The sequence below is a fragment of the Streptomyces sp. NPDC023481 genome (genome assembly GCF_055560195.1).
Genome location: NZ_JBVHJE010000012.1, coordinates 1 through 57081, shown reverse-complemented (window position 1 = coordinate 57081; position 57081 = coordinate 1). Strand labels below are relative to the sequence as shown.

Genomic DNA, 57081 nt, shown 5'->3' with positions numbered 1-57081 from the left:
TGGGCCGGCCGTGGGGCGTGACCCTGTTCTGGATCCTGCTCTGCCTGGTCGTACCGACCGCCCTGTTCCGCATCGGCATGGCCCTGGTGGACCGGATCCGCCCGCACCGCCCCGGCGGAACCCGCCACCCGCACCCGAACCCGCGACCGCGACCGCGCCTGCCGTTCCCGCGCTCCCGCACCGCCGGGCCCCCGGCGCCCCGGGCCGCAGCGGCTCCGGCCCTGCCGTGGTTCACCCCGGACTGCGCACCGCACGACGACAGCCCGACGACCCCGACGAGCCTTACGACACCGACCGCACCCACCAGCCCCACCACTCCCACCACACCACCCACGAAGGGACCCACGTGAGCATGCGAAGGAGAGGCACAGCGGCCGGGAGCACGGGCGCCCTGCTGGTGCTCTGCGCGGCGGGCGTCCTGCTGGGCCCGATGGTGGCGCCCGCGCAGGCGGCCGAGGTGGCCTATGCCACCCACTGCGTGCCGCCCGCGGGCATCGACCCCGTCGACGGCACCACGAAGGTCGAGATCACCGCGCCGGCCACGGCCAAGGTGGGCGACACGGTGGACATCGGGTGGAAGTTCGTCCAGGCCGCGTCCAGGAACCCGGACATCATCGACCTGCCGGCGAACTCGGTCCAGCCGTCCGGCGTGCTGAAGGCGGCCGGCGCGCAGACCGCCGACCTCGCGATGCGGGGGCCGCGGGAGAACCCCGCCATCCCCAAGGGCGGGGCCATGGTGCTGTCCGACATGAAGGGCAGCCTGAAGCTGACGGCGGCCGGCGAGGTGACGCTGACCCCGGACGCGTACACCGTCAACGCGATGTCGACCGACACGCGGTGCACGCCCAAGGAGACCGTGCAGAAGGCGGCGACGATCAAGGTGGCAGCGGGCGGCGGCACGCCGACCGCGACCCCGACGAAGTCGGCGACCCCCACCCGCTCGGCGACCCCCACGAAGTCGGCGACCCCCACCCGCTCGGCCACGCCCACGGCGACCGGCGGCACCGGGCAGACCGACTTCCCCGGCAGGGAGGTGCAGGTCCCGTACGCCTGCAAGACCCCGATCGGCGACAAGAGCGCGACCTCGCCGGTGCGGATCGACGCGCGGAAGGACGGCGGGAGCTACGCCCTGACCGTGAAGTTCGGGAAGTCGGTGATGGACAGCCCCGTGGACATCCCGAAGGACTCCGTGAAGCCGTCCATGGAGGTGCTGCTGGGCGGCGCCGACAAGGGCACCGTGCACGTGGAGGGGCCGACGAACGCGGGCCCCGTCAAGGCCGGCAGCCCGATCGAGATCCCCGACCTCACCGGCACCTACAAGCCGGGCGCGAGCGGCACCTCGACGCTGTCCCCGGGCGTCCTCACGGTCAAGGCCCTCGGTACGACCACGACCTGCACCCCGGCGAGGACGGAGGTCTCCCTCACCCTGGACACCACCGGGCAGCCCGGCGGGGCCGCCGGCGGGACGTCGACCTCGGGCGGGTCCTCCGGCACCGGGTCCTCCGGCACCGCCACGACCGGCGGTGACGGCGGCTCCGGCGGCCTGGCCGAGACGGGCGCGAGCGACCACGGCGCCCTGAAGGCCCTGGGCCTGGTGGCGGGCACGGTGATCCTGCTGGGCGGCGCGGTCTTCACGGTGCTTCCCCGGCGCAGGGCGCGATAGCCGGCCCGAGGCCCGCACGAACGGAGGGCCACCGCATCCCGGGGATGCGGTGGCCCTGCCGGCTGCGACTGCGGGCGGACTTAGTGCACGTCGCCCATCATCTTCTTCACCTTGCCGCGGTACATCCACACCGCGGCACCCGCGACCACGGCGAGGACGGCCTCCAGGGCGACGAAGCTCATCCGGTCGAGGTTGACGCCGCCGACGGCCGGGTTGGACAGCAGGGCGGTGACCGAGTCGCCCGCGGTGACGGCGAGGAACCAGACGCCCATCATCTGCGAGGCGTACTTCTGCGGCGCCATCTTCGTCGTCACGGACAGACCCACCGGGGACAGCGTCAGCTCACCGACGGTCTGCGCGAAGTAGATCGCGACCAGCCACATCGCCGCGGCCTTGTGACCGCCCTCCGCGATGGACAGCGGGGCGAGGAAGACGAAGAAGGACGCGCCCACCAGCACCAGGCCGGAGGAGAACTTCACGATGGTGCTCGGCTCCTTGCCGCGGCGGTTCAGCCACAGCCACAGCCACGCGAACACCGGCGCCAGCGCCATGATCATGACCGGGTTGACCGACTGGTACCAGGAGACCGGGAACTCCCAGCCGAAGATGGTGTTGTCGGCCCGCTCCTCGGCGAACAGCGACAGGGTCGAGCCACCCTGGTCGTAGATCATCCAGAACACGGCGGCGGCGACGAAGAACCAGATGTACGCCGACACCTTCGACCGCTCGGCGGAGTCCAGGTCCTTGTCCCGCAGGATGCGGGAGATGACCATGATCGGCACGAGCAGGCCGATGAGGGTGAGCGGGATCAGCGCCCAGTTCAGGGTGAAGTTGCCGGTGCCGCCGACGATGCCGTAGAAGACCACGGCGATGGCCAGCCAGATCAGGCCCTTGCGCAGGGTGGCCGCCTTCTCGACGGGCGTCAGCGGGGTCGGCACCTCGCTGCTCTTCGGGTTCAGGTGGCGGCCGCCGAGCAGGTACTGGGCCAGACCCAGCGCCATGCCGAGCGCGGCCAGCGCGAAGCCCAGGTGCCAGTTGACGCTCTCACCGACGGTGCCGATGGTCAGCGGGGCGACGAAGGCACCGAGGTTGATGCCGATGTAGAAGAGCGTGAAGCCACCGTCCCGGCGCGGGTCCTGAGGACCGTTGTAGAGATGGCCGACCATCGTGGAGATGTTGGCCTTCAGCAGACCGGAGCCGATGGCGACGAGGACCAGGCCGACGTAGAAGCTCGCGGCGGCGGGCAGCGCGAGGCACAGGTGGCCGAGCATGATGACGACGCCCGCGACGGCGACCGTCTTGCGGGGGCCGAGCACGCGGTCGGCGAACCAGCCGCCGGGCAGGGTGAGCAGGTAGACGAGCGACAGGTACACGGAGTAGATCGCCGTCGCCGTGCCCGCGTTCAGGTGCAGGCCACCCGGGGCCACCAGGTACAGCGGGAGCAGGGCCCTCATGCCGTAGTAGGAGAAACGCTCCCACATCTCGGTCATGAAAAGGGTGGCCAGTCCGCGGGGGTGGCCGAAGAAGGTCTTCTCGGAACCGGGGGTGCCCGGTCGGACCGAGTCCTTCGTCAGGCTGGACGCCATGGTCGTTCCTTGCTGGTCGGGACGCGGCTGCTGGAGCGTTGCGCGCCCGGTGGGGGTGCGGCCGGCACCGGCAGGTCGGTCGTCCACCCCCACGCCCAGGGGGACCCCCTCCGGATCACGGAGCGGCGGACGGCAACCATCGGGATCCACGCCCCGCGACGCTTCAGTAGCGTCCGGAGCCCGGCCAGAGGTCGTTCCTTTCAAGGCTGATCTTGATCAGCCCGTACACAAAAGAGACCTTCAGCGTCCACTGCCCGCCGAAGGCCCCCGGTGTACTACAGGCGTTCAGATCACCATACGGCAGTACACCGCCGGATATGGAAGGACTTGAGACGCGGATCACAGGTGTCGCGGGAACCGTACGCGGGCATTCGAAGGTCCCTTCCAGGATCGCATCCCCAGGTCAATGGTCCGTACCGGGACGGCCGGAAGGTAAGAACACCGGAAACCGATCACACCCCGGCACCGCGCCCGGGCGGTCTACCATCACCTCATGACCCGTGTACTGCTCGCCGAGGACGACGCGTCCATCTCGGAGCCGCTGGCCCGCGCCCTGCGCCGGGAAGGTTACGAGGTCGAGGTGCGCGAGGACGGACCCACCGCGCTCGACGCCGGAATGCAGGGCGGCGTCGATCTGGTCGTGCTGGACCTGGGCCTGCCCGGCATGGACGGCCTGGAGGTCGCCCGCCGGCTGCGCGCCGACGGCCACGCCGTGCCCATCCTCATCCTGACCGCGCGGGCCGACGAGGTAGACACCGTCGTCGGCCTGGACGCGGGCGCCGACGACTACGTCACCAAGCCCTTCCGGCTCGCCGAACTGCTCGCCCGGGTGCGGGCCCTGCTCCGGCGCGGCGCCGCCGAGCCGCAGCAGCCGCCGGCCACGCACGGGGTGCGGATCGACGTCGAGTCGCACCGGGCGTGGATGGGCGACGAGGAACTCCAGCTCACCGCCAAGGAGTTCGACCTGCTGCGGGTGCTGGTGCGGGACGCCGGCCGGGTGGTGACCCGGGACCAGCTGATGCGCGAGGTCTGGGACACCACGTGGTGGTCCTCGACCAAGACCCTCGACATGCACATCTCCTGGCTGCGCAAGAAGCTCGGGGACGACGCGGCGAACCCCCGGTACATCGCCACGGTGCGGGGCGTCGGCTTCCGGTTCGAGAAGAGCTGACCGCGGACCGGCCCCAGCGAGCAGCCAGGTAACCAGGTAGCGGACCATGCGCCGACGTCTCATCCAGTCCACCCTCGCCGTCGTCCTCGTGGTGATCGCCGTCTTCGGCGTCTCCCTCGTGATCGTCGAGACGCGGACGATCAGCAACAGCGCCCAGGAACGGGTGGAGTCGGAGGCGGTGCGGCTGGCCAGCATCGTGGACAGCCGGATCCTCGCCGCGGAGAACGTCAGCGCGGAGGTCCTGCGCAACCCGGTCAGCAAGGAGCAGTACGCGGTCATCCGGCTGCCCGGCAAGCAGCCCATAGAGATCGGCGCCAAGCCCGAGGGCGACACCATCGGCTACACCCAGCACGGCGAGGAGGGCGAGACGGTCACCGTGCAGGAGCCCCGCTCCGCCGTCACCCGCGAGGTCGGCCGGACCCTGCTGATCATCGGGCTGGTCGCGCTCCTCGCCGTGGTGGCGGCGGTGCTCCTCGCCGTACGACAGGCCAACCGGCTCGCCTCCCCGCTGACCGACCTCGCCGAGACCGCCGAACGCCTCGGCTCCGGCGACCCGCGCCCGCGGCACAAGCGGTACGGCGTCCCCGAGCTGGACCGGGTCGCCGACGTCCTGGACTCCTCCGCCGAGCGGATCGGGCGCATGCTGACCGCCGAGCGGCGCCTGGCGGCCGACGCCTCCCACCAGCTGCGCACTCCGCTGACCGCGCTGTCCATGCGGCTGGAGGAGATCACGCTCACCGATGACCCGGACACGGTGAAGGAGGAGGCGACGATCGCGTTGACGCAGGTGGAGCGGCTGACGGACGTCGTGCAGCGGCTGCTGACGAACTCCCGCGACCCGCGCACCGGCTCCGCCGTCACCTTCGACCTGGACGAGGTCATCCAGCAGCAGCTCGCCGAGTGGCGGCCCGCCTACCGCAGCGCAGGCCGGGCCATCGTCAGCTCCGGCAAGCGGCACCTGACGGCGGTGGGCACGCCGGGCGCGGTCGCCCAGGTGCTGGCGGCGCTGATCGAGAACTCGCTCATGCACGGCGGCGGCACCGTCGCCCTGCGCACCCGGGTCACCGGCAACCAGGCCGTGATCGAGGTCACCGACGAGGGCCCGGGCGTACCGGCGGACCTCGGCGCGCGGATCTTCGAGCGCACGATCAGCGGCCGCAACTCCACCGGAATCGGCCTGGCCGTGGCCCGCGACCTCGCGGAAGCCGACGGCGGCCGCCTGGAACTCCTCCAGGCGCAACCCCCGGTCTTCGGCCTGTTCCTCTCCCGCACGCCCCCGTCCCGGGTACTCGACGAGGACCGGCCTACGGTCCGGTAGACGCCGGGAGCGGGGCGGCGGGAGCCGGAGTGCCGGCCCGGGTTACGGGACGCGTTGCCGTGGGGGCTGCTTCTTCGACTCCCGCTCCAGGAGGGTCTCCGCGGTCGCCACGGTTTCCCGGGCCGGGAGGGCGCGGAAGACCCAGCTGCGGTACGACCAGAAGCGGAACAGCGTGGCCACGCCGATGCCGACGAACTTGAAGATGTTGCTCTGCAGCGGGCTGTCCCAGCCGAAGGTGTAGGTCGCCAGGTACAGAATGCCGTTCTCGATCACCAGGCCGACCGCGCTGAACAGCAGGAACAGCGTGAGTTCCTTGGTGCGCCCGCCCTTGTCGCGGTCCCGGTACGTCCAGTAACGGAAGCCGACGTAGTTGAAGACGATGGCCACGACGGTCGCGATGATGCTGGCCCGCACCACCGGCAGGTCCGAGACATGCCGGACCAGGTTGAACACGCCGAGATTGACCAGGACGCCGGCACCGCCGACCGCCCCGAACTTGACGACCTCGCGTACGAGCCGTTGCAGCCCCGAGGAACGAGGTTCCATGGCTGTGCAGCTCCCGTCGTCCGGTTGAATCGTCCCCGCCATGCTAGCCGGGCGGAGCCCCCGGTGCCTGTGCACCGGCCCATTCCCCGGAAACAGGACGGAAAGAACAGGGGAAACCCCGGGTAAGAGCCCGCAGCGGGGACGGGATCCGGACTCCCCGGCGTGGCCGATACCCTAGGGGTGTGACGTTCCCGGTAGTCGGCATGGTCGGCGGGGGGCAGCTCGCGCGTATGACGCACGAAGCGGGCATCCCGTTGGGCATCAGGTTCAAGCTTCTCAGTGACACTCCGCAGGATTCCGCCGCGCAGGTCGTGAGCGATGTCGTCATCGGCGACTACCGCGACCTGGAGACGCTGCGCGCCTTCGCGCGCGGCTGCGACGTGATCACCTTCGACCACGAGCACGTGCCCACCGAGCACCTGCGCGCCCTGGAGGCGGACGGCATCCCCGTGCGCCCCGGCCCGGACGCGCTGGTGCACGCCCAGGACAAGGGCGTGATGCGGGCCAGGCTCGACGCGATCGGCATCCCGTGCCCCCGGCACCGGATCGTCGCCGACCCGGAGGACGTCGCCCGGTTCGCCGCCGAGGGCGACGGCTTCCCCGTCGTCCTCAAGACGGTCCGCGGCGGCTACGACGGCAAGGGCGTCTGGGTCGTGGACTCCGTCGAGGAGGCGGCCGAGCCGTTCCACGCCGGCGTCCCCGTGCTCGCCGAGGAGAAGGTCGACTACGTCCGCGAGCTGGCCGCCAACGTCGTCCGCTCCCCGCACGGCCAGGCCGTCGCCTACCCGGTCGTGGAGTCCCAGCAGGTGAACGGCGTCTGCGACACGGTCATAGCCCCGGCGCCCGCCCTGGAGGAGCACCTGGCGCTGAAGGCCGAGGAGATGGCCCTGTCCATCGCCAAGGAGCTGGACGTCGTCGGCCACCTCGCCGTCGAGCTGTTCCAGACCCGCGACGGCCGCATCCTCGTCAACGAGCTGGCGATGCGCCCGCACAACTCCGGCCACTGGACCATGGACGGCGCGATCACCTCCCAGTTCGCCAACCACGTCCGCGCGGTCCTCGACCTGCCGCTGGGCGACCCGCGCCCGCGCGCGCCGTGGACCGTGATGGTGAACGTGCTGGGCGGCGACTACCCGGACATGTACTCCGCGTACTTGCACTGCATGGCCCGCGACCCCAAGCTCAAGATCCACATGTATGGCAAGGACGTGAAGCCGGGCCGCAAGGTCGGACACGTCAACACCTACGGCGACGACCTGGACGAGGTGCTGGAGCGCGCCCGTCACGCAGCCGGCTACCTGAGAGGCACCATCACCGAATGAGCCCCGTTGTTGGCATCGTCATGGGGTCGGACTCCGACTGGCCCGTCATGGAAGCCGCCGCCAAGGCCCTGGACGAGTTCGAGATCGCCTACGAGGTCGACGTCGTCTCCGCGCACCGCATGCCCCGCGAGATGGTCACGTACGGCGAACAGGCCGCCGACCGCGGCCTGAAGGTGATCATCGCCGGTGCGGGCGGTGCCGCCCACCTGCCCGGCATGCTCGCCTCCGTCACCCCGCTGCCGGTCATCGGCGTGCCCGTGCCGCTGAAGTACCTGGACGGCATGGACTCGCTGCTCTCCATCGTGCAGATGCCCGCCGGGGTCCCGGTCGCCACGGTCTCCGTCGCCGGTGCCCGCAACGCCGGCCTCCTCGCCGCCCGGATCCTCGCCGCGCACGACGAGGACCTGCTGCACCGCATGCGCGACTTCCAGCAGGAGCTCAACGACCAGGCCACCGAGAAGGGCAAGCGGCTGCGCACCAAGGTCGAGGGCGCGGGCAGCGGCTTCGGCTTCGGGAAGTGACCGCCGTGGCCGCCCTGGACGAAGCCCGCGCGCTGCTGCGCGAGTTTCCCGTGGTCGACGGGCACAACGACCTCCCCTGGGCGCTGCGCAAGAAGGCCGGCTACGACCTGGACGCCCTGGACATCGCCGGCGACCGGCGCGCGCGGCTGCACACCGACCTGCCGCGGCTCCGCGCCGGCGGCGTCGGCGCCCAGTACTGGTCGGTGTACGTGCCCTGCGAGGAGCCCGACCCGGTCACGGCCACGCTGGAGCAGATCGACTGCGTCCGCCTGCTGCTGGAGCGCTACCCGGCGGACCTGGCGCCCGCGCTGACCGCCGCCGACATGGAGACGGCCCGCCGGGACGGCCGTATCGCCTCGCTCATGGGCGCCGAGGGCGGCCACTCCATCGCCAACTCGCTGGGCACCCTGCGCGGCCTGTACACGCTCGGCGTGCGCTACATGACGCTCACCCACAACGACAACGTGGACTGGGCGGACTCCGCGACCGACGAACCCGCCGTCGGCGGCCTGACCGCCTTCGGCCGCGAGGTCGTCCGCGAGATGAACCGCCTCGGCATGCTCGTCGACCTCTCCCACGTGGCGGCGACGACCATGCGGGACGCGCTGGACGCGAGCACCGCGCCGGTGATCTTCTCGCACTCCTCCGCCCGGGCCGTGTGCGACCACCCCCGCAACATCCCCGACGACGTCCTGGAGCGCCTGCCCGCCAACGGCGGCATGGCCATGGTGACGTTCGTGCCCAAGTTCGTGCTCCAGGCCGCCGTCGACTGGACGGCCGCCGCCGACGAGAACCTGCGCGCCCACGGCCTGCACCACCTGGACACCAGCCCCGAGGCGATGACGATCCACCGCGCCTTCGAGGAGAGCCACCCGCGCCCGGTCGCCACCGTCTCCACGATCGCCGACCACCTGGACCACATGCGCGAGGCCGCCGGCATCGACCACCTCGGCATCGGCGGCGACTACGACGGCACCGCGTTCACCCCGGACGGCCTGGACGACGTGTCCGGCTACCCCAACCTGCTCGCCGAGCTGCTCGACCGCGGCTGGTCCACGGCCGACCTGGCCAAGCTGACCTGGCAGAACGCGGTCCGCGTGCTGGGCGCCGCCGAGGACGTGGCCCGGGACCTGCGGACCACCCGGACGCCGTCCCTCGCCACCATCGAGTCCCTCGACGGCCCGCCCGGCGACAGCTGACCGGGGTACCCCCGAACGCCCCACTCACCAGGAAGGCCCCCTCCGCTCCGTGCGACCGTGTCGGTACGCCAGCCACAGCACGCCGTAGCTCACTACCGACGTAGCCGACGACGACGTACGGAGCCCGCCATGGCCGACCTCCAGGACGACCTCCCCGCCACGACCGAGGTCGGCGAGGACGACTGCCTGCCGGACGCCCCCCATGCGGCCCCGGCCCCGCTCGACCCGGTGTACCACCGTCCGGGACAGCCGGCCGGCGAACTGCTGGAACAGGCGCACGCCCTGCTCGCCGACCACCCGGTCGCCGACGGCTACAGCGGCCTGCCCTGGGCGCTGCGCCATCTGCCCTGGTACGACCTGGAACTGGGCGAGGCCGCCATCGACACGGACGTGCCCCGGCTGCGCGAGGGGCACGTCGCCGCGCTGTTCTGGTCGCTGCATCTGCCCGAGCAACCGGACGGCGCACGCGCCGTGACGGCGACCCTGGAACAGCTGGACCTGGTCCGCACGGTCGTCGACAGCCACCCGGAGGGCCTGCGGCTGGTGCGCACCGCCGGGCAGGTCATCGACGCCCGCAACCGCGGCCGGGTCGCCGTGGTCCTGGGCCCCGCGCCCGGCGCCGCCCTGGACGACTCCCTCGCCCTGCTGCGCGTCCTGCACGCCCTCGGCCTGCGCGTGCTCACCCTCACGGACACCGCCTGGGCGGGCCCCTGCGGGCTGACCCGGTTCGGCGAGGAGGTCGTCCGCGAGATGAACCGGCTCGGGGTGCTCGCCGACGTCTCCGGCGCCGCCCCGGACACCGTCGAGCGGACCATCGCCCTGTCCAGGACCCCGGTGCTGTGCAGCCGCTCGGCCGCCCGCGCCCTGCGCCCCCACCCGGCCAACCTGCCCGACGAACTGCTCGCCGCCCTCGGCCGGGCGAAGGGCCTGTGCATGGTGCCGCTGACCGCCGAGCAGACCGGCCCGACCGTCCCCGACGTCGCCGACCACCTCGACCACGTGCGCGACGTGGCCGGCCCCGACTGCGTCGGCCTGTCCGGCACCTACGACTCCGGGGCCGTCCACCCCCGCGACCTGGCCGACGCCTCCCGCTACCCCCACCTGATCGCCGAACTGCTCCGCCGCGGCTGGACCGAGACCGAGCTGGCCCTCCTGACCTGGGGCAACGTACAGCGTGTCCTGCGCGGCGCGGACTTCGTCGCCCGCGCCGCGCAACAACGCCGGGAGGCGCCCACCGGCAGGATCACCGAACTGGACGCCTCCTAGCCCACGCCCCGGGAGGCGCCCCGGGGCGTGACGGCCTCACGACCCCGACCCCTCGATCCGGCACAGGCAGAACGGGTGCCCGGCCGGGTCGGCGTACACCTGGAAGTCCTTCTTCTCGCGGTCCTCCAGGTCCAGCGGGCGGGCGCCCAGCGCCAGCACCCGTTCGTGCGCCGCGTCCAGCTCCGCCCAGGTCGCACCCGCGTCGAAGTCCAGGTGGAGCTGCTGGCCGTTGCGGTCCGCGCGCGGCCACTCCGGCGGGGTGTGCCCCTCGGCCCGCTGGAAGGCGAGCCGGGGGCCGTCCGGGATCTGGAGCACCACCCAGTCGTCGTCCTCCGCCCGCGGGGTACCGCCGCCCACCGCCGCGTAGAAGGCGGCCAGCGCGTGCGGGTCGGGGCAGTCGAGCACGACGTTACGGAAACGGGCCACGGACGTCATGGTGTCCTCCTCGGGGACTTCCGGGACGGTTGCGCGCACCGGCGGTCAGCAGGCGCACAGGCAGAACGGGTGCCCGGCCGGGTCGGCGTAGACACGGAAGCTGCGCTCGCGGTCCGCCGCGTCCAGCGGCTTCGCGCCCAGCTCCAGCACCCCCTTCTCGGCCGCGTCCAGGTCCTCCACCGTGAGGTCCAGGTGGAACTGCTGCGAGTGGTCCGGCTCGGGCCACCGCGGTGGCACGAACCCGGGCGCCCGCTGGAAGGCCAGCGCCGGCCCGCCCGGCACCTTGAGGTCCACCCATGTGCCGTCCCCGGAGTTCTCCTCGACCGTGCCGCCCAGCACCCCGGCGTAGAAACCGGCCAGCGCGCGGGGGTCCGGACAGTCCAGGACCACGACGTCGAGCTTGGCGAGCGCCATCGCTACCTCCTCCATGCGTTACCCGAAGAACCTCGTTACCTGAAGAACCTCGTTACCTGAAGAACCGGGTAACCGGTAACCGTTACTGCATGCTCCCGCATAGGGGGTAACGTCGCAAGCATGAGCGACAGATCGGCCGCGCCCGGCGCCCTGGCCCTGGTCGAGTCCCTGGTGAACACGCTGGACATCGAGACGGGCGCCGACTCGCTGGACACGGTGGAGGGCCGCGGACGCCTAGGGATCACCCGGACCGGGCTGGCCGACGCGCGCGAACTGCGCGAGTCGCTGCGGGCGGCGCTGCTCGCCCACGCCGGCCATCCGCCGCACCGCGCGGTGACCCCGCTCGGCACCCTGCTCGCGCGCGCCCCGCTCCACGTCACCGTCGACGACCGGGACGGCTCCGCCCGCCTCGTCCCCGCCGAGGACGGCCCGCTGCTCTCCCGGGTCGCCGCCGCCGTCGCCGAGGCACTGGTCGCCGGCACCTGGACCAGGCTCAAGGCGTGCGAGGCCGTCACCTGCCACTGGGCGTACTACGACCGCAGCCCCGCCGGCCGCGGCCGCTGGTGCTCGATGCGGGTGTGCGGGGCCCGCGCGAAGATGCGCCGGTACCGGGCGAAGGGTGCGTGAGCCACAGCCGCGTGGTGCAGAATGCGGGCAGACGCCGGTTCGGCCGACTGAGCCTCGGCCGAACCGGCGTCGCCCGCAGCCGGCCTGAGCCGAAGGAGAAGGCCTCCTAGGCGGTGGGGCGCCCCATCGCCCGGTACGTCCAGCCCGCCTGCCGCCACCGCTCCGGGTCCAGGGTGTTGCGCCCGTCCAGGATCACCCGGGCCGTCGCCACCTCGCCCAGCGCCGCCGGGTCCAGCTCACGGAACTCGCCCCACTCGGTCAGGTGCAGCACGACGTCGGCGCCCCGGACGGCCGCCGTCGCCGAGTCGGCGTACCCCAGGGTCGGGAAGACCTTGCGGGCGTTCTCCATGCCCTTCGGGTCGTACACCGTCACCTGGCCGCCCTGGAGGTGGATCTGCCCGGCCACGTTCAGCGCGGGCGAGTCGCGCACGTCGTCCGAGTCCGGCTTGAAGGTGGCGCCGAGCACCGCGACCCGCTTGCCGAGGAACGATCCGCCGCCCAGCGCCTCCCGGGTCATCTCCACCATCTGCCCGCGCCGGCGCATGTTGATGGAGTCGATCTCCCGCAGGAAGGTCAGCGCCTGGTCCGCGCCCAGCTCACCCGCCCGGGCCATGAACGCCCGGATGTCCTTGGGCAGGCAGCCGCCGCCGAAGCCGATCCCGGCGCGCAGGAACTTCCGCCCGATTCGGTCGTCGTACCCGATGGCCTCCGCCAGCTTCGCCACGTCACCGCCGGCCGCCTCGCACACCTCGGCCATCGCGTTGATGAAGGAGATCTTGGTGGCGAGGAAGGAGTTCGCGGCCGTCTTCACCAGCTCGGCGGTCGGGAAGTCGGTGACCACGAACGGCGTGCCCGCCCCGACCGGACCGGCGTACACCTCGCGCAGCAGCTTCTCCGCCCGCTCGCTGCGCACGCCGACGACGATCCGGTCCGGGTGCAGGGTGTCCTGGACGGCGTAGCCCTCGCGCAGGAACTCCGGGTTCCACGCCAGCTCCGCGTCCGCGCCGGCCGGGGCGTGCTCGGCGAGGTAGGCGGCCAGCCGGTCGGCCGAGCCCACCGGCACGGTCGACTTGCCCACCACCAGGGCCGGGCCGTGCAGGTGCGGGGCGAGGGAGGCGATCGCGGAGTCGACGTAGCTCATGTCGCAGGCGTACTCGCCGTGCTTCTGCGGGGTGTTCACGCACACGAAGTGCACCTCGCCGAAGGCACCGGCCTCGGCCCAGTCCGTGGTGAACCGCAGCCGCCCGGTGGACCCCTCGATCCCGGCCACGTGCCGGCGCAGCAGCTCGTCGAGCCCCGGCTCGTACATCGGGGTCTCGCCGCGCTCCAGCAGGGCGATCTTCTCCGGTACGACGTCCAGGCCCAGCACCTCGAAGCCCAGCTCGGCCATGGCCGCGGCGTGCGTGGCGCCGAGGTAACCGGTGCCGATCACGGTGATCTTCAGGCTCATGGGTGTGCTCCAGCTCCGGTCCGTCGTTCCTGCTCGCTCATGCGGTGCCTGAGCATAGTCGGGCCGCTCGGCGGGCAGTTTTCCCGCTGTCGCCAAGCTCACGTAGGCGTGTTCACGCAAGCCCTCTAAAATTCAGTTACTTAACGGTAATTAGCGTCAGTATCACTGCGTCTTTGGAGCGTGAGACACCGTGGCCGGATCGGCTGACTTCGACCTGTACCGCCCGTCCGAGGAGCACGACATGCTCCGGGACGCCGTCCGTTCGCTGGTCGAGGCGAAGATCGCGCCGTACGCCGCGGCCGTGGACGAGGAGGCCCGCTTCCCGCAGGAGGCCCTCGACGCCCTCGTCGCGGGCGACCTGCACGCCGTCCACGTACCCGAGGAGTACGGCGGCTCCGGCGCCGACGCGCTCGCCACCGTCATCGTGATCGAGGAGGTCGCCCGCGCCTGCGTCTCCTCCTCCCTCATCCCCGCGGTGAACAAGCTCGGCTCCCTCCCGGTGATCCTCTCCGGCGGCGAGGAGCTGAAGAAGAAGTACCTGACCCCGCTCGCCAAGGGCGACGCGATGTTCTCGTACTGCCTCTCCGAGCCGGAGGCGGGCTCGGACGCGGCCGGCATGAAGACCAAGGCCGTCCGCGACGGCGACCACTGGGTGCTCAACGGCGTGAAGCGCTGGATCACCAACGCGGGCGTCTCCGAGTACTACACGGTGATGGCCGTGACCGACCCCTCGAAGCGCTCCAAGGGCATCTCCGCCTTCGTGGTCGAGAAGTCGGACGAGGGCGTCTCCTTCGGCGCCCCGGAGAAGAAGCTCGGCATCAAGGGCTCCCCGACCCGCGAGGTCTACTTCGACAACGTCCGCATCCCCGCCGACCGCATGATCGGCGAGGAGGGCACCGGCTTCATGACCGCCATGAAGACCCTGGACCACACCCGCATCACGATCGCCGCCCAGGCCCTCGGCTGCGCCCAGGGCGCGCTCGACTACGCCAAGGGTTACGTCCAGGAGCGCAAGCAGTTCGGCAAGGCGATCGCCGACTTCCAGGGCATCCAGTTCATGCTCGCCGACATGTCCATGAAGATCTCGGCGGCCCGCGCCCTCACCTACCAGGCCGCCGCCGCCTCCGAGCGCGGCGACGCCGACCTCACCTACCTGGGCGCCGCCGCCAAGTGCTTCGCCTCGGACATCGCCATGGAGGTCACCACCGACGCCGTCCAACTCCTCGGCGGCTACGGCTACACCCGCGACTACCCGGTGGAGCGCATGATGCGCGACGCCAAGATCACCCAGATCTACGAGGGCACGAACCAGGTCCAGCGCATCGTGATGGCAAGGAACCTTCCCTAGCAAGGTTTTTGCAGGTCAGGAGCTGTTTCGAAGGTCCGGAGGGACGCCCCTGGCTTTCTGTCCGTTGCGGCATGATCAGGGCCGTACTTGGGCGTCATGCTGGGGGAATCCTGGGCAGATGCCGGGCTGAAAACGGCGACTGACCTGCACAAACAACACAGCCCCCGGCGTGACGCCGGGGGCTGTTGTCGTACGCAGATCAGGCGACCTCTGATGCCTCCGTCGGGTCGTCGGTGCCGGGCGTGAACATCGTCGCGATGGTCGCCCGGCCACACTGCTCGGCCCCTTCGAAGATGTAGTGGTAGTGCTCCCCTTCCGTGCACTGCTCTGATCAACCGAACGAGCCGCGGCCTTTGTGTCCGGGGCTTCTTTGTTGCTTCGACTGTGCGACCGGGCAGACCAGTTCAGCGTTCGCGCGATTCGGGGAACACGTCACCACTGCCAGGGACGGATACGAGGGACGTTCCAGGTAGAAGCCGTACGACACATCAGCACCCGAGCGCAGCTGTTCGGCAGCAGCGTTGACCAGCCGGGCCAGCCGCGTAGTGTCGCGGTCTCTCTCCGGCGCGAACCGAGGCGCGTACTCGGCCAGCCGCTCGCCAAGCCATGACGCGGCCCCCTTCGTCTCCTCCCACGTGCCCCGAACCAAGGACCGGGGCTTGATCAGCCAGTACGCCGTTTCCAATGGCGGCAGATCCGAGGCGGGGAACTCTGCGGCTACCTCGCGGTACCGCTGAATCAGTTCGTGCTTGCTGCCGACAGGGGGCGGCTCAGGATGCGGGGGCCGTCGCAGAGCTTCCTGGTCGAAGCGCTCTTTCGGACCGGTCCATAGATAGCCGTGGTGGTGCACCAGTCGTTCCATTCCGATGAGTGCCAGCCGGGCCGGCCCTAGGGACGGGGGATGGACCCGGCCCGACTGGCGGAAGGGGAGGATCAGACGTTCAGGCCGAAGCGCGCCGGGTCGATGCCGGCCGCGTCCAGCTCCTCCGTGGTGAACCGCAGCGGCTGCGCCTCCGGCCGCTTGCTGTCACCGAGCGCCCAGAGACCGTCGCCGATCCGGGCCAGGGTCACGCACCCCTCCGTGCAGGGGCCGCCACACGCCTGGACGAACGAGGCCCCGCTGATGTCGAGCGCGTACAGGTCGGTTCCGTTCTGCATCGCTGCACCTTCCTGCTCACTGATCACGGCCATGGCCGGCCGTCGCCGCCCGAACGGGCGGGAGTCAAAAGGGGAGAGCCGCACTTCAGCGGTTGGATCGCTTGCCGGACCCGGCGCACCGCGCGCCACTCGCACGGCGGCCACGCGGAAGTCATGAGAGGTGCCAGATCATCGCTCGCGGTTACTGCCTGCTCGGGCCCCCACGATCGCCCGGAGTCACGGGAAACGCGCATCGTCATCAGCGGCTGGTCAGCGAAGCGACGCTGCGCCGCTCCCTTGCGCGTCACGCGTGTACCTCGGCTTGGTGGCGGCGGAGCCTTACGTTGCCGTCTGAAACCCCGCTGTAGTCCCCTGCGGATCGAGCGTTCTCGCGAGCGACCGACAGCGACAGGCACGTACGGCATCCAGGCTTAGGGGACGGTTCACTTCTCCCGTCCATCAGGCTGATTACCGATGCGGTCGACTCCGGATCGGAAGTTCTCTCTTCGCTCCCCATGACGCCATCTTCGGCTGGCCGGGGGCGCGCCTCTAGGCTGTTTCCTGTTCCCGCAAAAAGTCGTTGCGGATGTCTTCGAGTAGGCCCCGCATTCTGTCCCCCGACAGGGCTACGGCCGCGAACCCATTGAACTTGTCCACGTACAGCCCAACATCTCTCGGGTCCGTAACGACCAATTCGGTGTGCACGGTCTCTATCGTCACCATATGGTCATCGCGGACAACGAACGCGTGATTGGCGATGTCGTGTTGTTGAATCGCCAGCGGCACCACTCGAACATCCACGTGAGGCAGGCGCGATATGGAGGCGATGCGGTCGAGCTGCGCCGCCATCATCGGCGGTGGGACGATTCTCCACCTCAGTACCGGTTCGGTGATGACGAACTGCAGTGATTTCGTGCTGTCGTACAGAACCGCTTGCCGTTCGAGCCTTCCGTTGATCGTGCGCGTGAGGGCGTCTTCACCCAAGTGGTGCCGTTTCAGAACGGCTTGGATGTACTCCGGGGTTTGGAGCAGGCCGGGCACTGTACTTGGCCCACCATTCGGTGAATGGTTCCGCGTGGGCGAGTGCCGTGTCACGGTACCTGGCGAACTCCGCCGCCCGTTCCGGCTCCAGCACTTCCGAGCCCAGGTACTTTCCCGCCCCGTCGTAGTTCATCACGGCCACGGACTCGGAATCGAAGCACCAGAAGTCCGGTACGCCGGCCAGGGGATTGGGTTCCTCCGTGACGTCGAGGATGAAGAACTCTTCACCTCCGGTCATGTTCTTCCGGTAGCCCCACCCGAGTTCGAAGCAAAGATAGTCCGTGAGCGGGCGCGACAGAATGTGCACCTGATAGACCCGCTTACCGTTCTCGGTGTGCGAGCGGAGTTCTTCCACCCACCCTGCGTTGTACTCCTCGGGCTGCGGCTCCCCGGCCAGGTAGGCGTGATACGCGTCGACGTTCCCGGACTTGCTGTAGTCGTCCAGGGTTTCCAGACGGAAAGCCTCACGCTGGAACGAGTCGAAGAGGTCGCCGAGGGACTTAGATGAGCTTGTCACGGATGGCCTTCTGGAGCAGTTCCATCGGAACCTCGACCAGGGTTTCGTGAGCGGGAATCCGGAGCCCGTGGTCCGTTGGCGTCTCGCCCTGCACCAGGAAGGTGCCGCGATCCGTCGCGTAGATCGTCGGACAGTCCTTGATGTCGCACGTGCTGACGAGCTTGGTGACCTTCATGGTCCGGGTTCCCCTCCCATGCCGCTGTCAGTGCCTCGCGTCTGGGTCGATGCTCCCGAGGGCCGGGCGTGTGGGTCAAGCGATCACGGTTGACGGAACGGGAAACCGCGTGACGCCCTCCAAGCCTGCTCGTCTGTTGCCGTCTCAGGCTCGGCTTCAAGGCGGCCGGGGTGACCAGGTCCAGCGGAGGATGGCACGGAACCTGCCGTAGTCCGACATGCGGGACATTCCTCCTCGGCGTAGGACGGAAGCACACGGGACCCGATCCGGGTTCCAGCGCCTTCCTGGAGGAGTCATGACCCAGTCCCCGTCGCGGTCCGGAATGATGCCCGCCCTCACGCAGCAGATGCAGGACTGCATCGAGGCCTGCATGAACTGCCACAACATGTGCGAGGAGACCATGAGCTCCTGCATGCAGCAGGGTGGGCCGGCGCAGATGCAGGTCATGCGTGCGCTCATGGACTGCTCCGAGACGACCCGCATGTGCGCCGACATGATGATGCGGCGCTCGCCCATGGCCGGCGAGATGTGCATGCTCTGCGCGAAGGTCTGCGAGATGTGCGCCGAGGCGTGTATGTCCATGCCGGACGACCAGCAGATGATGCGCTGCGCCGAGGCGTGTCGCCGCTGTGCGGAGACCTGCCGGGCGATGGCGGCCGCAGGCATGTGAGCCACAGGGCCGGGGGCACCCAGCGGGGTGCCCCCGGCCCTGCGCGCGCCGCCGTCAGTTGCCGGAGACGGTGACCTTCTCGTCGTTGTTCAGCTGGTCGACCAGCGTCTTCACCTTGGCCTTGTCCCAGACCAGGTTGCCGCCGACGGAGCCGGAGATCGGCATGTTCATGGAGGTGCCGTCACCGCCGTTGACGCTCTTCATCGCCCAGAACATCGAGGCCAGGTCCCACAGCCCCATGTCCTTGTCGACGATCAGCGAGTCCAGGCCCGCGCCCATCGTCGGATAGAACCTGAACGGGTTCAGCACCGTCGAGGGGGTGGCCACCTGGTGGGCCAGCGCGGCCAGGAACTTCTGCTGGTTCTTGGTGCGCTGCAGGTCGGACGCGGCGAAGGCGTGCCGGGTCCGGACGAACGCGAGTGCCTGCTGACCGTTCAGGGTCTGCTTGCCGGCCTTGAAGTCGGCGCCGGACCACTTGTCCTTGAAGCCCTTGTCGATGTCGATGTCGACGCCGCCGACGGCGTCCACGATGTTGGCGAAGCCCTGGAAGCCGATCTCCACGTAGTGGTCGATGTGCAGACCGGTGTTCGCCTCGATCGTGCGGACCAGCAGCGTCGGCCCGTCCTCGGCGTAGGTGGCGTTCAGCTTCGCGTGCCGTCCCTGCGCCGGGTAGACCTTCCCGGACGTCGACCCCTTGTACGACGGGACCACCACGTCCGAGTCGCGCGGCAACGAGATCAGCGTGTCGCCGTTGTCGCCGACGTGCAGGATCATCATCGAGTCGGTGCGCTTGCCCTCGGCGCCGCCGGTGTGCAGCTTCTTCTCGTCCGCCTTGGACATGCCCTCGCGGCTGTCCGAGCCGACGATCAGGTAGTTCGTGCCCGCGCCGGAGTCGGGCCGGTCGATGACCGTCGACAGGTCCACATCGCGGCGCAGCTTGGAGTCGGCCCAGAAGTAGGTGGCCACGGAGGTGACGACCAGCACCGTCGCCAGCGTGATCGTCGTCCACTTGATCCGGCGCCGCCAGTTCGGCGCGGGCCGCGGGGCACGCGTGGACGCGCCGTCGGGGCCGCCCGGACCCCGGCCGCCGGGGCTGCCGTAGACCTGGCCCGTGTTGTAGCCGCTGTCGTAGCCGCCGTGGCCGGCGCCGTCCTCGTGTCCGCGGCCGTCGACGTACGACGGCTGCCGCGGCACACCGGCCCCGTACGGCGGCGCCGCCGGGCCGGGGTCGCCGTACGCCGAGCGCGGTCCGGGCGGTACCGCCGGGCCGCGCCGCACCTGACGCATCGCGCGGGCCCCCTCCGGCTCTGCGCCGGCGCTGCCGCGTCCGTAGCGCGGGCCGCGGTTGTCGTCGGACCATCCCTCGGGCCAGTCATTCATGCGCCCCAGTGTGCAGGGCGCCGCTATGCGCTCGACAAGGGATGTCGGGAAATCAGGGCCCCGCTGTTGCGAACCCGACACAAAGTCCGCGAATGCGCCGTCGGCATAAGGTGGAGGTCATGACAGACCAGGCCACGGACACGGCTCCGGACGTACGGCCGGACATCCCGGGCAAGCCCACGTCCGCCTCACGCACCACGCTCAGCCACATCATGACCCACAACGACACCAACCTGCTGGGTACGGTGCACGGCGGGGTGATCATGAAACTGGTCGACGACGCCGCGGGCGCCGTGGCCGGCCGGCACTCCGGCGGCCCCGCCGTCACCGCGTCCATGGACGAGATGGTGTTCCTCGAGCCGGTCCGCGTCGGTGACCTGGTCCACGTCAAGGCGCAGGTGAACTGGACCGGCCGGACCTCGATGGAGGTCGGCGTCCGGGTGCTCGCCGAGCGCTGGAACGAATCGGCCCCGGCCACCCAGGTCGGCTCGGCCTACCTGGTCTTCGCGGCCGTCGACGCCGACGGCAGGCCGCGCCCGGTGCCGCCGGTGATACCGGAGACCGACCGGGACCGCCGCCGCTACCAGGAGGCCCAGATCCGCCGCACTCACCGTCTGGCCCGCCGCCGCGCGATCCGCGAGCTGCGCGAGAAGAGGGCGGCGGAGGGCTTCGAGGACTAGGCCCTCTCTTTCGGATCTTGCCGGCGTCGCGGGGCCTGGAGAGGGTGTGGAGGGGACCCGCGGCGGGACCGGAGCGGTGGGCCCTGTTGGGCCTGACCGCTCAGCACACCACCTCGTTGCCCCGCACCACGTTCTGCTCCGGCCGGGCCGGGTCCTCGTAGCGCACCCGGCGTACCTTGCGGACGTCGGTGAGGTCCGCGCCGGCCGTCACCTTCAGCAGCGGCCCCTGGCCCGGCACCGCGCGCAGCTCGCTGCCCGGCAGCGCCGCGGCCAGGGAGCGGGCGGAGCGGTCCCAGCGGGGGTCGTAGAAGATCACCGTGCGCGCCACATGGGCGGGTGCGGTCACCGGCAGGCGGGTGGTGGCGAAGCCGGTCGCCGCGAGTGCCGCGTCGACGCGCTTGCCCAGCCCGACCGTGCTGCTGCCGTTCGCCACCTGCACCCGGATCGTGTCCGGCGCCACCTCCACCGGCAGTGGCATCCCGGCCGGGTCGCGGTGCGGCCGGTCCCCGGCGAGCGGCTTGTCGTCGCGCAGCGCCCGGAACAGTTCCTCCGACTTCGCCGGGTCCCACTTCAGGGTCGAGCCGATGCCCTTGACCTGGTAGTTCAGCTGGCCGATGGGGACGGTGGCGAACTCGGAGGAGGAGGGGGAGAACTCGCGCATCGCGCGGCCGAGGTCGAGCAGCTCGTCGGTGCCGAAGCCCGCGTCGGCACGGACCGAGCCGAGCACCGCCCGGGTCACGTCCCGGAACCGCATCGGGTTCAGCAGCACCCCGGAGGAGGTCGTCTTCTCCAGCAGCGCGGCCAGGAACCGCTGCTGCCGTTTCATCCGGCCCAGGTCGCTGGCGCCGTCGATGTGCCGGGCGCGTACGTACTGCAGTGCCTGCCCGCCCAGCAGGGTGTGGGTGCCGGGCCCGAGGTCGAGCCCGGTGTACGAGTCCTTGAGCGGGGTCGGCGTGCACACCTTGACCCCGCCGAGCACGTCGACGGTCTTCATGAAGCTGGTGAAGTCGACCTCCAGGTAGTGGTCGATCTTCACGTGGGTCATGTTCTCGACCGTGCGGATGGTCAGCTGGGGGCCGCCCTCGGCGTAGGCCGCGTTGAGCCGGACCGGGTGCGGGCCGTGCCGCTGCCCCGAGTTCATGTCGATGTGCGCTGGCATCTCGGCGTAGGAGTCGCGCGGCAGGCTCACCACGGTGGCCCGCTCCCGGTCCTCGGAGATGTGCACGATCATCATCGTGTCGGTGCAGTGGCAGGGCTGCCCGCCCAGCCGGTAGGCGCGCCGGTCCTGCGCGCTGATCTTGTCGCGGCCGTCGGTGCCGACCAGCAGGACGTTCATGCCGTGGCCGGCCCGTGGCCGGTTCTTCATGTCCTTGAAGGCGTCGACCCGGGCGATCCCGGCGTCCAGGCTGGCGACGACCGCGTGCCCGATCCCGGCGGAGGCGAGCACCACCACCGACAGGGTGGTGACCGCCCGCATGGCCCAGCGGGGCCGCCGCGGCGGCCGGACGGACGGTACCGGACGCTCGGGTGGACGCGGCACACGGCGGGGCGGTTGGCGGCGTTGCGGAGGCGCGGGGGACCGAGGCGGGCTGGGCAAGGAGGACACCTCCGGACGAGGCCGTACGTGGGATCCGTGAGCACAGTAGGCCGATACGATCTCCAGCCCGCGTCGCAGGCCCGGTGGCGCGCATCCCTGTCCCCCGTTCGCGGTAACGTGAGGCTCCTATGAACGCCAAGTCCGACGTGCGGCTCCCCGCTGTGTCCGTGATCATGCCCGTCCTCAACGAGGAGCGGCATCTGCGCGGGGCCGTCCAAGCGATCCTCGCGCAGGAGTACGCCGGCGAGCTGGAGGTCGTGATCGCCCTCGGTCCGTCCACGGACCGCACGGACGAGATCGCCGCCCGGCTGGTCGCCGAAGATGCGCGCGTGCACACCGTCCCCAACCCGACCGGCCGCACCCCGGCCGCGCTGAACGCGGCGATCAAGGCGTCCCGGCACCCGATCGTGGTCCGTGTCGACGGCCACGGCATGCTCTCGCCGGACTACATCGCGACCGCCGTGCGCCTGCTGGAGGAGACCGGCGCGCAGAACGTCGGCGGCATCATGCACGCCGAGGGCGAGAACGACTGGGAGCACGCGGTGGCCGCCGCGATGACCTCGAGGATCGGCGTCGGGAACGCGGCGTTCCACACCGGCGGCCAGGCCGGTCCCGCCGAGACGGTGTACCTCGGTGTGTTCCGCCGCGAGGCGCTGGAGCAGCAGGGCGGCTACAACGAGGAGTTCATCCGCGCCCAGGACTGGGAGCTGAACTTCCGTATCCGCGAGGCGGGCGGGCTCATCTGGTTCTCGCCCGAGCTGAGGGTGTCGTACCGGCCGCGGCCGTCGGTGCGTGCGCTGGCCAGGCAGTACAAGGACTACGGCCGTTGGCGGCACGTCGTCGCCCGCTACCACTCGGGCTCCATCAACCTGCGCTACCTCGCCCCGCCGGCGGCGGTGTGCGCGATAGCGGCGGGCCTGGTCGTCGGCGCGGCGCTGACCCCGTGGGGCCTGGTGGTCCCCGGCGGCTACCTGGCCGCGATCGTCGCGGGCTCCCTCCCGGCCGGCAGGGGCCTTCCCCCGAAGGCCCGGCTGCAGATCCCGGTGGCCCTCGCCACCATGCACATGTCCTGGGGCTGGGGCTTCCTGACCAGCCCGAAGTCGCTGGCGCGGAAGGTCATCGCGTCCCGGCGGCCCGCGGTCCTGGACACCGTCTGACGGAGGTCCCGGACACCGTCTGACGGATACCGCGGATACGGCGGATACGGCGGATACGGCGGATACGGCGGATACGGCGGATACGGCGGGTACGACGGACGGGCGGGTACGACCGATACGGGAAGGGCCCCTGCCGCGCGTGCGGAGGGGCCCTTCTCACATCCGTCGGAACGTCACTACCACTGGTAGGGCTTGTACACGTCCATGCAGGTCGGCTTGTCCGAGGCGTTGGCGGCGTCGGTGCCCTCGGGCAGGTCCCCGGCCTTCGGGACGGACTGCTGGGGGTAGGCGGTGCCCGTGCGCCAGTCCGCGCCGACGACGACCGTGACCCCCGACACGTCGGTGGACTTCTGCACCTGGCTCATCGGAATGCCCAGCGCCTTGGCCACGGCCTGGGCGTCACCCTCCAGGTCCGCGCTCGGATACCGCACGACCGTCTTGTCCTCGGCCAGACTCCCCGAGGTGTCAGCCTGCGCCCGGGCGTAGCCCTTGCCCACGAGGACCTGGCCGATCGCCGACGCCCGCTGCGTGACCGCGGCCTCGGTGGAGGTCCGGGTGGCGTTCTGCACCAGCACGCCGAGCCGGGCCGGGTCCAGGGAGGGCGTCCTGGCCGGCTTGTCCTTGGCCTTGTCCTTGCCCCCGTCCTTCCCGGTGTCGGACGTGCTGCCGTTCTTGTCGAACGGCACGTCGTCCTGGAGCATCTGCCACACCTTGTCGGCCTTGGCCTTGTCCGGTACCACGTGGTTGTCCGGGTCGTCGGGGTCCGGGAGGTTGGGCATCGTCACGGCGGTGATGCGGTCGGTCGGCACCGACTTCAGCTGCATGCCCAGGTCGTACAGCTTCTTGACCGTGCCGATCTCCTCGGAGACCTTCAGCGACTTGGTGGCCGCCTCGGCCAGGTCCATCAGGCGGCCGGTGTCGGTGAACACGTTCTGCTGCTTCAGCGTGCGGATCATCGAGTTCAGGTACATGTGCTGGGCGCGGGCCCGCATCAGGTCGCTGCCCCAGGCGTGCCGGGTGCGCAGCCACTGCAGGGCCTGCTCGCCCTTCACCTTGTGCGATCCCTTCTCCAGCTTCAGGCCGGAGCCGCCGCGCTGGTCGGGGGTCGAGTGGTCCCAGACGTTCTGGTTCACACAGACCTCGACGCCGCCGATCGCGTCGGCCATCCGGACCACGCCGGCGAAGTCGATCGTCATCCAGTGGTCGATGTAGACCCCGGTCAGTTCCTCCCAGGTGAGCAGCGTGCAGCCGGCACCGCCCCGGGCCAGGGTGACGTTGATGATGTCGTCCGTCGGCGGATAGTCCTTGCCGTTCTGGTCCTTGCACTCGGGGATGTGCACCCGGGTGTCCCGGGGGATGCTGACCATGGAGGCGCTCTTGCGGTCCGCCGAGAGGTGGATGAGCATCTGCACGTCCGCGAGCGGTGGGTCGCCGACGTGGTCCCTGCTGCCGCCGAGCTTCAGGTTCTCCTTGGAGTTCCGGCTGTCGGAGCCGATCAGCAGGATGTTCAGCGGGGTCTGGCCGGCCGCGTTCGGGGCGGTCCGGTGCGCCTTGGAGTCGTCGCCGCTCGCGCGGCTGCCCTTCTGGATGTTGCTGTTGAGATGCTGGTAGTACAGATATCCGGCGCCTGCCGTGCCGAGTATCACCACCGCCAGCACGGTCGCGGACCAGCGCAGTGCGCGCCGTCTGCGTCGCCGCGGATCGGTCTGCGGACCACCGACCCCCCGCCGGCCGCCGTGCCGGCCGGAACCCGCAGCGGCGTCCCTGGCCCGCGCCGCCAGCGGCATCGTGTCCTCGACCGCCGGAGCCTCCCCGCGCACCTCGCTCTGCGCCAAACTCCCTGCCCTCCCCACCCTTGCGCCAAGCAACGGGCCCGTCCCGCGTCCGGTTAGACGCTTGACGGGCCCCTAGGGTTACCTACGCGGCGCACTTCACCTTGTCTGCCGTGGACTTGTCGACGTCCGGCGCCTTCGTCGGCGTCATGAGGGGGATCCCCGCCCCCTTGAAGTCCTTGCCCAGGGTCAGCGTCATCGCCGGCAGACCCTGGGAGTTGGTCACGCTCTTGCCCGGTTTCAGGGCGGCCCCGGACAGCCCCATGATCGCGGCCAGCCGGCGTGCCTGGGGCGCCTGGTCGGGCGCGTACTCCAGGGTGGTCCTGCCGAGCGGGGCGGGGGCGTTGCCGGAGTTCTCCGACTTGGTCACGCCCTCGTCGTTCTGCAGCCAGTTGAGCACCGCCTGGGCGCTGCCGGCCACGGCCCCGCCGTTGAGGATGCGTACCCGCACGTCGGAGGCGGGCGCCTTGCTGCCCTTGAGCCGGGCGGCCTGGGCGTCCTTCGCCGCCTTCTGCTTCTTCTTCACGTCGGTGAAGGACACGTCGTTGCGGATGGCGTCGAAGACCGCCGGGGCCTTGGAGTTGTTGAGGACGACCGTGGAGTGGACCTTCTCCGCCGGGTTGTCCACGACCGGGATCGTGGTGAAGGTCAGGTTCTTCGGGTTGAGCTTGCCCAGCTCCAGACCCAGGTCCTTCAGCTTGCCGATGTCCTTCAATTTGTCGTCCACGGTGAGGGCCTTGGTGCCCGCCTCCGCCAGATTCACCATCTTCGTCGGGCTGCTGAGCGTGGAGTTGCCCTTCAGCTTGCGCATCAGCGCGCTCAGGAACTGCTGCTGCAGCCCGATCCGGCTCAGGTCGCCGCCGAAGCCGACGGAGTGCCGGGTGCGTACGAACGCCAGCGCCTGCTCACCGGAGATGTTGTGCGTGCCCTTGGACAGCTTCAGGTGCGAGTCCTTGTCGTCGATGTCCTTGGCCAGGCAGACCTCGACACCGCCGACCGCCTCGGTCAGCGTCTTGACCGCGTTGAAGTCGGCGACCATGAAGTCGTCCGGCTTGATCCCGGTCAGCTCGGTCACCGTGCGCATGGTGCAGCTGGGCGTACGGTCGTCCTGCCCGAGGCTCGTGTTGAATCGGACGTTCTCCGCGCCGGGGATGACCTTCTCGCTGCCGTCCTCCTGCCGGGTCGGGCAGTCCGGCACGTTCACGATCAGGTCACGCGGGATGCTCAGCGCGGTCGCGTTGGACCGGTCCTTGGAGACGTGCAGCAGGATCGTGGTGTCGGCGTGCCCGACGCTGCCCGAGTCGCCGTAGCCCTCGTTGCCCTTGCCGGTGCGCTTGTCGGTGCCGATCAGCAGGATGTTGATCGCCTCGTCCTTGCGGAAGCCGCCGGTGCCGGCGCCGTCGTCGGAGACGGAGGTGATGTTGTCGTTGAGGTGCTTGATGTAGAGGTAGCCGGCGGCCGTCACGGCGACCAGCACGAAGGCCATGGACCCGCCGGTCCACAGCAGCGCCTTCTTCGCCGTCGACTTCTTCTTCACCGGCCGCCGGGCGGCGCGCCGCCCCTGCGGTGCCTCCGGTTCGCTACCCCGGCGCCGGGCCGAGCGCGGCGCCGGCACCTCGGTGCCGCGCGGCCGGGACGGCTGCCGGTCCCGCCCGGCCGACTGCCGGTCCTGCCCGGCCGGCTGCCGCGTACGGCCGCCCGTCGGACCGCCCCCGTCCCGGGAGGACGGTCTGCGCGGTCCGGGAACCGGCGGCTGCGCTGCGGAAGGGCTCAGTCGCAGTTCGTATTCGCCGGTGTTCGGATTGAGTACCCACTGGTCTGCGGGGTCGATGTTGTCCGCCCGCCCACGGCCTTGCGCGTCCACGGTTGTCCGAATCCTCCGTCGGGGCCACGCGGCGCCTTCCCCCTCCAAGGCGCTCGGGTCTCGGTGAATCGGTGCACGGCCCCGACAAAGCCCGTCGGACCTCGCGGCCAGGTGCACCGGATCGCTCACACTATCCGCCCAGTTCAGCGTCGAGCGACGCCGGTGACAAATTCCACCTGCCTACAACCGGGCAATCCCCCTCATTTTCTGAACGGAAGTTCGCCTTTTCTTGCCCTGCACCTTACTCACAGGTCTGTTCGGCGGCGGTGTTCCCGCGGAACGTCGGCGCGGGCGAGGGGCCGTCCGTCCCGCCCGCCCCCGTGTCCCGCCCGGGGGCGTCCTGTGCGCCCCCCTGGGTCACCACCACCGGCTGGTCGGCCCGCAGCCGTCCGAACAGCTTCTCGGCCTCCGGCTCCACGAGTTGGTCACGGTTGGCGTCGTAGACGTACGACTCCCTCGGCACCGTCAGGAACTGCACGCGTTCCGTGGGGATGTCACGCAGTCCGCGCACCAACTGGTACAAGCCACGCAGACTTGCCAGTTCCGGGTCGGTGGTCAGCGAGGACGTCGCCGCGTCCAGCACCGGATACAGCTTCACGGGGTTCAGCAGCACATCGTTGCTCTGCACCTTGTTGACGAGCGCGCCGAGGAACCGCTGCTGGCGTTCCATCCGCTCGGTGTCGCTGCCGTTGCCGAGCGACTTGCGGGCCCGGACGAACCCGAGCGCCTGCTCCCCGTCGAGCGTGACCTTCCCCGCGGGCAGTCTCAGCTGCGCCGCCTTGTCGTCGACGGGTTCCTTCAGACACACCTGCACCCCGTCGACGGCGTCCACCATCTCCTTGAACCCGCTGAAGTCCACGACCACGTGATGGTCGACGCGGATACCCGTCAGTTTCTCGACGGTCCGGATCGTGCACGCCGAACCGCCCACCTGGAAGGCGTGGTTGAACATCGCGAACACCGGGTCGGTGCGCCTGCCGTCCTCCTGCAGGCAGCTCGGGATGTCCACCATCAGGTCCCGGGGCAGCGAGACCGCGGTGGCGCTGCGCCGGTCGGCGGCCAGGTGCAGCAGGATCGTGGTGTCCGACCGCTCGCTGCCCAGGTCCCTGCCGTACTTGCTGTTGCCGTCCCCGGCCCGCGTGTCGGACCCGATCAGCAGGATGTTCTGCGCGTCCTTCACCAGCGCGGTGGGCCGCTCCCGTTCGTACCGGGCGAGTTCGGCGGCGGCGGCCTCGTCGGGGGTGATGTTGGCGCTCAGCTTGGCGTAGACCGCCCAGCCGGTCCCGGCGGCCGCGGCGACCAGGACGGCCGCCGCCAGCGCGCCCCCGCGCACCCACCGCCGGCGCCGCCGTCGTATCAGCCCGTCCCCGGTCGCCGAGGCTCCCGACCCGGGACCGGGACCGAGGGGCTTGCCTGCGGTGTCGGTCACGATGAGGCCATCCCCTCACGGCGTACGAGCGTCGTGTCCTGCTCTTACGACGATGGCGGGGGAGGGGGCCGGAAGCGCCCTGTACTACTCCGATCGAGGGAACGGGCGGCGGCGGGCGGCGCGGTGCCGTGCGCCGGGGGCGGGCCGGTGCCAGGGAGTGGAGGCGGAGTCGGGGCGGCCGGGTGTCAGGGGTGGAGGTGGAGTCGGGGGCGGGCGTTGTCACCGCCGTACGGTCGTCACCCGTTCGCTCTCGACCCGCTTGGCGAGGGCGTCCTCGTCCAGCCGCTGGAGGTTCCGGCACAGCACCACGGACCCCCCGACGGCCAGCGGCGAGAACAGCCCCGCGCTCAGCCCGTCCCAGGTGTCGTACGGCAGCCCGGACAGCAGCCGCGAACCAGGCCCCGTCAGCCCCAGCGCTCCCGCCTCGGAGGCGGCCCGCTCGACGACCTCCGCCCCGCTGAACTCCCGCCCCGCGACGATCAGCGCCGGCTCGTCCGGGTCCACGGGCGTGAACGGGGCGAACCGGTCGCCCTGCCCCGGTACCTCCACGGCGTAGTCGAGGAATCCGGCCGGAGCCTGCGGGAAACGCCCGCCCAACGGGCGCAGCGCCAGCGCCACCCGCTCACCGGTGCAGGCGAGCGCCGCGTCGAGCGAGTCCGGGCCGCTCACCACCACGTCGGCCGCCACGGGATCCCCGCCGACGTCCGCGATCGCGCCCACCGAGGAACAGGCCAGCAGCCACACCGCCGTCTGCCAGTGCGCGGGCAGCAGCAGCGCGACCCGGTCGCCGGGGCCGGCGGACAGGTCGCCCTGGAGGAGGTTGGCGGTCTTGGCCACCCAGTTGGCGAAGGTGGCCACGGACAGTTCGACGCGTTCGCCCGTGGCGTCGTCGTAGAAGGTCACCAGCGGGCGGCCGGGATCCGCGGCGAGCGCGGAAGTCAGCAGGTCGGCAGGGGTGCGATCGGTGGCGTTCACCCGGCACAGGGTACGCGCGGGCGGGAGGGCGCGCCGGGCGGTGGGGCCACTGGATCGGCGGAACCGTTTCCGACACTCCATCAGTTGGCTGATGGACATATTTGTCTGACTATGTCCAAGATCCTGCCCATGCGTGGATTCCTCACTTCCGGTCCTGGCGTCTCCCCGCTCACCGCCTGCTCGGTCGGCGTCACCCTCGCCGCGGCCGTCGCGCTCGCCCCGGCCCCGCCGGCGACCGCCGCGACGGCACCGGCCGGGTCCGCCGTGCCGGCCGGTGCGGCCGACCCGGCCGTGCCCGGCAGCACCCGGTCGCTGCCGCTCGCCCCCCTCGCCCGGGCACGCGACCTAGGCACCGCCCCGGAACAGGGGCTGCATCGCACCGGCCTCGCACGGTTCGCGCTGGTCGGCGTCGTCTGGGACGACCCGGGCAGCGAGCTGCACGGCCGGGTGCGGGTGCGCACCCGGTCCGCCGCGACGGGCGAGTGGTCCGGCTGGCAGGACGTCGAGACGCACACCGCCGACCACGGCGCCGACCCGGGTACGGCGGAGGGCTCGGCCCCGGGGGTGCGCGGGGCGACCGCGCCGTTGTGGGTGGGGGAGTCGGACGGGGTGGACGTGCGGGTGCGGGCGGAGCGGGCGTCCGGCGGGCGCGCGGGAGGGGCGCGGTCGCCGCTGCCGTCGGGGCTGCGACTGGAACTGGTCGACCCGGGGAGTGACGGCGACACGGCCGCGGGGGAGGCCGTAGCGGCTGATGCGGCTGATGCGGCTGGTGTGAGGGGCAATGCAGGCGATGTCGGCGAGGCGCTGGAGGCGGATGCGGCCGGAGCCGAGAAGGCGAGGGAAGCCGGCGACGACGACCCGCCCCACACCGCTCTGGACACGGAGGCCGCGATCGCCGCGTCCGGCGCCAACGCCGACATCGCCGACTTCGGCGCCGTAGCGATCCCGGAACTGGACCGGGAGGCCACCGAACGCGAGCTGGGCCGCCTCCAGGGGACCACGCTGGACGACCCCGCGCGGGCGAAGCCGTACATCGGACCGCGCCCGCGGATCGTCACGCGCCGGGGCTGGGGCGCGAACGAGTCACTGCGCGAACACGGGTTCGTCTACACGAGGACGGTCAGGGCGGCCTTCGTCCACCACACCGCCTCGGGCAACAAGTACACCTGCGCCGAGGCCCCGTCCGTCATCCGCAGTATCTACCGCTACCACGTCAAGAGCATGGGCTGGCGGGACATCGGCTACAACTTCCTCGTCGACAAGTGCGGAACGATCTACGAGGGCCGGGCCGGGGGCGTGGCCAAGGCGGTGCTCGGCGCGCACACCCTCGGGTTCAACACCGACAGCACGGGCATCGCCGTGATCGGCACGTACGGGTCGACCAAGCCGTCGAGCAGCGCCGTGACGGCCGTCGCCCGGCTCACCGCGTGGAAGCTCGGGCTCTATGGGGCCAACCCGCTCGGAAAGACGTATCTCACGTCGGGTGGTGGCAACCTCTACCCGAAAGGGAAGAACGTACGACTGAACGTGATCTCCGGCCACCGCGACGGGTTCGCCACCGCGTGCCCCGGCAAGCGGCTCTACGCCAAGCTCGGCACGGTCCGCGCCGGCGCGGCGACGTACCAGGGGCGCTGAGGCCGGAGCCCGCGTCCACCGCCGTCGGGGGACGGGCGGGGTGGGGGAATCCGCAGGCCGATCCCGGGACACCGCGCGGCCGCCGGGACGTCCGTCGCACGGTCTGCATACACTGACCGGCCGAAACGAGTGTTTGGCGAGAGTTCGGCCGGTACCGGCAGGAAGCAGAGACGACAGGTGACAGAAGCGATCCTCCTGGTCGGAGGCAAAGGCACCCGGCTGCGACCGCTGACGGTGCACACACCCAAGCCGATGGTCCCGGCCGCCGGCGTGCCGTTCCTCACGCACCAGCTGGCGCGGGCGCGGGCGGCGGGCGTCGAGCACATCGTCCTCGCGACCAGCTATCTGGCCGAGGTCTTCGAGCCGTACTTCGGCGACGGCTCCGCGCTGGGCCTGCACATCGAGTACGTCACGGAGGAGGAGCCGCTCGGCACCGGCGGGGCCATCCGCAATGTCGCCTCCCGCCTGCACTCCGGGCCCGACGAGCCGGTGCTGATCTTCAACGGCGACATCCTGACGGGCCTGGACATCAGGGCCCTGGTGGACACCCACGAGTCGACGGGCGCCGACGTCTCGCTCCACCTGACGAAGGTGACCGACCCGCGCGCGTACGGTCTCGTGCCCACGGACGACACCGGGCGCGTCCTGGCCTTCCTGGAGAAGCCGCAGACCCCGGAGGAGATCGTCACCGACCAGATCAACGCGGGGGCGTACGTCTTCCGCCGCTCGCTGATCGACACGATCCCGGCGGGGCGCCCGGTCTCGGTGGAGCGGGAGACCTTCCCCGGGCTGCTGGCCGCCGGCGCGCACCTGCAGGGCATGGTCGACTCCACGTACTGGTTGGACCTCGGCACCCCGGCCGCGTTCGTCCGCGGCTCGGCCGACCTGGTCCTCGGCCGCGCGCCGTCCCCGGCCGTGCCGGGCCGCTGCGGCGACCGCCTCGTGCTGCCCACGGCCACGGTGGCGCCCGACGCCAAGCTGACGGGCGGCACGGTGGTGGGCGAGGGCGCGTTCGTGGCGGAGGGCGCGCGGATCTCCGGCTCCACCATCCTGCCGGGCGCCGTCATCGAACCCGGCGCCGTCATCACCGACTCCCTCGTCGGCACCCGCGCCCGCGTGGGCGAACGCTCCGTCCTCACCGGCACGGTCATCGGCGACGGCGCCACCATCGGCCCCGACAACGAACTCCGCGAGGGCGTCCGAGTATGGTGCGACGCCCACATCCCGGCGGGAGCGGTGCGCTTCTCCTCGGACCAGTAACCCCCCGACACGGCTGCGGGCACGGGTGCCGCCACAGCCGCAGCGCCCTTCGTGCCGCCTTGGCCGCCTTGGCTGCGGCTGCGTGTGGTGGGGTTGGCGCCCGCATGCCAGCGGTCTTCGTGCCGCCTTGGCCGCCTTGGCTGCGGGCAGTCGTGCCGCTGGGGCGGCACGGGTGGGCGCAGCGGCACCCTGGCAGCGCCGGCAAGCGACCGCCCTCGGCCAACCCGGTCCCCACAGCGCCGGCAAGCGACCACCCCGCCCCACCCCACCGCGCCTCAGAGCAACCCGATATCCACCCGAGGCATCTTCGGTTTCCGTCGAGCCGGTACGCACCCGCTGAGCAGGATCAGCCGGGCCGCCCGGTGCCGCTGGCCGGCATACGGCTCCAGCAGCCGCAGCATCTCCGTGTCGTCCGCGTCCCGGTCGCCCGCGAGTGCCCACCCCACGATGCCCGGCAGATGCAGGTCCCCGACCGTCACCGCGTCCGCCGCCCCGTGACTGCGCTGCACCACTTCCGCCGACGTCCACGGCCCCACCCCCGGCACGACCTCCAGCCGCGCCCGTGCCTCGCCCGCCGGCATCCCCACCGTCTGCTCCAGCCGCGCGGCGACCCGTACGGCCCGCAGCACCGTGGACGCCCGCTTGTCGTCGACGCCGGCCCGGTGCCACTCCCAGGACGGGATCAGCGCCCAGGTCCGCGGCGCCGGCATCACCCACATCGGCCGCTCGCCCGCCCCCGCGGGCCCCGGCGCCGGCTCCCCGAACCGCCGTACGAGCCGCCGCCAGGCCCGGTACGCCTCGTCGGTGGTGACCTTCTGCTCCAGCACGGACGGGATCAGCGCCTCCAGCACCCGTCCGGTCCGGGGCAGCCGCAGCCCCGGCCGCCGGTGCCGCGCCAGCGCCACCACCCGGTGCCGCGGCACGAACGCGCCGGGATCGTCGGCGGCACCGAGCAGCTCCGGCAACTGCTCCAGCAGCCACCCGGCACCCGGCCCCCACGCCTCTGCGAGCACCTCACCGCCGTACGCGCGCACCCGCAGCGTGCCCGGCCCGGCGGGCGTACGGCAGGCCCGCCACACGGAGCCGTCCGCCGTGGCCCGGAACGTCGGGTCGGCGGGCCCGCGCCGCAGCGGCCCGAGGGTCAGCCCGAGGTCCAGCGGCCCGTCCGGCACCCACCGCCGTACCCGCGCGGGGACCGCCTGCCGCGGTATCCCGGCGGTGGCCGCCGCGGGTACGGCGACCTGCCCGCCGCGTACGGTCGTCCGCGTGGGCCGCTGGGGGAAACGTCCTGCCACGAGTGAGTCCTAGGGTGCCGATCAGCCACCGGGGTGGCCGGAGCTGTCTTACGAGACTAGGCCCTCAGCGCACCGTCACGACCGCCCCCGCGTCCCGCTCCGGCCGCGGCCCCGGTTCCTCCGCCGGGCGGCCGACCGCCACCGCGCCCATCGGGTCCCAGTCCGCCGGCAGCTCCAGGACCTCGCGCACCACGTCCCGGCAGAACAGCGTGGACGACACCCAGGCCGAGCCCAGCTGCTCCCCGGCCAGCGCGACCAGCAGGTTCTGCACGCCCGCGCCCAGGGCGACCACGAACATGTCCCGCTCGGCGCCGTCCCGCCGGGCGTCCCCGTAGGTGTGCGAGCCGTCCATGACGAGGCACGGCACGATCAGGTACGGCGCGTTGCGCAGCACGTCACCGCGCCGGATCCGCCGGGCGACGGCCTCCTCGCCCAGGCCGTCCCGGCGCAGGTCGGCGATCCAGGCGTCCCGCATCGCGTCCAGCAGCCGTACCCGCGACTCCTCCGACTCCAGCAGCACGAACCGCCAGGGCGTGGTGTGGTGCGGAGCCGGCGCGGTGAGCGCGGCGGCCACGGCGCGGCGGACCGCGCCGGGATCCACGGGGTCGTCGGTGAACGCCCGCACGGTACGCCGCTGGGTGACGGCCTCCCGCACCGCCTCCGAGGTGCCGAGCCGGAACATGTCGTCCTGCGCGTTACGCACCAGCGCGCGGGCGCCCACCTCGCCACCGACGTCCTCGCCGTCGCCCTCACCGCCGACGGCGCCGGCCTCGGTGGCGAGCACGTGGGCCAGTCCGCGGACCACGGCCACCGGCCGCCCCGCAGCCTTCCCCTTGACCAGGTCACCGGCGGCCGCCAGCTCGTCCGCCGTGGCGACGACGGTCGCGCTGAGCGGGTTGCCGTACGCGTCCGTGCCCCCGCGCAGATCGTCCAGCACCCGCACCCCGGCCGCGCCGATCGCCACGTCCGTGAGCCCCGCCCGCCAGGGCCGGCCGAAGGTGTCGGTGACGACGACACCGACGTCGACGCCGAGGGAGTCGCGCAGCCCGGCCCGGATCGCGCGCGCGGACGCGTCCGGATCCTCGGGCAGCAACAGCACGGTCCCGGCGGGGGTGTTGGACGCGTCGACGCCCGCCGCGGCCATGACCAGCCCCTGCCGGTTCTCCACGATGCGCAGCGTGCCGCGCCGGGCCACGACCCGGACCGTCTCGGCGTCGATCGCGGCCTCCCGGTCGGCCGCCTGCACGATCCGCCCCTCGGCCTTGGAGACGATCTTGGAGGTGACGATCACCACGTCCCCGTCGGCCAGGTCCGGCTCGGCCGCGGCGATCAGCTTGGCGACATCGTCACCCGGCCGTACCTCCGGGATGCCGGGCAGGGCCCAGACCCGGTACCCGGGCCGCTCGGCCGGCCCGCCGGATGTCACTGCGCTCATGCCGCTCGCACCTCCTCGGCCAGCGCCAGCGCCTCCCGCACCATCCGCGCGGTCGCCTCGACGTCGGTCATCATCAGCGGGACGGCCCGGCAGCGGATGCCGTCGGCCTCGATCCGCTCGACCGCGCCCGCGTCGACGGTGTCGACCAGCCAGCCGTCCAGCAGGCCCGAGCCGTAGTGCTCGGCGACCGCGGCGGCCGTGGACTCCACGCCGACCGCGGCGAGCACCTTGTCGGCCATGCCGCGCACCGGCGCGTCCCCGACGATCGGGGAGAGGCCGACCACCGGCACGCCCGCCTCGGCGATGGCCTCCCGGATGCCGGGCACGGCGAGGATGGTGCCGATGGACACGACCGGGTTGGACGGCGGGAAGAGGATGACGTCCGCCTCCGCGATGGCCTCCAGCACGCCCGGGGCGGGCTTGGCCTGCTCGGCGCCGACCGGGACGACCGCCTCGGCCGGGACGGAGGCGCGCAGCTTCACCCAGTACTCCTGGAAGTGGATCGCCTTGCGCTCACCGTCCAGCTCGACGGCCACATGCGTCTCCACGCGGTCGTCGGTCATCGGGATGAGCCGCACACCCGGTTTCCAGCGGTCGCACAGCGCCTCGGTGACCGCGCTCAGCGGATAGCCGGCGCCCAGCATCTGCGTCCGCACGATGTGCGTGGCGAAGTCCCGGTCGCCCAGCCCGAACCACTCCGGGCCGACGCCGTACGCCGCCAGTTCCTCCTTGAGGGCGAAGGTCTCCCCGGACCGCCCCCAGCCCTGCTCCTCGTTGATGCCGCCGCCGAGCGTGTACATCACCGTGTCCAGGTCCGGGCAGACCCTCAGCCCGAAGAGGTGGATGTCGTCGCCGGTGTTGCCGATGACGGTGATGTCCGCGTCCGGCGCGGCCTGCTTCAGACCGCGCAGGAAACGGGCACCGCCGATGCCGCCTGCCAGAACCACAATGCGCATGGGAGCAAGTCTGGCAGGCGGGTCCGACAATGCGTCAGGCGGTCAGCGTCCCCGGCGCGGTCCGCGCCTCGCAGTACGGGGAGGTGTGCATCGGCATCGCGGTCAGGCCGGGGTGGTACACGTGCAGGCTGACCGCCGGCTCCAGCGCGTCGTTGACGACCTCGTGGACGTACCCCGGCGCGAACACCCGCTGGGAACCCGCCGCCAGCGCGCGCGTGCCGCGTTCGGTGCGCTCGGTGAGGGCGCCCTCCAGGACGGTGAGTACGCCGGACGAGTGGCCGTGGTCGTGCAGCCCGCTGCCCTGGCCTGGCACCCAGGACAGCAGCCACACCTCGTAGCCGGGGCCGGTGCGCAGCCGGTGGTACCAGCGGGTGGTGGCGTCGTACCGGACGAGGTGGGCCCACTGGGCGCGATCGGCGGCGAGGGACCGGGCGAACCCCACGAACTCGGCGACGGTGGCCGGGTGCTCGCGCGGCGGCTGGAGCAGGTGCGGGACCTCGAGGATGTCGCCGGCGATCTGCAGATCGTTGTCGCTGTTCATCAGGGTGCGCTGGTCCTCGGCGGAAGAGTGGGGGCTGATGCTGGGGTGACGCGTGCGGTCCGCCCGGATCACGGGCGGGCAGGGTGCCCTGGATGAGGGATCACTGAGCGGGAGACGCGACCGAGCCGGGATGGACTCGGGGACAGCCGGAGCGGGCTCGGCTCAACAGCTGGGACAGCAACAACAGCTACAGCGCGCGCGGGCGGCACCGAGGGACCCGGCGGTGCGGGTCGAGGTGAGCGCCAAGTTCGCGAGCATGCCCACTAGGACACCGGTTCACACCCGCACTGTCAACTCCGCGCCCGGTATGTGGGACATGTTTCACCTCATCCGGTTGATCTGCGCGATGAAAGGTTTGCTCACCGGGAGGTCGGGACACATGGGGCACATCCGAGCGCTCGAGCCTCGCGGAACGCGATCGAACACGGAGACGTCCTTCTCCGTACAGGGTTCTGTACGGGGGTCCGGCCGCCCCCGCGGGCCCCGCTGCGTGTCAAGGTTTATGCCGATTTGAACACTTTCCGCATGGCCTTGGTTCCGCAGAGTGAATAACGGGCTCAATAGCAGATCTCGGCTTGACTCGCCCGGAGCAGCACACTTGTAATTTCACTCGTGTCGTTCAGCCGGAATCGGTAACGGCCACGCACGGGGACGCGAAAGACAGACGAGGGGCGCACATGACCGAGCTGGTGCAGCAACTGCTGGTCGACGACGCGGACGAGGAACTCGGCTGGCAGGAGCGCGCGCTGTGCGCCCAGACCGACCCCGAGTCCTTCTTCCCCGAGAAGGGCGGCTCCACCAGAGAGGCCAAGAAGGTCTGCCTCGCCTGCGAGGTCCGCTCCGAGTGCCTCGAGTACGCCCTGGCCAACGACGAGCGCTTCGGCATCTGGGGCGGGCTGTCCGAGCGCGAACGCCGCCGCCTGAAGAAGGCCGCCGTGTGACCGTACACACGGCCGCAGACGTCACGAACGGCCCGTCGCCCGTGGGTTGTCCACAGGCGGCGGGCCGAGGTCATGGCCAGCCGATAGTGTGGTCGCTCGTCCGAGACGCCCGCTGTCCCCTCGGCCCCCGAGAGGACGCGGGCGTCCACCGCAGTCCATCGAACCGGGGCCCGTACCTCGATGTCCGTGCACAGCCATACGGCCGCCCGAACCGGCGCCGCCACCGCTGGGTTTGACCCGACCCGGCCACCCGAGTTCCCGCGTCACGTGGTCACCGCGGTCCTCGTCTCCCACGACGGCGCCCGCTGGCTGCCCGACGCGCTCGCCGGGCTGCTCGGCCAGGAGCGCCCCGTCCAGTACGCGGTGGCCGCCGACACCGGCAGCGCGGACGACTCCGCCCAGCTCCTCACCGAGGCCCTCGGCGACGCCCAGGTGCTGCACCTGGCCCGCCGCACCGGCTTCGGCCAGGCGGTGGAGGAGGCGAGCCGCACCGCACCCCTCCTCACCCCCGAGGACCTGCCGTACCTCAAGCGCCCCAGCGGCTGGGACCCCGTCACGCGTACGTGGCGCGACGACGCCTACGACCTGCCCGAGCTGCCGCACGGCGAGCCCGTCCACTGGCTGTGGCTGCTGCACGACGACTGCGCCCCCGAACCCGACGCCCTCGCCCAGCTGCTGCGGGTCGTCGACAACGAACTCGAACTCGGCCGCGACGACGTCGCGGTCGTCGGCCCCAAGCTGCGCGGCTGGTACGACCGCCGCCAGCTGCTGGAGGTCGGCGTCTCCATCGCCAACTCCGGCCGCCGCTGGACCGGCCTCGACCGCCGCGAACAGGACCAGGGCCAGCACGACCACGTCCGCACCGTGCTCTCCGTGTCCACCGCCGGCATGCTCGTCCGCCGCGACGTCTTCGAGCAGCTCGGCGGCTTCGACCGCCGGCTGCCCCTCATGCGCGACGACGTCGACCTGTGCTGGCGCGCCCACACGGCCGGCCACCGCGTCCTGATCGCCCCCGACGCGGTCGTCCGGCACGCCGAGGCCGCCTCCCGCGAGCGCCGCACGGTCGACTGCGCCGGCCGCACCACCGCCTCCCCGCACAAGGTCGACAAGGCCGGCGCCGTCTACACCCTGCTCGTCAACACCCGTACGGCCGCGCTGCCCTGGGTGCTGCTGCGGCTCGTCCTCGGCACCGTCCTTCGCACCCTCGCCTACCTCGTCGGCAAGGTCCCCGGCCAGGCCCTCGACGAGATCCGCGGCCTGCTGAGCACCCTGCTGCGGCCCGAGCGGATCCTCGCCGCCCGGAGCCGCCGGGGCCCCGCCCGGATCGACAAGGGCGAACTGCGCCAGCTGTTCCCGCCGCCCGGTGCCACCGTCCGGGCCACCGTGGAACAGATCGCGGGCAGTTTCACCAGCGGCGGCGACACCGACACCTCCTCGGCCGGCCGGCACGGCGGCGCCGTGGAGTCCGGGCCGGGCGGCGACGACGCCGAGTTCCTGGAGGTCGAGCAGTTCGCCCGGCTCAAGCGGATCGCCCGCAAACCGGGCCCGGTGCTCTTCCTCGCGCTGCTGCTCATCTCCTTCGTCGCCTGCCGCGCCCTGCTCGGCGGCGGCGCGCTCGCCGGCGGTGCCCTGCTGCCCGCCCCGGCCGGCGCAGGCGACCTGTGGTCCCGCTACCTGGACGCCTGGCACCCGGTGGGCGCAGGCGGTACCCCGTCCGCACCGCCCTACCTGGCGGTCGTCGCGACCCTCGCCTCGCTCCTGTTCGGCTCCACCGGACTCGCCGTCACCGTCCTGCTGGTCGGCTCGGTCCCGCTCGCCGGCTGCACCGCCTACTTCGTTTCCCGGCCCCTGGTCACCTCCCGGCTGCTGCGCGCGTGGGCGGCCATCGCCTACGCCTTCCTGCCCGCCATCACCGGCGCCCTGGCCGGTGGCCGCGTCGGCACCGCCGTCCTCGCAGTACTGCTTCCGCTCATGGCGCGCGCGGGCGTCGCCGCGAGCGGCCTGGCCAACCGCACCGGCACGCGTGGCAGCTGGCGCGCCACCTGGGCGTACGCGCTGCTGCTGACCCTCACCACCGCCTTCACGCCGATCGTCTGGCCCATCGCGCTGATCCTCGGCCTCGCCGTGCTGGTGCTGCGCCGCGGCGACCTCCTCGCCCGCGGCCTGCGCCTCCTGGCCCAGCTCGGCACCCCGCTGCTGGTGCTGGCCCCCTGGTCGCTGGCCCTCCTGCCGACCGGCTTCTTCCAGCAGGCCGGCCTGGCGTACGGCCCCTCGGCCGCCTCCGCGCTCGACCTGCTCGGCGCCGCCCCCGGCGGTCCCGGCACGGTGGACGGCCTGATGCTCGTCGGCATCGTGCTGGCCGCGCTCGCCGCCCTGCTGCGCTCCGAGCGGCAGCTCGGCATCCGCGCCGCGTGGGCCGTCGCCCTGGTCGGCCTCGTCTTCGCGGTCCTGTCCAACAAGTCCGCCTGGGCGGGACCGGCCACCCTCGTCTACGGCATCGCCCTGCTGGCCGCCGCCGCCCTCGGTGCCGACGGCGCACGCGCGCGCGTGGCCGAGCAGAGCTTCGGCTGGCGCCAGCCCGTCGCCGCCCTGATCGCCTTCGCCTCGGCCGCCGGGCCGCTGCTCATCGCCGCCGGCTGGATGATCGGCGGCGCCGACGGCCCCCTGGAGCGCCGCGACCCCGCCCAGGTGCCCGCGTTCGTCGCCGAGGACTCCTCCGGCGGCGCCCAGGCCCGCACCCTGATCCTCGACAGCGACTCCACCGCGCGCGTGCGCTACACCCTGGTCCGCGGCTCGGGCGCCCGCATGGGCGACGCCGAAGTAGCCGCCGCCGACGGCGGGAACGCCCGCCTGGACAAGATCGTCGCCAACCTCGTCGCCGGCTCCGGCGCCGACCAGGCCGGCGAACTCGGCGGCTTCGCCGTGCGCTACGTCCTCGTCCACAAGGGCGCCCCGCGCGACATCACCCGGATCCTCGACGCCACCCCCGGTCTGTCCCGGCTCAGCGAGCAGCAGGGCAACGCCCTGTGGCGCGTCGACCAGGACGTCTCCCGCGCGGCCATCGTGCCGGCCTCCGGCCCGGGCAGGGCCCTGCCCGTCACCGCGGGACCGGTCGAGATCCACACGACGATCCCCGCCGGCTCCGGCGGCCGCGTCCTGCGCCTCGCCGACAGCGCCGCCGACGGCTGGACGGCCACCCTCGACGGCAAGCCGCTCACCCGCACCACGGTCGACGGCTGGGCCCAGGGCTTCCAACTGCCCTCCGCCGGAGGCAGGCTGGACGTCACCTACGACGCCCCGCTCGCCCACACCGCCTGGCTGTGGACGCAGGGCGCGCTCGCCGTCGTCCTGGTCGTCCTCGCCCTGCCCGGCCGCCGCCGCGACGTCGACGACGACCTGCCCGAGGAGGAGCCCGTACCCGCCCAGGCCACCGCCGGCGAGGGCCGACGTGCCCGCCGCCTGCGCGCCCAGGCCGAGGAGGCCTCCGCCGAGGAACACCCCGGCGCGCCCCCGCAGCCCGAGCAGCCCCCGGCCGCCGTACCGCACCAGCAGAACTACGACGAGTGGGACCCGGCCACCTACGGGGACACCGGATACGCCGGCTACGGCACGGACCCGTACCAGACCGCGACGGGCTACGACCAGCAGGCGTACCAGCAGTCCGACCCCTACCAGACGGCCCCCTACGACCCGTACGCCTACCCCGGCACCGCCGACCAGACGCCGTACGACCCGGCGGCCTACCAGCAGCAGGGCTACGACCCGGCGTACGACCCCGCCCAGCAGGAGTACGACCCGGCCCGGCACCCCCACGGCACCGGCAGCCAGCGCCCCGACGGGAGCCAGCAGTGAACCGCACCACCCTGTCCCTGATCGCCGGTACGACCGCGCTGGCCGCCGTCACCGCGTTCGCCGCGTTCGACTCGCCGGCGGCGTCCGGAGCCGCCCCCGGGACAGCGGCCCAACTGCCCGTCGAGCGCACCGGTCTGCTGTGCCCGGCACCGAGCATGTCGGACATCGCCGACACGGCGTACACGTCGTTCACCCCGGTCACCAAGGGCGCCACCGGTAACGGCAAGGCCCAACTCCAGGCGGCCGACGGGCAGTCGGCGGACGGCACGGACGGCAAGAGCGGTAAGGGGGCCAAGGGGGCCGGGAAGAAGGCCGGTGAGCCGGTGCTCACCCCGAAGGCACCGGGCACGCCGGCCACCGGCGAGACCTCCGGCGCCGAGGCGCCCGCGCTGATCGGCACCGCGGACGGCGCTTCCGCGCCCGGCTGGACCGTCCAGGAGACCACCGAGGTCGCCGCCGGCACCGGCCGGGGCCTCCTCGGCGTCAACTGCACCGGTGCGGACACCCAGTTCTGGTTCCCCGGCGCCAGCACGGCCGCCGGCCGCACCGACTACGTCCATCTGACCAACCCCGACGACTCCGCCGCCGTGGTCGACATCGAGCTGTACGGCAAGAACGGCGCGATCAAGTCCCCGCTCGGCGAGAACCTCACGGTCAAGCCGCACGCGAGCGAGCCGATCCTGCTCCCCACGCTCACCGACGAGCGGCAGGGCGACCTCACCGTGCACGTCAGCGTGCGCAGCGGCCGGGTCGGCGCGGCCGTGCAGGCCCTGGACGACAAGGCGGGCGGCGACTGGCTGGCCGCCGCCACCGACCCGGCCGCCGACCTCGTCCTGCCGGGCATCCCGAAGGACGCCACCGACGTCCGCCTGATCGCCTTCACCCCGGGCGACGACGACGCCGACCTGAAGATCCGCCTGGCCTCGCCCGACGGCCTGATCACCCCGGCCGGGAACGAGTCCGTGCACGTCAAGTCCGGCATGACGACGGCGGTCGACCTCGGCGACGTCACCCGGGGGGAGGCCGGCTCCCTGGTCCTCACGCCCACCGACCAGACGGTCCCGGTCGTGGCGGCCCTCCAGGTCGTCCGGGGCAAGGGCGACAAACGGGAGACGGCGTTCATCCCGGCCACCGCCGCCGTCGGCGCGCGCGCGACCTCCGCCGACAACAGCGCCAAGGGCACGACGCTCGCCCTGACCGCCCCCGGCGGCACGGCCACGGTCAGGGTCACCGCCTCCGCCGGCAGCGAGGGCGGCACCCCGGCGAGCAAGACCTTCACCGTCAAGTCGGGCACCACCCAGAACGTCGACGCACCGGTACCGGCCGGCCTGAAGGGCACGTACGCCCTCACGGTCGAACCCGTCTCCGGCGGACCCGTCTACGCCGCCCGCACCCTCGCCGCCACCGAGGGAGGCGTCCCCGCATTCACCATCCAGACCCTCCCGGACGACCACGGAACGGTCGCGGTACCGCAGACGAAGGAGGACCTGTCGATCCTGCAGAAGTAGGCGCGCGCAGGGAGCCCGGGGCGAGGCGCGGCCGGGCCCTCTCTTCCGGATCCTGCCGGGGTCGCGGGGCAGGGTCGGCCGAAAGACACCGCCATCCCGAGCCGACCTGATCCGAGAGAAAGGACCTAGTCCTCGCCGTACCGGGGATCCACCGTCTCCGGCGTCAGCCCGAGCAGCTCCGCCACCTGCTCCACCACCACCTCGTGGACCAGCGCGGCCCGCTCGTCCCGCCCCTTGGTCCGGATCTCCACCGGCCGCCGGTACACGACCACCCGGGCCCGCCGCCCGTCCCGCGCGGGGACGGTCCCGCCGAGCGGAACCGCGTCGTCCGACCACGGCACCTGATCCGCCGGCCCCTCCAGCCGGGGCACCTCCAGCACCAGGAAATCGATGTCGGCCAGCTGCGGCCACCGCCGCTCGAGACGCTCCACGGAGTCCTGCACCAGGTCCGCGAACACCTCGGCACGGCTCGCGGCCAGCGGCACCTGCGGCGGGGCGATCGGCCCCCGCATGCCCCGCCCGTGGCGGTCACGGCGGCGGGGCCCAGGGCCGGCGGCACGGGGCGGTACACGGTTGTCCATCACTGACGAAGCGTAGTCCCCGCGCCCTCCGCCCGTCCGGCTCCACGCGCCAACCGGCCCACGGCCCCCCTGTCGCAGGATGACCATTCCGGCCAAGGTCTGGCTCGTTTCCGTAACTCTCCGAGACCACCGACTCAAGCCAATTGACGGTGTTTGTACCGACTCATGACCGGACGCCGCCCCGCCCGGCGCCCGCCGCGCCCCCGTCCACGCAGGTCAACAGGCCCTGCCCGAAGGGGTATGTGGGGCGTCTCACAGCACGACACGGGGGAGTGACCTGGGGGAGAGTCGTCGCGGCCCGCTCAAGAGTGCGGTACCGTCCAACGTCGTGAGCCCTGTACGTCGCTGTTCGCGCACCGCCTGCGGCCGACCCGCCGTCGCGACGCTGACGTACGTCTACGCCGACTCGACCGCGGTCCTCGGCCCGCTCGCCACCTACGCCGAACCCCACTGCTACGACCTGTGCGCCGAGCACTCGGAGCGCCTCACCGCCCCGCGCGGCTGGGAGGTCGTACGACTCCTGGACGCCTCCGCGCCCGCGCGGCCCAGCGGAGACGACCTGGAAGCGCTTGCCAACGCCGTGCGCGAGGCGGCCCGCCCCCAGGAGCGCGCGGCCGAGGCGGGCGGCGGCGGCAGCCGCGGCGCGGACCCCATGGAGGTCGCCCGCCGCGGCCACCTGAGGGTGCTGCGCTCCCCGGACAACTGAGCGCCACCCTCCACCGGAGTAACGGTTCGGCCCTTCCGGGCGTTGACGACGGGGACCCAACGGGGGTCCGCACGGTGTACGCACACCGCGCCCTTACTCCCGACGGGTAGTTTGTGGGCACCCATAGGACTTCAGGAGGGTTGGCCGTGTCTGCTGATCTGTCGCAGATCGTGAAGGCGTACGACGTGCGCGGAGTGGTTCCGGACCAGTGGGACGAGACCCTGGCCGGGCTCTTCGGCGCCGCCTTCGCGGAGGTCACCGGGGCGACGGCCATCGTCGTCGGCCACGACATGCGGCCCTCGTCCCCCGGCCTGTCCCGCGCCTTCGCGCGCGGCGCGGCGGACCGCGGTGCGGACGTCACCGAGATCGGCCTGTGCTCCACGGACCAGCTGTACTACGCCTCCGGCGCGCTGAACCTCCCGGGCGCGATGTTCACGGCCTCCCACAACCCGGCCCGGTACAACGGCATCAAGCTGTGCCGCGCGGGCGCCGCCCCCGTCGGCCAGGACACGGGCCTCACGCAGATCCGCGAGCTGGCCGAGCGCTGGCTGGCGCAGGGCGCCCCGGAACCCGTTGACCGGCCGGGAACCCTCTCGTCACGCGAGACGTTGGAGGAGTACGCGGCGCACCTCCGCTCCCTCGTCGACCTGGCCTCCATCCGCCCCCTGAAGGTCGTGGTCGACGCCGGCAACGGCATGGGCGGCCACACGGTCCCCACGGTCTTCGCCGGCCTGCCCCTGACCCTCGTCCCGATGTACTTCGAACTGGACGGCACCTTCCCCAACCACGAGGCCAACCCGCTCGACCCGGCCAACCTCGTGGACCTGCAGAAGCGGGTCCCGGCGGAGGGCGCCGACCTCGGCATCGCCTTCGACGGCGACGCCGACCGCTGCTTCGTCGTGGACGAGAACGGCGACCCGGTCTCCCCGTCCGCGATCACCGCCCTGGTCGCCGCCCGCGAACTCGCGCGCAACGGCGGCAGGGGCACGGTCATCCACAACCTGATCACGTCCCGTACGGTCCCGGAGGTCGTCCGGGAGAACGGCGGCACCCCGGCCCGCACCCGGGTCGGCCACTCCTTCATCAAGGCCGAGATGGCCCGCACCGGCGCCATCTTCGGCGGCGAGCACTCGGCCCACTACTACTTCAAGGACTTCTGGAACGCCGACACGGGCATGCTGGCCGCCCTGCACGTCCTCGCGGCCCTCGGCGGCCAGCAGGGCCCGCTGTCCGCCCTGGTCGCCCAGTACGACCGCTACACCGGCTCCGGCGAGATCAACTCCACCGTCGCCGACCAGTCCGCCCGCCTCGCCGCGATCCGCGCCGCGTACGAGGGCCGCCCCGGCGTCACCCTCGACGACCTCGACGGCCTCACGGTCGCCGGGGACGACTGGTGGTTCAACGTCCGCCCGTCCAACACCGAGCCCCTCCTGCGCCTGAACGCCGAGGCCAGGGACGAGGCCACGATGACGAAGATCCGCGACGAGGCACTGGCGATCATCAGGGGCTGAGCGCCCTGCCCGACAGCGGTACGCTGACCAGGCATATCCACAGACACACCCGCCCCCCGAAGGGACACCCCATGGCGCTCGAAGCCGGCCTCCTGGAGATCCTCGCCTGCCCGGCCTGCCACGCCCCCCTGAAGGAGCAGGACACCGAGCTGGTCTGTACGGGAGAGGACTGCGGCCTCGCCTACCCCGTCCGCGACGGCATCCCCGTCCTGCTGGTCGACGAGGCCCGCCGCCCCGAGTGACCAGGCCCCGCAGCGCGTAGGACCCCGAGATCCCCGGCGACCGGAGGCTGCCGCCCATGCTGGACGAATCGCTGCTCGACACTCCGCAGGGCCTCGCCGAGGCCGACCACCGCGGCCTGCTGCGGGGCGCGGCGGAGGCGGGCGCCCGCGTCCGCACCGCCGCCCGGCTCGCCGCCGAGGCCGGCATCGGCGCCCTCAAGCCGGACGGCCGCCCCCGCGCGGTCCTCATCGCCGGCCCCGGCGCCGCGGCCACCCACACCGCCGACCTCCTCGGCACGCTGGCCGGCCCCGGCAGCCCCGTGGTCCGGCTGGCCCCCATCGGCGTCGCCCCGGCCGCGGGCGCCCTGCGCTGGGAGCTGCCGGGCTGGGCCGGCTCCGTGGACCTGCTGCTGATCGCCACCCCGGACGGCACCGAACCGAGCCTCTCCCTCCTCGCCGACCAGGCCTACCGCCGCGGCTGCTCGGTCGTCGCCGTGGCCCCGCCGGACACCCCGCTCGCCGAGGCGATCGCCGGCGCGCACGGCCTGTTCGTACCGATGGCGACGGCACCCTACGACCAGGAGCAACCGCTCACCGCGTCCGCCCCGGGCGTCTTCTGGGCGCTGCTGACCCCGCTGCTGACGCTGCTGGGCCGGATCGGCCTGATCACCGCCCCGCCGGACGCCCTGGAGAAGGTCGCCGACCGCCTGGACCACGTCGCCGAGCGCTGCGGCCCCGCCATCGCGACCTACAGCAACCCCGCCAAGACCCTCGCCGCCGAGCTGGCCGACTCCCTGCCCGTGGTGTGGACGGAGGGCACCTCGGCCGGTCCGGCGGGCCGCCGGTTCGCCGCCGCCCTCGCCGAACTCGCCGGCCGCCCCGCCCTGGTCGCCGAACTGCCCGAGGCGCTCGCCGCGCACAGCGCCCTGCTGGCCGGCCCGCTCGCCGCCAGCGCCGACCCGGACGACTTCTTCCGCGACCGCGTGGAGGAGCCGCCCGCGCTGCACGCGCGCGTGGTGCTGCTCCGCGACCGCCCGATCGGCGGACTCACCGCCGCCCCCACCGCCCGTGACGTGGCCCTCAGCCACGACACGCCGATCAGCGAACTCGAACCGGAGGAGGGCGGCGAACTGGAGACCCTCGCGGAACTGATCGCCGTCACGGATTTCGCCGCCGTTTACCTGGCGCTCGCTTCGGGGGCCTGATCTGACTCCAGGCCGGCCGCCCGCGCCCGCCCGTGGCGCGAGCGCAAGCGGCAGCGCCGGCCGAGCAGCGTACGTACCGGAGACAGAGAAGAGACATGGACCGCCTCGACAACACCGTCCGCCCCTACGCCTGGGGTTCCCCCACCGCCCTCCCGCACCTCCTCGGCGTCGAGCCGACCGGCGAACCCCAGGCGGAGATGTGGATGGGCGCGCACCCCGGCGCCCCCTCGCGCACCGCGCGCGGCACCCTCGTCGAGGTCATCGAGGCCGACCCGGAGCGCGAACTCGGCGCCCGCGCGGTCGCCAGGTTCGGCCCGCGCCTGCCGTTCCTGCTCAAGATCCTCGCCGCCGGCGCGCCCCTGTCCCTCCAGGTGCACCCCGACCTCAAGCAGGCCGAGGAGGGTTACGCCGACGAGGAGCGGCGCGGCATCCCGGTCGACGCCCCGCACCGCAACTACAAGGACGCCAACCACAAGCCCGAACTGATCTGCGCGCTCACCGAGTTCGACGGCCTGTGCGGCTTCCGCGACCCGGCCCGGGCCGCCGACCTGCTCGACGGGCTCGGTGTCGACTCCCTCAAGCCGTACGTCGACCTGCTGCACGCCCGTCCCGGGGACGCGGCCCTGCGCGAGGTGCTCACCGCGATCCTCAGCGCCGACCCGCAGGAGATGGCCCACACGGTCGCCGAGGCGACGGCCGTCTGCACCCGCCTCGGCGGCGCCTACACCCCCTACGCCGACATCGCCCACCACTACCCGGGCGACCCCGGTGTCATCGCGGCCATGCTGCTCAACCACGTCCGCCTGCAGCCCGGCGAGGCCCTGTTCCTCGGCGCCGGCATCCCGCACGCCTACCTGAGCGGCCTCGGCGTCGAGATCATGGCCAACTCCGACAACGTCCTGCGCTGCGGCCTGACCCCGAAGCACGTCGACGTCCCGGAACTCCTGCGGATCGTCCGCTTCGAGCCGGCCGACCCGGGCGTGCTGCGCCCCGAGGCCTCCCCGGACGGCGAGGAGGTCTACGAGACGCCGACAGACGAGTTCCGGCTCTCCCGGTACGTCCTTCCCGCCGGCGGCAGCACCCACGACCTCACCCGGGACACCCCGCAGATCCTGCTCTGCACGGCCGGTGCCGTCCGCGCGGGCGAACACGAACTGCGCCCCGGCCAGTCCGTCTTCGTCCCGGCCGGCGAGCGGGCGGAGATCTCGGGCGCGGGCACGGTCTTCCGCGCCACGGTGATCGTATGACCAGGACCCTGGACGGTCTGCGGATCATATGACCGGGGTTGTGGATACCTGACGCGCCGGTGCCCGGCCGGGCTGCAAGAATGGCCCACCGGCAAAGGCCGGGCAAAACCGGGCACACGCCTGGACGGAGCCACGAGCGACAGAGGCGAAGGGACAACGCGGACACATGAGCGCGTCAGGCGGTACCAAGGCGATCGTGGCGGCACTCGGCGCCAATCTCGCGATCGCGGCATCGAAGTTCGTGGCGTTCGCGTTCAGCGGCTCCTCCTCGATGCTCGCCGAGGGCGTCCACTCGCTCGCCGACTCCGGCAACCAGTTCCTGCTGCTCGTCGGCGGCAAGAAGGCGCAGCGCGAGGCGACCCCGCAGCACCCCTTCGGCTACGGCCGCGAGCGGTTCATCTACGCCTTCCTCGTCTCGATCGTGCTCTTCTCCGTCGGCGGCATGTTCGCGATCTACGAGGGCTACGAGAAGATCCGCCACCCGCACCAACTGGAGCACTGGTACTGGCCGGTCGGCGTCCTCGTCTTCGCGATCCTCGCCGAGGGCTTCTCCTTCCGGACGGCCATACGGGAGTCCAACGAACTGCGCGGCAAGCTCTCCTGGGCCCAGTTCATCCGCCGCGCCAAGGCGCCCGAGCTGCCCGTCGTCCTGCTGGAGGACTTCGGCGCGCTCATCGGTCTGGCCCTCGCCCTCGCCGGTGTCGGCCTCGCCGTGCTCACCGGCAACGGCGTCTGGGACGGCATCGGCACCGTCTGCATCGGCGTCCTGCTCGTCCTGATCGCCCTGGTGCTGGCCGCCGAGACCAAGTCGCTGCTGCTCGGCGAGGCCGCCGGCATCGAGGACGTCAGGAAGATCGAGGCCGCGATCGTCGACGGCCACACGGTCACCGGCATCATCCACATGCGCACGCTGCACCTCGGCCCCGAGGAACTGCTGATCGCCGCCAAGATCGCCGTGCGGCACGACGACACGGCCGCCGAGGTCGCGCGCGCCATCAACGCCGCCGAGGCCCGCACTCGCGCCGCCGTTCCCATCGCCCGCGTCATCTACCTGGAGCCCGACATCTACAGCGAGGCCGAGGCCGCCAAGGGCCCGGACCCGGAGGCGACTCCGGGCGGCCCGACCCCCCACCCCGCCGGGCACTGACCGGCACCGGTCCCGCTCCACGGGGCGGGACCGGTGCCGTACGGGCCTTCCTCCTCAGCCGCCGTCAGGCCCGGCTCTCACTCGACCTCGGCCAGCACGTCCAGCACCGCCCGCTCGTCCGGCGCCGCGAGCAGCCGCTCACGGAACCCGGGGTCCATCAGCCTGCGGGACAGCAGCGCGAGGATCCGCAGGTGCTCGTCACCGGCGGCGGCCTCCGGTACGGCGATCATGAAGACCAGCCGGGCCTTCGTACCGTCCAGCGAACCCCACTCGACGCCTTCCGCCGACCGTGCGAAGCCGACGACCGGCGCCGTCACCGCGTCCGTCTTGGCGTGCGGTATCGCGATCTCCTCGCCGAGCCCGGTGGTCCCCTGCTCCTCGCGCCGCAGCGCGGTCGCCACCAGCTCGGCCACATCGGCGACCCGGCCACTGCGCGCCAGCAGCTGCGCCATCTCCCGGATCGCGGCCCCCTTCTCCGCCGCCCCGAGCTCCACCCGCACGGTCCGCTCGGTCAGATACCCGGACAGCACCTCGGGCCCGCGCACCCCCGCGGCCCCGGCCGCCGTACTCCCGGCGACCGGACCCTGCTGCGCCGCCCTCGCCCCGACCGCAGCGGCCCCGACCGGCGAGAGCTCGGGCCCCGCCTGTCCCGGTACGACCATCCCGGCACCCTCGGCCTCCTCTCCCGCGTCCGCTGTACGCCCCCGGCGCACGCTCACATCGACCAGGGCCACCGTCGTCAACGCCGTCACCACCGTGCCGATCGCCACGGCCACGAAGAACACCGGCACCCCGCTCACCGCGCCCAGCACCGCCACGATCGGACCGCCGTGCGGCACCGCGTCCTCCACCCCGGCCAGCCCCGCGACCGCGCCGGCCACCGCGCCGCCCAGCATGTTCGCCGGGATGACCTGCGCCGGCCGTGCCGCGGCGAACGGGATGGCGCCCTCCGAGATACCGAAGCAGCCCATGAACAGGGCCGCGAGCCCCGTCTCCCGCTCCTGCTCGGTGTACAGCCGCCGGCGGACCAGCGTGGCCAGCCCCTGACCGAGCGGCATCACCGGGATGGCCGCCGCGCACATGCCCATCACCGTCTGGTTGCCGCTCGCGATGAGACCGGCCCCGAACAGGAACGCCGTCTTGTTGACCGGCCCGCCCATGTCGAACGCGATCATCAGGCCCAGGATCGCCCCGAGCAGGACCGCGCTGGTTCCGGTCATCCCGCCGAGCCAGCTCGTCAGATGCTCGAACACCCAGGAGATCGGCTTGCCGATGACGTAGATGAAGAACAGCCCGAGCGCCGTCGTCGCCACGATGGGGATCACGATGATCGGCATGATCGGCTGCACGAACTTCGGCACCCGGACCTTTCTGATCCACAGCACCAGGTACCCGGCGAGGAACCCGGTCACGATCGCCCCGATGAAGCCCGCGCCGGCCTTGGAGCCGTAGAGCGCGCCCGTGTTGGCGATCCAGCCGCCGATCATGCCCGGCACCAGCGCGGGCCGGTCGGCGATGGCGTAGGCGATGTAGCCGGACAGGACCGGGATCATCAGCTGGAAGCCGATCCCGCCGACCGCGTTGACGTGCGCCCAGAAGGTGCCCTCCGGGATCACGTAGCCCTTGGCCGTGGCATGGCCGCCGAGCGCGAGGGAGACCGCGATCAGCAGCCCGCCGACCACCACGAACGGGATCATGTACGACACGCCGTTCATCAGCGCCTTGTACACCGCGCCCCGCTCCCCACCCCCGCCCGGCGCGGTCACCCCCGGGCCGTCACCGGCCCCGTCCGCCCGGTACACGGGCGCCGACCGCACCCGCTCGATCAGCTGCTCCGGGTGGCGTACGCCCTCGGCCACCCCGACCCTGAGCACCCGCTTCCCCACGAAACGGCTCAGGTCGACGTCCTTGTCGGCGGCGACGATCACGCCGTCGGCGTTGCTGACATCGTTGTCATCGAGGACGTTCTCGGCCCCGATGGATCCCTGCGTCTCCACCTTCATCTCGATGCCCCGGCTGGCGGCGGCCTGCGCGAGCTTCTCCGCCGCCATGTAGGTGTGCGCGATGCCGGTCGGGCAGGCGGTCACCGCCAGCAGCCGCAGCGGAAGCCCCCCGTCATCGCGGCCACCCGTGGCGGGCGGCCCGGCCGGACTGGTCACATCGGTCTCCTCACACTGTCGTCGCACGGGGTGTCGTCCCCGACACCACGCGAGCGGAACCGGTACTCCCGGCCCCCTGCATCCTGCACCACCCCACCCCCCACTCGAAGCCGTGAAAGTCCTGTTCGCGCGGGTCTGACCGGCCCGTCTCCACGGATTCCGCACGCCCTCCGGCACCCGCGCCCCTCCCGGCCCCGGGCCCGCGCCTGCCCTGAATACGACCCCGCGGATGCCCAGGCGGGCTGGGGCCGACCGGGCCGTCCGGTGTAGCTTGGGACGGAGCCAGACGTCGCTGCTGATGGCGGTCGGGCGGTCCCCAGCGGACCGACCGAGGGAGAGAGGGCCTCCGACGGACTGCGCTGCGCGCACGCGGGCATGCCTGTGTCCTCTTCTCGGGCACCCCTGTGTCCGCCGCCGCGCAGACCAGCCGTACCCACCTCGCCCCAACCCCGAGGAGCAGCTCGCAATGACGACTGTCGAGAACCGACAGGACTTCAAGGTCGCCGACCTCTCGCTGGCCGAGTTCGGCCGCAAGGAGATCACCCTCGCCGAGCACGAGATGCCCGGCCTGATGGCGATCCGCAAGGAGTACGCCGAGGCCCAGCCCCTCGCCGGCGCCCGCATCACCGGCTCGCTGCACATGACCGTGCAGACCGCCGTGCTCATCGAGACCCTGGCCGCCCTCGGCGCGCAGGTCCGCTGGGCCTCCTGCAACATCTTCTCCACCCAGGACCACGCGGCTGCCGCCATCGCCGTCGGCCCGAACGGCACGCCCGACAACCCGCAGGGCATCCCGGTCTTCGCCTGGAAGGGCGAGACCCTGGAGGAGTACTGGTGGTGCACCGAGCAGGCGCTGACCTGGCCGGACGCCCCCACTGGCGGCCCGAACATGATCCTGGACGACGGCGGCGACGCCACCCTCCTCGTCCACAAGGGCGTCGAGTACGAGAAGGCCGGTGAGGTCCCCGCACTGGAGACCGCCGAGTCCGACGAGCACCGCGTCATCCTCCAGCTGCTGCACCGCACCCTGGGCGAGAACCCCCAGAAGTGGACCCAGCTGGCCTCGGAGATCCGCGGTGTCACCGAGGAGACCACCACCGGCGTCCACCGTCTGTACGAGATGCAGCGCGACGGCGTCCTCCTGTTCCCGGCGATCAACGTCAACGACGCCGTCACCAAGTCGAAGTTCGACAACAAGTACGGCTGCCGCCACTCCCTGATCGACGGCATCAACCGCGCCACCGACGTCCTGATCGGCGGCAAGACCGCCGTCGTCTGCGGCTACGGCGACGTGGGCAAGGGCTGCGCCGAGTCCCTCCGGGGCCAGGGCGCCCGGGTCATCGTCACCGAGATCGACCCGATCTGCGCGCTCCAGGCCGCGATGGACGGCTACCAGGTCACGACCCTCGACGAGGTCATCGACAAGGCCGACATCTTCATCACCACGACCGGCAACAAGGACATCATCATGGCCTCGGACATGGCCAAGATGAAGCACCAGGCCATCGTCGGCAACATCGGCCACTTCGACAACGAGATCGACATGGCCGGCCTCGCCAAGATCCCCGGCATCGTCAAGGACGAGGTCAAGCCGCAGGTCCACACCTGGAAGTTCCCCGACGGCAAGGTGATCATCGTCCTGTCCGAGGGCCGCCTGCTGAACCTGGGCAACGCCACCGGCCACCCGTCGTTCGTGATGTCCAACTCCTTCGCGGACCAGACCCTGGCCCAGATCGAGCTGTTCACCAAGCCCGACGAGTACCCGATCGGCGTCTACGTGCTGCCCAAGCACCTCGACGAGAAGGTCGCCCGCCTCCACCTGGACGCACTCGGCGTCAAGCTCACCAAGCTGCGCCCGGAGCAGGCCGCGTACATCGGCGTGGAGGTCGACGGCCCGTTCAAGCCGGACCACTACCGCTACTGAGCCGGCGATTTCCCAGCCGGCCCGCCGGGGGAGTGCAGCCGGTGCACCGACGCACTCCCCCGACAGCAGGTCCCCAGAGGCAGGCCCCCGCACCCCCGTGCCGGGGGCCTGCCCCTTTCGACCCGGCCCATGGCTGCTGGACCCGGCCTACGGCTGTCGGCCGGCCCAGCCCGTCAAGACCCAGGACCCCCATGCCCCGCGGCCGTTATTCGCTCCACGATCCACACGATCGAACCCCCCTCGCAGAAGAACACTTCCAGTGCGCCCCCGGCCCGTCCGGCTGGCGCTATGTCTCGCGGCTGACCGGCCCCGCCGGTGACGACCGCGGCTCGGTCGATCTCGCCCTGGACGACCTCGGCCGCCCCATCCGCCTCGAACTCCACGCGGGTGGCTGGCAGGTGCGCGGTGCCGCCCTCGACGGCGTCACCTGGGTCCGCACCGACCCCACCGGCGCCCATGCCACCGAAGGCAACGTGCGCGCGCACACCTTCACCGGCACGTCCCCCGCGTTCCTCGTCGCGACCGCCCGGCTCCTGCGCCTCACCCCCTCCTCCGCCGCGACCCGAGTACGTCTCGTGGCCTTCACCGACCCCGTCCTCGCCCCCCGCACCGTGGACCAGTCCTGGGCTCTGGTGAACAGCGAAGCACACGCCACTGACAACGGACCCCTGACCGTGGACGAATACCAGGTCACAGCCCTGGACACCGGCGAACAGCACACCGTCCACATCGCCGGCGACGTGGTCCTGGCGGCGCCCGGGATCGAGCTGGAGGACCTGGAGTCACCCCCGTCGAGACTCGACTGACCCGCTCGCGCTACGCAGGCGGCGCGAACCCGGTGGCCGGCCGTTCACGCCCCGACTCTCCGTTCTGCGGCACAGGCGCGGGAGCGGGCGGCGCCTGCGGTGGCGACGACCAGCGGGCGTCGGGCCGGTAGGAAGCCCGAACCTCAAGGGAGAGCCCGGGCTCACCGGGGGACTGGTACGCGACCGGTGACGGGGAAGGGTACGCGGCCTGGGCCGGATACGTGTCCGGCGCACCCGGCTGCGCCCCCGGCGGCGGGAAGCCGCCGGACCCCGCGACACCGTGGCCGAACGCCTGCCGGGCCTCGCGGGACTGCCGCTCGTGGACCACGGCCACGAGAAAGACCACCGGGGACAGATCCTGCGGCGTCGGCACCCCGGTACGGCCCACGAGATCGGCCGCCAGCCGCTGGGCCATGTCCGCCGACACCTGCGGATCGAGCTGGTGCATCCGGGTCAGATACTGACGGACGGCGAGCCACAGCCCGTCCGGAACGGCCGACAGGTCCAGTCCGGCGAACCGTCCCGCGAGCCACGGCTGCGGAGGCGGGACGACCCCGGTCCGCCCGGCCGGTATCCGTTCACGCACGACCAGAGTGCCGGCGAACACGTCCCCGAGCCGCCGCCCACGCGCCGAGACCAGCGAGGCGATACAGGCCACCACCCCGAACGTCATCACGATCTCGACCACTCCGATCGCGCCCCGCACCAGCGCGTGCCGGAACCGGATCGGCCCCCCGTCGTCCCGCACCACCCGGAGCCCGAACGCCAGCTTCCCCAGCGAACGCCCGTGACTGAGCGTCTCGACGGCTATCGGCCCGCCGACCAGCACCAGCAGGAACGCCGCGATCGACAACGCCACCTGCGCGGCATCGTCCAGCGAAGCCGTCGACGCCACCAGCAGCACGACCACGACCAGGTACACGACCATCGTCAACGCCAGGTCGAGCAACACGGCCAGCGCCCTGCTCGGCAGCTTCGCGGGCCGCACCTCAACGGCCACCGCCTCGCCCGTCACCAGCTCACTCACGCCCGCCGCCCTTCCCTGGTCCGCCCCCTGAACCGCAAGTCTGCCAAGCTGTGGGCGCACCGCGCCCCAGTACGACAAGCTGACCGCAACGACGAGCTTCCAACGAGCCGTGAACGACAGCCGAGGAGCAGGCAGACCCGATGGACCTGGACGTCTTCGTGTCCGTACACCGAGCCGAATGGGACCGGCTCGCTGCACTGCTCCGCCGAAGGCGCCGGCTCACCGGCACCGAAGCAGACGAACTCGTCACCCTCTACCAGCGCACCGCCACGCATCTGTCCCTCATCCAGTCCAGCGCCCCGGACCCACAGCTGACGGGACGGCTCAGCCAACTCGTGGCACGCGCGCGCAGCGCCGTCACCGGCACCCGCCGCGCCTCATGGCGCGACGTGACGCGCTTCCTGAGCCGGGGTTTCCCGGCCGCCGTCTACCGCACCCGCCACTGGTGGGTGCCCACGGCACTCGTCTCCACCGCGATCGCCATCCTTCTGGGCTGGTGGATCGGCACCCACCCCGAGGTGCAGTCGTCCATCGCGGCGCCCGGCCGGCTGCGCGAGCTGACCCGTCCCGGAGGCGAGTACGAGACCTACTACTCCAGCCATCCCGCGGCCGCCTTCGCCGCCCAGGTCTGGACGAACAACGCCCAGGCGGCGGCGATGTGCCTGGTCCTGGGCGTCTTCCTGGGGCTGCCCGTCCTCTGGATCCTCTTCCAGAACATGCTCAACCTGGGTGTCGGCTTCGGCCTCATGTCCTCGGCCGGCCGCCTCGACACCTTCCTCGGCCTGGTCCTCCCGCACGGCCTGCTCGAACTGACCGCGGTCTTCGTCGCCGCCGGCACGGGCCTGCGCCTCGGCTGGACCCTCGTCGACCCGGGCCCCCGCACCCGGCGCGCCGCGCTCGCCGAGGAGGGACGGTCCGCCGTCGGCATGGCGATCGGCCTCGCCCTGGTCCTGCTCGTCTCCGGCGCCATCGAAGGCTTCGTCACCCCGTCCGGCCTGCCCACCTGGGCGCGCATCGGCACAGGAGTCGCCGCCGAGCTGGCGTTCCTGGCGTACGTCTACGTCATGGGCGGTCGCGCGGCGCGCGACGGCGAGACCGGTGACCTCGAAGCGGCGGACCGCAGTGCCTCCGTCCCCACGGCGGCCTGACCCCGCCGGATGTGCGCTCGCCTCCCGCGAGCTGCTAGTCTCCTCTTCGCCCCGCGAGAGCCGTTGACACGGAGGGAGTGGGGAGGTAGATTCAAACAGTTGCCTGGAACTGGACAGGTCCGGCAGGCAGCCGATAGAATCTACTCGCTTCTCCAAAGTCGTGAACGACATTTCCGAGAAGCCCTCCGAATACTCAGAAATGAGCGGCCGGTCAGACCGGCCAAAAACTTCTGATAAAGTCGGAACCGCCGGAAAGGGAAACGCGGAAGCGGGAACCTGGAAAGCACCGAGGAAATCGGATCGAGAAAAGATCTGATAGAGTCGGAAACGCAAGACCGAAGGGAAGCGCCCGGAGGAAAGCCCGAGAGGGTGAGTACAAAGGAAGCGACCGTTCCTTGAGAACTCAACAGCGTGCCAAAAGTCAACGCCAGATATGTTGATACCCCGTCCATCGGTCATCACGACCGGGACGAGGTTCCTTTGAAAAACACAGCGAGGACGCTGTGAACGGTCGGGCTTATTCCGCCTGACTGTTCCGCTCATCGTGGTGTCATCCCGATCACGGGAAAACATTCACGGAGAGTTTGATCCTGGCTCAGGACGAACGCTGGCGGCGTGCTTAACACATGCAAGTCGAACGATGAACCACTTCGGTG

Annotated in this window: 49 protein-coding genes, 1 rRNA gene and 1 pseudogene (1 of these 51 only partly in view); 28 read left to right on the top strand and 23 right to left on the bottom strand. The window is 71.8% G+C overall.

Annotation, left to right across the window (positions count from 1 at the left end):
- Window positions 1-350, top strand: partial view of a hypothetical protein gene (locus tag ACZ3ZD_RS23015; protein ID WP_467400832.1) — the final stretch only. It extends 736 nt beyond the left edge of the window; only the last 350 of its 1086 coding nucleotides appear in the window; its start codon lies off the left edge, out of view; the stop codon is at window positions 348-350.
- Between the two features lie 2 nt (window positions 351-352).
- On the top strand, window positions 353-1663 hold the full coding sequence (locus ACZ3ZD_RS23010) for a hypothetical protein (protein WP_467400318.1): 1311 nt from the start codon (window positions 353-355) through the stop codon (window positions 1661-1663).
- A gap of 80 nt (window positions 1664-1743) precedes the next feature.
- On the opposite strand, the gene ACZ3ZD_RS23005 is transcribed toward ACZ3ZD_RS23010, so the two are convergent.
- Window positions 1744-3249, bottom strand: a complete 1506-nt coding sequence (locus ACZ3ZD_RS23005; protein ID WP_467400315.1) for a peptide MFS transporter — start codon at window positions 3247-3249, stop codon at window positions 1744-1746.
- 493 nt (window positions 3250-3742) lie between these two features.
- Here ACZ3ZD_RS23005 and ACZ3ZD_RS23000 point away from each other — a divergent pair, with 493 nt between their 5' ends.
- Window positions 3743-4420 carry a response regulator transcription factor gene (locus ACZ3ZD_RS23000; RefSeq protein ID WP_061919258.1) on the top strand — a complete coding sequence of 226 codons (678 nt, stop codon included), beginning with the start codon at window positions 3743-3745 and terminating at the stop codon, window positions 4418-4420.
- 46 nt (window positions 4421-4466) lie between these two features.
- Window positions 4467-5738 carry an ATP-binding protein gene (locus ACZ3ZD_RS22995; RefSeq protein ID WP_467400312.1) on the top strand — a complete coding sequence of 424 codons (1272 nt, stop codon included), beginning with the start codon at window positions 4467-4469 and terminating at the stop codon, window positions 5736-5738.
- A gap of 42 nt (window positions 5739-5780) precedes the next feature.
- On the opposite strand, the gene ACZ3ZD_RS22990 is transcribed toward ACZ3ZD_RS22995, so the two are convergent.
- Window positions 5781-6284: a GtrA family protein gene (locus ACZ3ZD_RS22990; RefSeq protein ID WP_467400310.1), complete on the bottom strand. Its 504-nt coding sequence runs from the start codon at window positions 6282-6284 to the stop codon at window positions 5781-5783.
- Window positions 6285-6466: 182 nt separating this feature from the next.
- Here ACZ3ZD_RS22990 and ACZ3ZD_RS22985 point away from each other — a divergent pair, with 182 nt between their 5' ends.
- The 4 genes from ACZ3ZD_RS22985 to ACZ3ZD_RS22970 all read left to right on the top strand — a co-directional run bounded on the left by ACZ3ZD_RS22985 (window position 6467) and on the right by ACZ3ZD_RS22970 (window position 10592).
- A complete protein-coding gene (locus ACZ3ZD_RS22985) occupies window positions 6467-7606 on the top strand; it encodes a 5-(carboxyamino)imidazole ribonucleotide synthase (RefSeq protein ID WP_467400307.1) in 1140 nt (379 codons plus the stop codon).
- On the top strand, window positions 7603-8127 hold the full coding sequence (gene purE, locus ACZ3ZD_RS22980) for a 5-(carboxyamino)imidazole ribonucleotide mutase (RefSeq protein ID WP_467400304.1): 525 nt from the start codon (window positions 7603-7605) through the stop codon (window positions 8125-8127). The genes ACZ3ZD_RS22985 and purE overlap by 4 nt, the downstream gene beginning before the upstream one ends.
- A 5-nt stretch (window positions 8128-8132) precedes the next feature.
- Complete coding sequence (locus ACZ3ZD_RS22975) at window positions 8133-9326, top strand: dipeptidase (RefSeq protein ID WP_467400830.1); 1194 nt, start codon at window positions 8133-8135, stop codon at window positions 9324-9326.
- A 129-nt stretch (window positions 9327-9455) separates the two neighbouring features.
- A complete protein-coding gene (locus ACZ3ZD_RS22970; protein WP_467400302.1) occupies window positions 9456-10592 on the top strand; it encodes a dipeptidase in 1137 nt (378 codons plus the stop codon).
- Window positions 10593-10628: 36 nt separating this feature from the next.
- Here ACZ3ZD_RS22970 and ACZ3ZD_RS22965 read toward each other — a convergent pair whose 3' ends face one another.
- Both ACZ3ZD_RS22965 and ACZ3ZD_RS22960 read right to left on the bottom strand, forming a co-directional pair.
- Complete coding sequence (locus ACZ3ZD_RS22965; RefSeq protein ID WP_467400299.1) at window positions 10629-11027, bottom strand: VOC family protein; 399 nt, start codon at window positions 11025-11027, stop codon at window positions 10629-10631.
- A gap of 45 nt (window positions 11028-11072) precedes the next feature.
- On the bottom strand, window positions 11073-11441 hold the full coding sequence (locus ACZ3ZD_RS22960; protein WP_467400297.1) for a VOC family protein: 369 nt from the start codon (window positions 11439-11441) through the stop codon (window positions 11073-11075).
- A 120-nt stretch (window positions 11442-11561) separates the two neighbouring features.
- Between ACZ3ZD_RS22960 and ACZ3ZD_RS22955 the strand changes: the two genes are divergently transcribed.
- Window positions 11562-12068, top strand: coding sequence for a CGNR zinc finger domain-containing protein (locus tag ACZ3ZD_RS22955; RefSeq protein WP_467400294.1), 507 nt, complete (start codon window positions 11562-11564; stop codon window positions 12066-12068).
- A 106-nt stretch (window positions 12069-12174) separates the two neighbouring features.
- On the opposite strand, the gene ACZ3ZD_RS22950 is transcribed toward ACZ3ZD_RS22955, so the two are convergent.
- Complete coding sequence (locus ACZ3ZD_RS22950; protein ID WP_467400291.1) at window positions 12175-13518, bottom strand: UDP-glucose dehydrogenase family protein; 1344 nt, start codon at window positions 13516-13518, stop codon at window positions 12175-12177.
- 190 nt (window positions 13519-13708) lie between these two features.
- Between ACZ3ZD_RS22950 and ACZ3ZD_RS22945 the strand changes: the two genes are divergently transcribed.
- Window positions 13709-14866 carry an acyl-CoA dehydrogenase family protein gene (locus tag ACZ3ZD_RS22945; RefSeq protein ID WP_467400289.1) on the top strand — a complete coding sequence of 386 codons (1158 nt, stop codon included), beginning with the start codon at window positions 13709-13711 and terminating at the stop codon, window positions 14864-14866.
- Window positions 14867-15197: 331 nt separating this feature from the next.
- Here ACZ3ZD_RS22945 and ACZ3ZD_RS22940 read toward each other — a convergent pair whose 3' ends face one another.
- From ACZ3ZD_RS22940 to ACZ3ZD_RS22920, 5 genes and pseudogenes are all read right to left on the bottom strand, one after another.
- Window positions 15198-15716, bottom strand: a complete 519-nt coding sequence (locus tag ACZ3ZD_RS22940; protein ID WP_467400826.1) for a hypothetical protein — start codon at window positions 15714-15716, stop codon at window positions 15198-15200.
- A gap of 83 nt (window positions 15717-15799) precedes the next feature.
- Complete coding sequence (locus ACZ3ZD_RS22935; protein WP_467400286.1) at window positions 15800-16024, bottom strand: DUF397 domain-containing protein; 225 nt, start codon at window positions 16022-16024, stop codon at window positions 15800-15802.
- Between the two features lie 528 nt (window positions 16025-16552).
- Window positions 16553-17053, bottom strand: a pseudogene (locus ACZ3ZD_RS22930) (DUF5753 domain-containing protein); the annotation flags it as partial.
- Window positions 16980-17561, bottom strand: coding sequence for a DUF6879 family protein (locus ACZ3ZD_RS22925; protein ID WP_467400283.1), 582 nt, complete (start codon window positions 17559-17561; stop codon window positions 16980-16982). The gene ACZ3ZD_RS22925 and the pseudogene ACZ3ZD_RS22930, both read right to left, overlap by 74 nt.
- Entirely contained in the window at window positions 17545-17736 is a 192-nt protein-coding gene (locus ACZ3ZD_RS22920) for a hypothetical protein (RefSeq protein WP_467400280.1), read from the bottom strand. The genes ACZ3ZD_RS22925 and ACZ3ZD_RS22920 overlap by 17 nt, the downstream gene beginning before the upstream one ends.
- 295 nt (window positions 17737-18031) lie before the next feature.
- Here ACZ3ZD_RS22920 and ACZ3ZD_RS22915 point away from each other — a divergent pair, with 295 nt between their 5' ends.
- The gene (locus ACZ3ZD_RS22915; protein WP_467400277.1) at window positions 18032-18406 is read left to right on the top strand and encodes a four-helix bundle copper-binding protein; all 375 of its coding nucleotides are present in this window, start codon (window positions 18032-18034) and stop codon (window positions 18404-18406) included.
- Between the two features lie 54 nt (window positions 18407-18460).
- Here ACZ3ZD_RS22915 and ACZ3ZD_RS22910 read toward each other — a convergent pair whose 3' ends face one another.
- On the bottom strand, window positions 18461-19786 hold the full coding sequence (locus tag ACZ3ZD_RS22910) for an LCP family protein (RefSeq protein ID WP_467400274.1): 1326 nt from the start codon (window positions 19784-19786) through the stop codon (window positions 18461-18463).
- 92 nt (window positions 19787-19878) lie between these two features.
- Here ACZ3ZD_RS22910 and ACZ3ZD_RS22905 point away from each other — a divergent pair, with 92 nt between their 5' ends.
- Window positions 19879-20466 (top strand): acyl-CoA thioesterase, encoded by a 588-nt coding sequence (locus ACZ3ZD_RS22905; RefSeq protein WP_467400271.1) that lies wholly within the window; start codon window positions 19879-19881, stop codon window positions 20464-20466.
- A 100-nt stretch (window positions 20467-20566) separates the two neighbouring features.
- Here the strand turns inward: ACZ3ZD_RS22905 and ACZ3ZD_RS22900 are convergent, their stop codons facing one another.
- Complete coding sequence (locus tag ACZ3ZD_RS22900; RefSeq protein ID WP_467400269.1) at window positions 20567-22063, bottom strand: LCP family protein; 1497 nt, start codon at window positions 22061-22063, stop codon at window positions 20567-20569.
- Window positions 22064-22191: 128 nt separating this feature from the next.
- Here ACZ3ZD_RS22900 and ACZ3ZD_RS22895 point away from each other — a divergent pair, with 128 nt between their 5' ends.
- Window positions 22192-23220, top strand: coding sequence for a glycosyltransferase family 2 protein (locus ACZ3ZD_RS22895; protein ID WP_467400266.1), 1029 nt, complete (start codon window positions 22192-22194; stop codon window positions 23218-23220).
- A 176-nt stretch (window positions 23221-23396) separates the two neighbouring features.
- Here ACZ3ZD_RS22895 and ACZ3ZD_RS22890 read toward each other — a convergent pair whose 3' ends face one another.
- The 4 genes from ACZ3ZD_RS22890 to ACZ3ZD_RS22875 all read right to left on the bottom strand — a co-directional run bounded on the left by ACZ3ZD_RS22890 (window position 23397) and on the right by ACZ3ZD_RS22875 (window position 29320).
- Window positions 23397-25007 carry an LCP family protein gene (locus ACZ3ZD_RS22890; protein ID WP_467400824.1) on the bottom strand — a complete coding sequence of 537 codons (1611 nt, stop codon included), beginning with the start codon at window positions 25005-25007 and terminating at the stop codon, window positions 23397-23399.
- A 130-nt stretch (window positions 25008-25137) separates the two neighbouring features.
- Complete coding sequence (locus ACZ3ZD_RS22885; RefSeq protein WP_467400264.1) at window positions 25138-26916, bottom strand: LCP family protein; 1779 nt, start codon at window positions 26914-26916, stop codon at window positions 25138-25140.
- Window positions 26917-27157: 241 nt separating this feature from the next.
- The gene (locus tag ACZ3ZD_RS22880) at window positions 27158-28345 is read right to left on the bottom strand and encodes an LCP family protein (protein WP_467400261.1); all 1188 of its coding nucleotides are present in this window, start codon (window positions 28343-28345) and stop codon (window positions 27158-27160) included.
- 219 nt (window positions 28346-28564) lie between these two features.
- Window positions 28565-29320, bottom strand: a complete 756-nt coding sequence (locus tag ACZ3ZD_RS22875) for a TIGR03089 family protein (RefSeq protein ID WP_467400260.1) — start codon at window positions 29318-29320, stop codon at window positions 28565-28567.
- Between the two features lie 129 nt (window positions 29321-29449).
- Between ACZ3ZD_RS22875 and ACZ3ZD_RS22870 the strand changes: the two genes are divergently transcribed.
- A complete protein-coding gene (locus ACZ3ZD_RS22870) occupies window positions 29450-30955 on the top strand; it encodes a peptidoglycan recognition protein family protein (protein ID WP_467400258.1) in 1506 nt (501 codons plus the stop codon).
- Between the two features lie 177 nt (window positions 30956-31132).
- Window positions 31133-32215, top strand: a complete 1083-nt coding sequence (manB, locus tag ACZ3ZD_RS22865) for a mannose-1-phosphate guanylyltransferase (protein WP_467400256.1) — start codon at window positions 31133-31135, stop codon at window positions 32213-32215.
- Between the two features lie 275 nt (window positions 32216-32490).
- Here manB and ACZ3ZD_RS22860 read toward each other — a convergent pair whose 3' ends face one another.
- The 4 genes from ACZ3ZD_RS22860 to ACZ3ZD_RS22845 all read right to left on the bottom strand — a co-directional run bounded on the left by ACZ3ZD_RS22860 (window position 32491) and on the right by ACZ3ZD_RS22845 (window position 36442).
- Complete coding sequence (locus tag ACZ3ZD_RS22860; protein WP_467400254.1) at window positions 32491-33510, bottom strand: DNA-3-methyladenine glycosylase family protein; 1020 nt, start codon at window positions 33508-33510, stop codon at window positions 32491-32493.
- 64 nt (window positions 33511-33574) lie between these two features.
- Entirely contained in the window at window positions 33575-34945 is a 1371-nt protein-coding gene (locus ACZ3ZD_RS22855; RefSeq protein ID WP_467400252.1) for a coenzyme F420-0:L-glutamate ligase, read from the bottom strand.
- Window positions 34942-35901 (bottom strand): 2-phospho-L-lactate transferase, encoded by a 960-nt coding sequence (gene cofD / locus ACZ3ZD_RS22850; RefSeq protein WP_467400249.1) that lies wholly within the window; start codon window positions 35899-35901, stop codon window positions 34942-34944. The genes ACZ3ZD_RS22855 and cofD overlap by 4 nt, the downstream gene beginning before the upstream one ends.
- Window positions 35902-35935: 34 nt before the next feature.
- Window positions 35936-36442 carry a cysteine dioxygenase gene (locus ACZ3ZD_RS22845; RefSeq protein ID WP_467400819.1) on the bottom strand — a complete coding sequence of 169 codons (507 nt, stop codon included), beginning with the start codon at window positions 36440-36442 and terminating at the stop codon, window positions 35936-35938.
- A 677-nt stretch (window positions 36443-37119) separates the two neighbouring features.
- Here ACZ3ZD_RS22845 and ACZ3ZD_RS22840 point away from each other — a divergent pair.
- The 3 genes from ACZ3ZD_RS22840 (at window position 37120) to ACZ3ZD_RS22830 (ending at window position 42743) form a co-directional block, all read left to right on the top strand.
- Window positions 37120-37383 carry a WhiB family transcriptional regulator gene (locus tag ACZ3ZD_RS22840; RefSeq protein ID WP_003975777.1) on the top strand — a complete coding sequence of 88 codons (264 nt, stop codon included), beginning with the start codon at window positions 37120-37122 and terminating at the stop codon, window positions 37381-37383.
- A gap of 180 nt (window positions 37384-37563) precedes the next feature.
- Window positions 37564-41235, top strand: a complete 3672-nt coding sequence (locus ACZ3ZD_RS22835; protein ID WP_467400247.1) for a glycosyltransferase family 2 protein — start codon at window positions 37564-37566, stop codon at window positions 41233-41235.
- A complete protein-coding gene (locus tag ACZ3ZD_RS22830; RefSeq protein WP_467400245.1) occupies window positions 41232-42743 on the top strand; it encodes a DUF5719 family protein in 1512 nt (503 codons plus the stop codon). Before ACZ3ZD_RS22835 ends, ACZ3ZD_RS22830 begins: the two co-directional genes overlap by 4 nt.
- 125 nt (window positions 42744-42868) lie before the next feature.
- Here the strand turns inward: ACZ3ZD_RS22830 and ACZ3ZD_RS22825 are convergent, their stop codons facing one another.
- The gene (locus tag ACZ3ZD_RS22825) at window positions 42869-43324 is read right to left on the bottom strand and encodes a metallopeptidase family protein (RefSeq protein ID WP_467400816.1); all 456 of its coding nucleotides are present in this window, start codon (window positions 43322-43324) and stop codon (window positions 42869-42871) included.
- Between the two features lie 328 nt (window positions 43325-43652).
- Here ACZ3ZD_RS22825 and ACZ3ZD_RS22820 point away from each other — a divergent pair, with 328 nt between their 5' ends.
- From ACZ3ZD_RS22820 to ACZ3ZD_RS22795, 6 genes are all read left to right on the top strand, one after another.
- A complete protein-coding gene (locus tag ACZ3ZD_RS22820; RefSeq protein ID WP_467400242.1) occupies window positions 43653-44030 on the top strand; it encodes a DUF3499 domain-containing protein in 378 nt (125 codons plus the stop codon).
- Window positions 44031-44176: 146 nt separating this feature from the next.
- Entirely contained in the window at window positions 44177-45541 is a 1365-nt protein-coding gene (locus ACZ3ZD_RS22815) for a phosphomannomutase/phosphoglucomutase (protein ID WP_467400240.1), read from the top strand.
- A 71-nt stretch (window positions 45542-45612) separates the two neighbouring features.
- Window positions 45613-45783 carry a Trm112 family protein gene (locus tag ACZ3ZD_RS22810; RefSeq protein WP_467400237.1) on the top strand — a complete coding sequence of 57 codons (171 nt, stop codon included), beginning with the start codon at window positions 45613-45615 and terminating at the stop codon, window positions 45781-45783.
- A 56-nt stretch (window positions 45784-45839) separates the two neighbouring features.
- Complete coding sequence (locus ACZ3ZD_RS22805; RefSeq protein WP_467400235.1) at window positions 45840-46967, top strand: SIS domain-containing protein; 1128 nt, start codon at window positions 45840-45842, stop codon at window positions 46965-46967.
- 95 nt (window positions 46968-47062) lie between these two features.
- The gene (manA, locus tag ACZ3ZD_RS22800; protein ID WP_467400232.1) at window positions 47063-48214 is read left to right on the top strand and encodes a mannose-6-phosphate isomerase, class I; all 1152 of its coding nucleotides are present in this window, start codon (window positions 47063-47065) and stop codon (window positions 48212-48214) included.
- A gap of 166 nt (window positions 48215-48380) precedes the next feature.
- On the top strand, window positions 48381-49361 hold the full coding sequence (locus tag ACZ3ZD_RS22795; RefSeq protein WP_467400230.1) for a cation diffusion facilitator family transporter: 981 nt from the start codon (window positions 48381-48383) through the stop codon (window positions 49359-49361).
- 77 nt (window positions 49362-49438) lie between these two features.
- Here ACZ3ZD_RS22795 and ACZ3ZD_RS22790 read toward each other — a convergent pair whose 3' ends face one another.
- A complete protein-coding gene (locus ACZ3ZD_RS22790; RefSeq protein WP_467400228.1) occupies window positions 49439-51520 on the bottom strand; it encodes a fructose-specific PTS transporter subunit EIIC in 2082 nt (693 codons plus the stop codon).
- A gap of 466 nt (window positions 51521-51986) precedes the next feature.
- Between ACZ3ZD_RS22790 and ahcY the strand changes: the two genes are divergently transcribed.
- Complete coding sequence (ahcY, locus tag ACZ3ZD_RS22785; protein ID WP_467400225.1) at window positions 51987-53444, top strand: adenosylhomocysteinase; 1458 nt, start codon at window positions 51987-51989, stop codon at window positions 53442-53444.
- A 191-nt stretch (window positions 53445-53635) separates the two neighbouring features.
- A complete protein-coding gene (locus ACZ3ZD_RS22780) occupies window positions 53636-54250 on the top strand; it encodes a hypothetical protein (RefSeq protein WP_467400223.1) in 615 nt (204 codons plus the stop codon).
- Between the two features lie 10 nt (window positions 54251-54260).
- On the opposite strand, the gene ACZ3ZD_RS22775 is transcribed toward ACZ3ZD_RS22780, so the two are convergent.
- Entirely contained in the window at window positions 54261-55277 is a 1017-nt protein-coding gene (locus ACZ3ZD_RS22775; RefSeq protein WP_467400220.1) for an RDD family protein, read from the bottom strand.
- A 140-nt stretch (window positions 55278-55417) separates the two neighbouring features.
- Here ACZ3ZD_RS22775 and ACZ3ZD_RS22770 point away from each other — a divergent pair, with 140 nt between their 5' ends.
- Entirely contained in the window at window positions 55418-56425 is a 1008-nt protein-coding gene (locus tag ACZ3ZD_RS22770) for a stage II sporulation protein M (protein ID WP_467400219.1), read from the top strand.
- A gap of 572 nt (window positions 56426-56997) precedes the next feature.
- Window positions 56998-57081: ribosomal RNA gene (locus tag ACZ3ZD_RS22765) — 16S ribosomal RNA — on the top strand; the annotation flags it as partial.

What these genes read in the sequence shown, in the direction of transcription:
- ACZ3ZD_RS23010 (WP_467400318.1), top strand. Translation starts at nt 353, where the DNA reads ATGCGAAGGAGAGGCACAGCGGCCGGGAGCACGGGCGCCCTGCTGGTG.
- ACZ3ZD_RS23005 (WP_467400315.1), bottom strand. Translation starts at nt 3,249, where the DNA reads ATGGCGTCCAGCCTGACGAAGGACTCGGTCCGACCGGGCACCCCCGGT.
- ACZ3ZD_RS23000 (WP_061919258.1), top strand. Translation starts at nt 3,743, where the DNA reads ATGACCCGTGTACTGCTCGCCGAGGACGACGCGTCCATCTCGGAGCCG.
- ACZ3ZD_RS22995 (WP_467400312.1), top strand. Translation starts at nt 4,467, where the DNA reads ATGCGCCGACGTCTCATCCAGTCCACCCTCGCCGTCGTCCTCGTGGTG.
- ACZ3ZD_RS22990 (WP_467400310.1), bottom strand. Translation starts at nt 6,284, where the DNA reads ATGGAACCTCGTTCCTCGGGGCTGCAACGGCTCGTACGCGAGGTCGTC.
- purE (WP_467400304.1), top strand. Translation starts at nt 7,603, where the DNA reads ATGAGCCCCGTTGTTGGCATCGTCATGGGGTCGGACTCCGACTGGCCC.
- ACZ3ZD_RS22970 (WP_467400302.1), top strand. Translation starts at nt 9,456, where the DNA reads ATGGCCGACCTCCAGGACGACCTCCCCGCCACGACCGAGGTCGGCGAG.
- ACZ3ZD_RS22965 (WP_467400299.1), bottom strand. Translation starts at nt 11,027, where the DNA reads ATGACGTCCGTGGCCCGTTTCCGTAACGTCGTGCTCGACTGCCCCGAC.
- ACZ3ZD_RS22960 (WP_467400297.1), bottom strand. Translation starts at nt 11,441, where the DNA reads ATGGCGCTCGCCAAGCTCGACGTCGTGGTCCTGGACTGTCCGGACCCC.
- ACZ3ZD_RS22955 (WP_467400294.1), top strand. Translation starts at nt 11,562, where the DNA reads ATGAGCGACAGATCGGCCGCGCCCGGCGCCCTGGCCCTGGTCGAGTCC.
- ACZ3ZD_RS22950 (WP_467400291.1), bottom strand. Translation starts at nt 13,518, where the DNA reads ATGAGCCTGAAGATCACCGTGATCGGCACCGGTTACCTCGGCGCCACG.
- ACZ3ZD_RS22935 (WP_467400286.1), bottom strand. Translation starts at nt 16,024, where the DNA reads ATGCAGAACGGAACCGACCTGTACGCGCTCGACATCAGCGGGGCCTCG.
- ACZ3ZD_RS22920 (WP_467400280.1), bottom strand. Translation starts at nt 17,736, where the DNA reads ATGAAGGTCACCAAGCTCGTCAGCACGTGCGACATCAAGGACTGTCCG.
- ACZ3ZD_RS22915 (WP_467400277.1), top strand. Translation starts at nt 18,032, where the DNA reads ATGACCCAGTCCCCGTCGCGGTCCGGAATGATGCCCGCCCTCACGCAG.
- ACZ3ZD_RS22910 (WP_467400274.1), bottom strand. Translation starts at nt 19,786, where the DNA reads ATGAATGACTGGCCCGAGGGATGGTCCGACGACAACCGCGGCCCGCGC.
- ACZ3ZD_RS22905 (WP_467400271.1), top strand. Translation starts at nt 19,879, where the DNA reads ATGCGCCGTCGGCATAAGGTGGAGGTCATGACAGACCAGGCCACGGAC.
- ACZ3ZD_RS22895 (WP_467400266.1), top strand. Translation starts at nt 22,192, where the DNA reads ATGAACGCCAAGTCCGACGTGCGGCTCCCCGCTGTGTCCGTGATCATG.
- ACZ3ZD_RS22890 (WP_467400824.1), bottom strand. Translation starts at nt 25,007, where the DNA reads ATGCCGCTGGCGGCGCGGGCCAGGGACGCCGCTGCGGGTTCCGGCCGG.
- ACZ3ZD_RS22870 (WP_467400258.1), top strand. Translation starts at nt 29,450, where the DNA reads ATGCGTGGATTCCTCACTTCCGGTCCTGGCGTCTCCCCGCTCACCGCC.
- ACZ3ZD_RS22855 (WP_467400252.1), bottom strand. Translation starts at nt 34,945, where the DNA reads ATGAGCGCAGTGACATCCGGCGGGCCGGCCGAGCGGCCCGGGTACCGG.
- cofD (WP_467400249.1), bottom strand. Translation starts at nt 35,901, where the DNA reads ATGCGCATTGTGGTTCTGGCAGGCGGCATCGGCGGTGCCCGTTTCCTG.
- ACZ3ZD_RS22845 (WP_467400819.1), bottom strand. Translation starts at nt 36,442, where the DNA reads ATGAACAGCGACAACGATCTGCAGATCGCCGGCGACATCCTCGAGGTC.
- ACZ3ZD_RS22840 (WP_003975777.1), top strand. Translation starts at nt 37,120, where the DNA reads ATGACCGAGCTGGTGCAGCAACTGCTGGTCGACGACGCGGACGAGGAA.
- ACZ3ZD_RS22835 (WP_467400247.1), top strand. Translation starts at nt 37,564, where the DNA reads ATGTCCGTGCACAGCCATACGGCCGCCCGAACCGGCGCCGCCACCGCT.
- ACZ3ZD_RS22825 (WP_467400816.1), bottom strand. Translation starts at nt 43,324, where the DNA reads ATGGACAACCGTGTACCGCCCCGTGCCGCCGGCCCTGGGCCCCGCCGC.
- ACZ3ZD_RS22810 (WP_467400237.1), top strand. Translation starts at nt 45,613, where the DNA reads ATGGCGCTCGAAGCCGGCCTCCTGGAGATCCTCGCCTGCCCGGCCTGC.
- ACZ3ZD_RS22805 (WP_467400235.1), top strand. Translation starts at nt 45,840, where the DNA reads ATGCTGGACGAATCGCTGCTCGACACTCCGCAGGGCCTCGCCGAGGCC.
- manA (WP_467400232.1), top strand. Translation starts at nt 47,063, where the DNA reads ATGGACCGCCTCGACAACACCGTCCGCCCCTACGCCTGGGGTTCCCCC.
- ACZ3ZD_RS22795 (WP_467400230.1), top strand. Translation starts at nt 48,381, where the DNA reads ATGAGCGCGTCAGGCGGTACCAAGGCGATCGTGGCGGCACTCGGCGCC.
- ahcY (WP_467400225.1), top strand. Translation starts at nt 51,987, where the DNA reads ATGACGACTGTCGAGAACCGACAGGACTTCAAGGTCGCCGACCTCTCG.
- ACZ3ZD_RS22780 (WP_467400223.1), top strand. Translation starts at nt 53,636, where the DNA reads ATGCCCCGCGGCCGTTATTCGCTCCACGATCCACACGATCGAACCCCC.
- ACZ3ZD_RS22770 (WP_467400219.1), top strand. Translation starts at nt 55,418, where the DNA reads ATGGACCTGGACGTCTTCGTGTCCGTACACCGAGCCGAATGGGACCGG.